General features: G+C 50.0%; 48 protein-coding genes and 1 pseudogene (1 of these 49 running past the window's edge). 13 read left to right on the forward strand and 36 right to left on the reverse strand.

Annotated features, from left to right (window positions below):
* Positions 1–158 precede the first annotated feature (158 nt).
* Together NSB25_RS11900 and NSB25_RS11905 are read right to left on the reverse strand one after the other, a co-directional pair.
* A pseudogene (locus tag NSB25_RS11900) lies at positions 159–809 on the reverse strand (IS630 family transposase); the annotation flags it as partial.
* 442 nt (positions 810–1251) lie between these two features.
* Positions 1252–1755, reverse strand: coding sequence for a DUF5720 family protein (locus NSB25_RS11905; protein ID WP_242982427.1), 504 nt, complete (start codon positions 1753–1755; stop codon positions 1252–1254).
* Between the two features lie 9 nt (positions 1756–1764).
* Between NSB25_RS11905 and NSB25_RS11910 the strand changes: the two genes are divergently transcribed.
* Entirely contained in the window at positions 1765–2418 is a 654-nt protein-coding gene (locus NSB25_RS11910) for a transcriptional regulator (protein ID WP_242982426.1), read from the forward strand.
* 120 nt (positions 2419–2538) lie between these two features.
* On the opposite strand, the gene NSB25_RS11915 is transcribed toward NSB25_RS11910, so the two are convergent.
* From NSB25_RS11915 to NSB25_RS11940, 6 genes are all read right to left on the reverse strand, one after another.
* Positions 2539–2721 carry a hypothetical protein gene (locus tag NSB25_RS11915; protein WP_016284131.1) on the reverse strand — a complete coding sequence of 61 codons (183 nt, stop codon included), beginning with the start codon at positions 2719–2721 and terminating at the stop codon, positions 2539–2541.
* Positions 2699–2983: a BrnT family toxin gene (locus NSB25_RS11920; protein ID WP_103239999.1), complete on the reverse strand. Its 285-nt coding sequence runs from the start codon at positions 2981–2983 to the stop codon at positions 2699–2701. The genes NSB25_RS11915 and NSB25_RS11920 overlap by 23 nt, the downstream gene beginning before the upstream one ends.
* 100 nt (positions 2984–3083) lie before the next feature.
* Complete coding sequence (locus NSB25_RS11925; RefSeq protein ID WP_172455115.1) at positions 3084–3710, reverse strand: GNAT family N-acetyltransferase; 627 nt, start codon at positions 3708–3710, stop codon at positions 3084–3086.
* A 54-nt stretch (positions 3711–3764) separates the two neighbouring features.
* The gene (locus NSB25_RS11930; RefSeq protein ID WP_103239997.1) at positions 3765–4148 is read right to left on the reverse strand and encodes a TnpV protein; all 384 of its coding nucleotides are present in this window, start codon (positions 4146–4148) and stop codon (positions 3765–3767) included.
* A gap of 358 nt (positions 4149–4506) precedes the next feature.
* A complete protein-coding gene (locus NSB25_RS11935; protein ID WP_207656160.1) occupies positions 4507–4704 on the reverse strand; it encodes a tyrosine-type recombinase/integrase in 198 nt (65 codons plus the stop codon).
* Between the two features lie 441 nt (positions 4705–5145).
* Positions 5146–6129, reverse strand: a complete 984-nt coding sequence (locus NSB25_RS11940; RefSeq protein WP_172455114.1) for an Rpn family recombination-promoting nuclease/putative transposase — start codon at positions 6127–6129, stop codon at positions 5146–5148.
* 123 nt (positions 6130–6252) lie between these two features.
* Here NSB25_RS11940 and NSB25_RS11945 point away from each other — a divergent pair, with 123 nt between their 5' ends.
* Positions 6253–6534 carry a hypothetical protein gene (locus tag NSB25_RS11945; protein ID WP_242982425.1) on the forward strand — a complete coding sequence of 94 codons (282 nt, stop codon included), beginning with the start codon at positions 6253–6255 and terminating at the stop codon, positions 6532–6534.
* A 148-nt stretch (positions 6535–6682) separates the two neighbouring features.
* On the opposite strand, the gene NSB25_RS11950 is transcribed toward NSB25_RS11945, so the two are convergent.
* The 6 genes from NSB25_RS11950 to NSB25_RS11975 all read right to left on the reverse strand — a co-directional run bounded on the left by NSB25_RS11950 (position 6683) and on the right by NSB25_RS11975 (position 15359).
* Entirely contained in the window at positions 6683–9418 is a 2736-nt protein-coding gene (locus NSB25_RS11950; RefSeq protein WP_103239994.1) for a sensor histidine kinase, read from the reverse strand.
* A complete protein-coding gene (locus NSB25_RS11955) occupies positions 9381–10091 on the reverse strand; it encodes a response regulator transcription factor (protein WP_103239993.1) in 711 nt (236 codons plus the stop codon). The genes NSB25_RS11950 and NSB25_RS11955 overlap by 38 nt, the downstream gene beginning before the upstream one ends.
* 295 nt (positions 10092–10386) lie before the next feature.
* Positions 10387–11190: an ABC transporter permease gene (locus NSB25_RS11960; protein WP_103239992.1), complete on the reverse strand. Its 804-nt coding sequence runs from the start codon at positions 11188–11190 to the stop codon at positions 10387–10389.
* Entirely contained in the window at positions 11187–11981 is a 795-nt protein-coding gene (locus tag NSB25_RS11965) for an ABC transporter permease (protein WP_103239991.1), read from the reverse strand. The genes NSB25_RS11960 and NSB25_RS11965 overlap by 4 nt, the downstream gene beginning before the upstream one ends.
* Positions 11978–13039 (reverse strand): ABC transporter ATP-binding protein, encoded by a 1062-nt coding sequence (locus tag NSB25_RS11970; RefSeq protein ID WP_103240026.1) that lies wholly within the window; start codon positions 13037–13039, stop codon positions 11978–11980. Before NSB25_RS11970 ends, NSB25_RS11965 begins: the two co-directional genes overlap by 4 nt.
* A 334-nt stretch (positions 13040–13373) precedes the next feature.
* Positions 13374–15359, reverse strand: a complete 1986-nt coding sequence (locus NSB25_RS11975; RefSeq protein WP_103239990.1) for a phospholipase D-like domain-containing protein — start codon at positions 15357–15359, stop codon at positions 13374–13376.
* Positions 15360–15600: 241 nt separating this feature from the next.
* Here NSB25_RS11975 and NSB25_RS11980 point away from each other — a divergent pair, with 241 nt between their 5' ends.
* From NSB25_RS11980 to spoVT, 5 genes are all read left to right on the forward strand, one after another.
* Positions 15601–16281 (forward strand): response regulator transcription factor, encoded by a 681-nt coding sequence (locus tag NSB25_RS11980; RefSeq protein ID WP_103239989.1) that lies wholly within the window; start codon positions 15601–15603, stop codon positions 16279–16281.
* Positions 16268–17845 (forward strand): sensor histidine kinase, encoded by a 1578-nt coding sequence (locus NSB25_RS11985; RefSeq protein WP_103239988.1) that lies wholly within the window; start codon positions 16268–16270, stop codon positions 17843–17845. Before NSB25_RS11980 ends, NSB25_RS11985 begins: the two co-directional genes overlap by 14 nt.
* Positions 17829–19331, forward strand: coding sequence for a hypothetical protein (locus NSB25_RS11990; protein WP_103239987.1), 1503 nt, complete (start codon positions 17829–17831; stop codon positions 19329–19331). The genes NSB25_RS11985 and NSB25_RS11990 overlap by 17 nt, the downstream gene beginning before the upstream one ends.
* Positions 19332–19497: 166 nt before the next feature.
* Entirely contained in the window at positions 19498–21408 is a 1911-nt protein-coding gene (gene asnB, locus NSB25_RS11995) for an asparagine synthase (glutamine-hydrolyzing) (RefSeq protein WP_103239986.1), read from the forward strand.
* A 142-nt stretch (positions 21409–21550) separates the two neighbouring features.
* Positions 21551–22096 (forward strand): stage V sporulation protein T, encoded by a 546-nt coding sequence (gene spoVT, locus NSB25_RS12000; RefSeq protein WP_103239985.1) that lies wholly within the window; start codon positions 21551–21553, stop codon positions 22094–22096.
* Here spoVT and NSB25_RS12005 read toward each other — a convergent pair whose 3' ends face one another.
* From NSB25_RS12005 to NSB25_RS12040, 8 genes are all read right to left on the reverse strand, one after another.
* Positions 22097–23551: a nicotinate phosphoribosyltransferase gene (locus NSB25_RS12005; RefSeq protein ID WP_103239984.1), complete on the reverse strand. Its 1455-nt coding sequence runs from the start codon at positions 23549–23551 to the stop codon at positions 22097–22099.
* Positions 23552–23610: 59 nt separating this feature from the next.
* Positions 23611–27366 (reverse strand): helicase-exonuclease AddAB subunit AddA, encoded by a 3756-nt coding sequence (gene addA / locus NSB25_RS12010; protein ID WP_103239983.1) that lies wholly within the window; start codon positions 27364–27366, stop codon positions 23611–23613.
* Between the two features lie 76 nt (positions 27367–27442).
* On the reverse strand, positions 27443–29761 hold the full coding sequence (locus NSB25_RS12015; protein WP_146040047.1) for a family 78 glycoside hydrolase catalytic domain: 2319 nt from the start codon (positions 29759–29761) through the stop codon (positions 27443–27445).
* A gap of 150 nt (positions 29762–29911) precedes the next feature.
* On the reverse strand, positions 29912–30730 hold the full coding sequence (locus NSB25_RS12020; protein ID WP_103239981.1) for a carbohydrate ABC transporter permease: 819 nt from the start codon (positions 30728–30730) through the stop codon (positions 29912–29914).
* A complete protein-coding gene (locus NSB25_RS12025; RefSeq protein WP_103239980.1) occupies positions 30730–31608 on the reverse strand; it encodes a carbohydrate ABC transporter permease in 879 nt (292 codons plus the stop codon). The genes NSB25_RS12020 and NSB25_RS12025 overlap by 1 nt, the downstream gene beginning before the upstream one ends.
* 70 nt (positions 31609–31678) lie before the next feature.
* Positions 31679–33079, reverse strand: coding sequence for an ABC transporter substrate-binding protein (locus NSB25_RS12030; RefSeq protein ID WP_172455113.1), 1401 nt, complete (start codon positions 33077–33079; stop codon positions 31679–31681).
* Between the two features lie 154 nt (positions 33080–33233).
* Positions 33234–34718, reverse strand: coding sequence for a response regulator (locus tag NSB25_RS12035; RefSeq protein ID WP_103239978.1), 1485 nt, complete (start codon positions 34716–34718; stop codon positions 33234–33236).
* Positions 34711–36525 (reverse strand): sensor histidine kinase, encoded by a 1815-nt coding sequence (locus tag NSB25_RS12040; RefSeq protein WP_103239977.1) that lies wholly within the window; start codon positions 36523–36525, stop codon positions 34711–34713. The genes NSB25_RS12035 and NSB25_RS12040 overlap by 8 nt, the downstream gene beginning before the upstream one ends.
* Before the next feature lie 710 nt (positions 36526–37235).
* Between NSB25_RS12040 and NSB25_RS12045 the strand changes: the two genes are divergently transcribed.
* Positions 37236–38297 carry a glycoside hydrolase family protein gene (locus NSB25_RS12045; protein ID WP_242982424.1) on the forward strand — a complete coding sequence of 354 codons (1062 nt, stop codon included), beginning with the start codon at positions 37236–37238 and terminating at the stop codon, positions 38295–38297.
* A gap of 113 nt (positions 38298–38410) precedes the next feature.
* On the opposite strand, the gene NSB25_RS12050 is transcribed toward NSB25_RS12045, so the two are convergent.
* From NSB25_RS12050 to NSB25_RS12060, 3 genes are all read right to left on the reverse strand, one after another.
* Positions 38411–38851, reverse strand: coding sequence for a VOC family protein (locus NSB25_RS12050; RefSeq protein WP_172455112.1), 441 nt, complete (start codon positions 38849–38851; stop codon positions 38411–38413).
* A 124-nt stretch (positions 38852–38975) separates the two neighbouring features.
* A complete protein-coding gene (locus NSB25_RS12055; RefSeq protein ID WP_103239974.1) occupies positions 38976–39458 on the reverse strand; it encodes a VOC family protein in 483 nt (160 codons plus the stop codon).
* Between the two features lie 146 nt (positions 39459–39604).
* Positions 39605–40480 (reverse strand): helix-turn-helix domain-containing protein, encoded by an 876-nt coding sequence (locus NSB25_RS12060; protein WP_172455111.1) that lies wholly within the window; start codon positions 40478–40480, stop codon positions 39605–39607.
* A gap of 406 nt (positions 40481–40886) precedes the next feature.
* Here NSB25_RS12060 and NSB25_RS12065 point away from each other — a divergent pair, with 406 nt between their 5' ends.
* Entirely contained in the window at positions 40887–41390 is a 504-nt protein-coding gene (locus tag NSB25_RS12065; RefSeq protein ID WP_103239972.1) for a hypothetical protein, read from the forward strand.
* Between the two features lie 507 nt (positions 41391–41897).
* Here the strand turns inward: NSB25_RS12065 and NSB25_RS12070 are convergent.
* Positions 41898–42977: a hypothetical protein gene (locus NSB25_RS12070; RefSeq protein WP_146040046.1), complete on the reverse strand. Its 1080-nt coding sequence runs from the start codon at positions 42975–42977 to the stop codon at positions 41898–41900.
* A 122-nt stretch (positions 42978–43099) separates the two neighbouring features.
* Here NSB25_RS12070 and NSB25_RS29660 point away from each other — a divergent pair, with 122 nt between their 5' ends.
* Positions 43100–43291 (forward strand): class I SAM-dependent methyltransferase, encoded by a 192-nt coding sequence (locus tag NSB25_RS29660; RefSeq protein ID WP_306817595.1) that lies wholly within the window; start codon positions 43100–43102, stop codon positions 43289–43291.
* Entirely contained in the window at positions 43207–43512 is a 306-nt protein-coding gene (locus NSB25_RS12080; protein ID WP_242982423.1) for a hypothetical protein, read from the forward strand. Before NSB25_RS29660 ends, NSB25_RS12080 begins: the two co-directional genes overlap by 85 nt.
* Positions 43513–43554: 42 nt before the next feature.
* Here NSB25_RS12080 and NSB25_RS12085 read toward each other — a convergent pair whose 3' ends face one another.
* From NSB25_RS12085 to NSB25_RS12095, 3 genes are all read right to left on the reverse strand, one after another.
* Positions 43555–44952: an MATE family efflux transporter gene (locus tag NSB25_RS12085; protein ID WP_103239970.1), complete on the reverse strand. Its 1398-nt coding sequence runs from the start codon at positions 44950–44952 to the stop codon at positions 43555–43557.
* A 97-nt stretch (positions 44953–45049) separates the two neighbouring features.
* Positions 45050–45202: a hypothetical protein gene (locus NSB25_RS12090; protein ID WP_172455110.1), complete on the reverse strand. Its 153-nt coding sequence runs from the start codon at positions 45200–45202 to the stop codon at positions 45050–45052.
* Positions 45183–46205, reverse strand: a complete 1023-nt coding sequence (locus tag NSB25_RS12095; RefSeq protein ID WP_103239969.1) for a sugar kinase — start codon at positions 46203–46205, stop codon at positions 45183–45185. The genes NSB25_RS12090 and NSB25_RS12095 overlap by 20 nt, the downstream gene beginning before the upstream one ends.
* A gap of 125 nt (positions 46206–46330) precedes the next feature.
* Here NSB25_RS12095 and aroA point away from each other — a divergent pair, with 125 nt between their 5' ends.
* Positions 46331–48334, forward strand: coding sequence for a 3-phosphoshikimate 1-carboxyvinyltransferase (gene aroA, locus NSB25_RS29215; protein WP_306817596.1), 2004 nt, complete (start codon positions 46331–46333; stop codon positions 48332–48334).
* Positions 48335–48422: 88 nt separating this feature from the next.
* On the opposite strand, the gene NSB25_RS12105 is transcribed toward aroA, so the two are convergent.
* The 6 genes from NSB25_RS12105 to NSB25_RS12130 form a co-directional block, all read right to left on the reverse strand.
* On the reverse strand, positions 48423–50453 hold the full coding sequence (locus tag NSB25_RS12105; protein WP_103239968.1) for a beta-galactosidase: 2031 nt from the start codon (positions 50451–50453) through the stop codon (positions 48423–48425).
* Between the two features lie 186 nt (positions 50454–50639).
* Complete coding sequence (locus NSB25_RS12110; protein WP_103239967.1) at positions 50640–52793, reverse strand: ABC transporter permease; 2154 nt, start codon at positions 52791–52793, stop codon at positions 50640–50642.
* The gene (locus NSB25_RS12115) at positions 52790–53479 is read right to left on the reverse strand and encodes an ABC transporter ATP-binding protein (protein ID WP_103239966.1); all 690 of its coding nucleotides are present in this window, start codon (positions 53477–53479) and stop codon (positions 52790–52792) included. Before NSB25_RS12115 ends, NSB25_RS12110 begins: the two co-directional genes overlap by 4 nt.
* Positions 53467–53733, reverse strand: coding sequence for a hypothetical protein (locus NSB25_RS12120; protein ID WP_103239965.1), 267 nt, complete (start codon positions 53731–53733; stop codon positions 53467–53469). Before NSB25_RS12120 ends, NSB25_RS12115 begins: the two co-directional genes overlap by 13 nt.
* Positions 53714–54703, reverse strand: a complete 990-nt coding sequence (locus NSB25_RS12125; RefSeq protein ID WP_103239964.1) for a sensor histidine kinase — start codon at positions 54701–54703, stop codon at positions 53714–53716. Before NSB25_RS12125 ends, NSB25_RS12120 begins: the two co-directional genes overlap by 20 nt.
* The gene (locus tag NSB25_RS12130; RefSeq protein ID WP_103239963.1) at positions 54690–55391 is read right to left on the reverse strand and encodes a response regulator transcription factor; all 702 of its coding nucleotides are present in this window, start codon (positions 55389–55391) and stop codon (positions 54690–54692) included. Before NSB25_RS12130 ends, NSB25_RS12125 begins: the two co-directional genes overlap by 14 nt.
* A gap of 421 nt (positions 55392–55812) precedes the next feature.
* Here NSB25_RS12130 and NSB25_RS12135 point away from each other — a divergent pair, with 421 nt between their 5' ends.
* Positions 55813–57171, forward strand: a complete 1359-nt coding sequence (locus tag NSB25_RS12135) for a replication-associated recombination protein A (protein ID WP_330406121.1) — start codon at positions 55813–55815, stop codon at positions 57169–57171.
* Here the strand turns inward: NSB25_RS12135 and addB are convergent.
* A protein-coding gene (gene addB / locus NSB25_RS12140) for a helicase-exonuclease AddAB subunit AddB (protein ID WP_257479254.1) crosses the window boundary here: on the reverse strand, positions 57168–57671 show its end. 2967 nt of this gene lie beyond the right edge of the window; only the last 504 of its 3471 coding nucleotides appear in the window; the start codon falls outside the window, past its right edge; the stop codon is at positions 57168–57170. The genes NSB25_RS12135 and addB overlap by 4 nt on opposite strands.

The following is a 57671-nucleotide window of genomic DNA, read 5'->3' on the forward strand; positions in this document are numbered from 1 at the left end:
AGCAAAGGTTGACTGGCATTTTAGGACAGGTGATGCCAGAATAAAGCTTAAGTCTCTATACCCCAATTTTACTATCGCCTCTTAAAAGGCGGTAGTAAGGTTAAATATCGTCATGTCAATACACTAGTATAACTCACGCTAATTAACTTTATGTTTTATTACGCTTTATCCTCCTGGGTCCGTTTACTCCTTTTACGGGGTTTAGGTGCCCTTTTATCTTTATCACATGCTTTGGCCGCTTTATGGTTGACGACCTCATATATGATCTGGCTGATATCCTCTTTTTCAAGGTCGATATCATCCAGCTTATATGACCAATGATACGGTACTGGTACTTTGTTGATTTCTGTGAAATACTGGTATATCCTCTCTTCCAGTTCCTCTTTGCTTGTCACACGGATTCCAGACAGCATTTGTTTCGTCAGCTTACTGAAAAATCCCTCCACCATATTCAGCCATGAACCATGCGTCGGAGTAAATACAAATTCAAACCTGCCCGGAACTTTATTCAGGTATTCCTGAGTCTCCTTTGATGTATGTGCCGAATGGTTATCAAGGATGAGCCTGATTTTATCTCCCGACGGGTACTTTTGATCCAACATGTCCAGGAACCTTACGAAATCAGAACTCTTGTGGGTCGGGCTTACGAGCGGGAATGCCTCTCCGGTAAGCAGGTCGATGGCGGCCAGCAGCGACAGCGTGCCCAAACGGATATATTCATAATCACGACATATTGTACTGTAATTGCCCGTGTCCGGGATAGGCGGACGATCCTTTGCTGTTGAATCTGTCGCCTGTATCCCCGGTTTTGAATATTTCACGCTGGGGGAGCCATTGATATTCATTTGAGATCCACCAGTGCATGTATGAGTACCACTTACCTTTTGCCATTCGCCATGATACTCAAAATGGGGCTTCTGTGTCAATGACAAGGGCTTACGCCTGCGCTGGCGCGCATCATTGACACAAAATCCCCATTTGAGTGGGGGTAAGTAAGCAAAAGTAAGAGTGGATCTGTTCTACGAACCACTGGTTTCATTAGGAAATCTGGTGGAGCTTATGCACAGTAAGATCTGGATCCCTCATCGCGGAATAATCAAAAATTGCAAACAGATTATCCGACAGTCAGGAATTATCTGTGACAATTACGGCATAGACAGCATAAATCAGAACGCGCCCGGCTCGTCCACGTTAAAACTTTTATTTAAAAATCAAGACGCGCCCGGCACACTTTGATTTTGGTCAGGCTTTTTACCGTTCCTGCTGTTTCGGCTTCTTGTCGGGATAGAGCTTCCCGGCAACAACGGCGGCATGGCTCTTTATCTTGATTTCTCCCTCCTGCTCGCTGCGTTTTGCGTTCCGGTAGCCTTCGTCGGAAAGGTAGAAACGGAACCGTTCCCCTTTAAAGCCGACAAAGCAATCCTTCTGTACTTCCAATGTAATCATGTGACGGGTTTCCGGTCGGAACCGTTCTTTTCCTGACAGGTCATGCCCCTGCATGATTGGCTCCTGTATCTTTGCCGCCGCAAGCCGCCGGCGGATGGAATTGTCACGCTCTGCAAGGAACCGTGCTTTTGTTGCGGTAACAAACTGGCTGCACTCCGGTTCCGGTATCTTTTCCAGTTTCCGGATGGCGTTCTCCACGATTGCCTTTGTCAGTAAGTCCTTTATCACCGGCACGATTTCCTTCATGCCTGCAAGGGTTTCCGCCTTGGTCGGTGCAGCGTACTGGTTGATATCAAGGAAATCAGCCACAAAAATCTTGTGGAACTGGCAAAATTTTACGGGGTGTCAACAGATTACCTTCTCTGCCTGACAGAGAACAGGAACCATCCGGGCATGGAACTTACGGAGCTGCATTTGAGTGACGGGATGGTGGAACTGCTAAAAAGCGGGCGTATCAATAACCGGCTCCTGTGTGAGATTGCCACGCATGAGGACTTCGTTACCTTAATGACAAACACAGAAATTTATGTGGATGGTGTCGCCACTTCCCACTTCCAAAACTTCAACAGCCTTCTGGAAGTCCTGCGGGGGCAAGTCCTTTCCCAATATCAGCTGGTAGAGGAAGATACCGCTTTAAAGGCGTTGGAAGCCATGCAGATACAGGAAGAAGATTATTTCTGTCAGGTCACGCACCGGACTTGGGACACTATCCTCCATGCCATAAGGGAAACGCACAAGGACGATACGGACAGTGCGCCAGACGACTCCAATGCCATGAAACTAATCAAGGACGCAAAGAAGGCACTGGCTGTGCCGGGTTCCTATCTGGATGTGTTCACCGCCCTCATGTGTACACAGCTTCAAATCCGGTATGAGAAGCTGTCTGAGCAGGAGCGCACGGTTCTGAAGAATGTTATGAAGAAAACTCCGGCATATAAGGATTCACCATTGAGCAGGATGAAGCGCAGATAAGGAAATGCCGTTACTTGGTTTTTGGTCCATGCAACGGCATTTGGAGTGGTTCAGATTCAATTTTTAGGGGTATAAGCCGGAATGTCCGGGACAGTGCGCTCTTGATTCGTAACAGAGTTGCTATGCGTTCTTCTTATTTCTGTTGCGCTGTGCCACGGAACATCTGAACGCCTTAAACATTGCCGGGGACAGTTCCGGGGAATCTTCATCAAATTGAATTTCCCGCTTGGCCGCCGCCCTGACTTCCTCCAATTGTTCCGGCGTTGGAACCTGGCCATCCTTAATTGTAAAAGTTTTGGTCATAATAAAGCCTCCTTTCACTTTCCGTTGCCAATCTTGCGGAGATTAACCGGATATTCTCCCCTCGCTCGGTAAATACAACAAACAATAAATCGCCAACCATACCGATTGCAATATAACGGTCTTCTTCTATACTATGCTCGAAATCATACATCTCTATGTAATGTTCATCCCGAAAAACGTATGAAGCCGTTTCAAAAGAGATTCCATGTTTTTGGCGGTTGATACGTTCTTTTTCCTCGTCCCATTCAAATTTTAGTTCCATATAATTTCCCTCTTTCAAATAAACACGGCATGGTCTACACAAGTATGCCTTTGCTTTGTAACGGATTTTTCAAAGTCCCGATAAATGGGAATTTGAAACTCTATTTTTGAGTGAGAATATGCCAAACATCATCACCAATAAATCCACATTTTCTATATAGGCTCTGCGGATTGGTCGGATTATTCACTTTCCCTGATACGGTTGCAAATTCAGCTATACCCTGCATTTTTAACAACAAACTATTCACTATCAACTGCCCATAACCTTTCCTTCGATAATGAGGAAGTACTTGTATCCACTCTAAAATCAATTCATTAGTTTCCCTGTCATAGTCGGCTATTCCTCCTGCGACAATATTATTTGAATTTTGTTCCTTAAATAAAATCCACAAGTCAGGGCAATAAACAGGAGTTCTGCGATAACGTTCTATTTGTTCTTTGGTAATGCTTATATCACTATAACTTGCATTTATGAGCCAAACAAATTCATTTATATTGGACAAGCCAGACACTGGTTCTACATCAGTCAAAAATACTTGATCAATATTTTTTAAATTATGAGATAGCCGAAAATATGGCTCATCTTTGTAGCCTCTAAGCATTCCAACAGAAAAATCTCTATCATGAATTATTTTCATATTTTGGGGCACAGCGAGTTCTTTTGATTTCCAATATGGAATACTTAAAGTACCACATGGGTCATTCACATATTCTTGTAATAAAAGCATAGAACACATCTCCAAAAATCCCAATTTATCGTCTAAAATAATTCTACCACATATCTATAAATAAATCATCTCACTTTTTATGATTTCCTCCGCCCGGTTGCGGATATTGTTCATCTGGCCTACCCATTCAAGCTGGTTCCGGGCTTTCAGTTCCTCGGTCACTCCCTCAGCGGCTTTCATCTGCTCCATGATTAAGTCAAGCCGTTCCTCCGCCTGCTCGTTCAAGTCGGCAAGGTACGTCCACAATTTCCCGATCAGGATAAGGGATCTGTACCGTGCCGGATGTTCCTGTTTGACATATTCCCGGTGCAGCCGCCCATAGCGTCCGATGGGGCGGCTTTCCTCCGGCAGCTTCAAGTCCGGGATATAGTAGTCGCCTACCAACGTATAATGCAATCCATTATTCCCATCATAAATATGTTTTTTCAATTTATCCATGGTGTTAATCTCCTCATTCTGGTTTTATAATCGCAAGTCTGACTCTCCAGAAATATTGGTAAATCATTGGTAAAATTGAGTAAGAAACACGGAAAACATTAGATTTATAAGCATTTTACCATGACCAACAAATCCTGCCGTGGCACACAAATAATATTTTTACCATACTTCTCATATCTCCTTATATCTCGGTATATCCTCGTTTTTCCTTATGTTTTCAAGGTTTTCTCTCTGACCTCAAAAACTCTCTACGTCCTATATCATAGCATATCTTCCTATATCTTGTCCTCCAAAACAGGTAAAAAAAGGTAAAATGACCTCTTTTTTACCTATCCCAGAGGTAAAACCCTCATGCCCGTTACCCGCCGGAGAGTCTTCTCTCCAACTCCCTCACTTCCTTTTCTACGTCGTTGAATTTATAATGTGTGTAATATCCAAGAGTTGTTGCAATATCCAAATGACCCATGAGATATTGCAGTGACTTCGGACTGATACCCGCCTTTGCCATGTTGGTACAATATGTATGCCTGCAAATATGGAGTGTAATGACAATTATTCTTGCTCATATCAATCTCCCTACTTGATATAAAAGAAAGTCCATTACCTTGTAACATGCGCCATACATCTTAAGATAAGCAGCATATAAAAGCGGCGATTCCTGCTGTCAGAAACCGCCGTTTTTCATTCCCATAGTATTGTATGCGTCACATATTTGAAAATAAATCGTTTTCTACCGCCTCATATTCCTCCTCTGTATATCCGTAGGACAGTATTTACTCTCTGGTTATATTTGCTTTGATTATTCTTTCAATGGCGCGTTTTCGCTCTTTCTCAACGATATTCTGCGCTAAATTTGTTTCTGCCATTGCCGCCTTGTCCTTTCCTGACCATCCTGCAGCACAGGATTCTATAGGCATCACTTAATCTTGACAGCGTTTCCAGCCCATAAACATAGCGGTCATAAACAGGAAGTGTGCAAGTGCTTCATCCAACATTCTTATGCCAACTGCAGTACAGCTAAATCTCTGACAACTTCAATCGGCAAGTCTGAATCTTCCGCAATTTCCTCAAGAGTTAGTTTCCCTCTCGCAATCAGACGGCGGGCAGATGCTTTTTTCTCTTCCAATGCCCTTTCTTCTGCCCTTTCTTCTGCCATCTCTTGTGCCATCTCTTCTGCCATCTCTTCTGCCATCTCTTCTGCCATCTCTTGTGCCATCACTTCTGCTATTTCTTTCGCCCTTACTTCTCCCCACTTCTCTACCAAATCCTCAAATAACTGGCTCATAACCTTCTGGCCTCCTTCCGTCTCCTTAAAAAACTCCACTTGCCTTGCCAATATCGGATAGAACATATCCACAGAACTCAAACATCTAAAGTCATGCATCAGTCTTCCAACAGGATCGCTGTCGTCCTTATAGCTGCCATTAACATATATGATATGGGAACCATCCCCAAAATATGTACCCGTCTCTTCAACAGTCCGATTGACATGATACAAGGGACGCCCCGCTCCCATGACATCGCTTGCCGTTATGAATATCACATAGGAATCATGAATTTCTTTAAATTCCTGCCCGGCTTTCAGCATTTTCGTATCGATCATGCTGCTATGGAACCTTGCCCTGTGCGGGTCTGCTCCCTCTGATGCTCGCTGAACCTCCACATCATAGACCTTATCATTCCTGTCCACCGCATAAATATCTATGGTGATGGAGCGTCCTCCAGACATCGGATTTCTATATTCCCTCTGTCCGATCACCTCCAGCACCTTTAAATCGCTTCTCTGCAGGATGATGTTCAGCAGCAGTTCTGTGGCCTCAGTATTTCTGTCAAATACAAGCGCCATCAGGTTGTCATCCAAAAGACACATTTCACTTATTGCTTTCAGAGCCTCTTTTTTTAATGCTTTCGGGGTTTCTGTAACCATTACACCACCTGCCTTCTTATTCACTATCATATCATGATTGTGTTTCTTTTTCAACCGTCTCTTCCTTTCTTGAGTTTCCGCAGTTTTATCCACATGCATGCAGTTTGATAGAACTGATTATCCACGGTTTTCAAAAAATCCCAAAATATAAGGAATCCTGGCCGATTTTGTAGTAGAATGAAGATTTCCAGGAAGCTTTCCAGACCTGACAGGAAGTTCACCTCCGACATGTCCTACGGCATGCTCGCTTCCGGCAGCTGCCTCCTGACAGATATTGTTAACCAGCTCCACGAAGATTCCAAAAAGGTCAATTCTGTGGAACGGCTCACCAGACATCTGGGCAGAGGCATTCCTGCAAAAGCTTTGCACTCTTATCTGTCAACCATCCATAAATGGGTCCCAAAAGAGCCTGTCATCCATATCGATGACAACGCACTTTCCCATCCACGGTTCCACTGACCAAGTATGTATCACATGGAAAACCGTAAAGGCATTCCCTGCTCCCCGCGCGCCTTATGCGCCGCCTCTGCGGCATATTTCCTCTGCATGGGGCTATATAAAAGCAGGAGGCTTGTCCTGCCTCCTGCATGTCATGCGTTTTAACCTGTTACTCAACAGCAATATACTTCTCTTCTTCCACACCTGTTCCATCTATCCCAGCCGCTGCCACGTCCACTTTCTCAAAAGAAACAATCACCACAAACAGATCTGCGTCTGTCTCCCAGCGGAAGGTCCCTCCACAGGCTTCCGTAAAGCTCTGGGCGATGGAAAGGCCCAGTCCGCTTCCACCGTCCGTCCGGCTCTGATCGCCCCTGACAAACCGTTCTGTGAATTCTGTTGCCCTGTCAAGCTCCTTCTGAGAAGTATTCTTGACGCTGGCAATGGCCATCTGGCCTTCCTCTTTCAGCGTCACATACACCCGGGACCCTGCCAGGGAATATTTGATGGCATTCTGGAAAAGGTTCTGGAACACCCGGTACATCCTCTGTCCGTCAGCTACAATCATCACCGGTTCCTTCGGTATATCCGTGCGGAAGGTTACCGGGCTGCCGTCAATTTCTTCCTCCATATCTGCCAGTGTCTGGCGCAGCAGTTTGCCGAAATCCAGCATCTCCATATGCATGGGCAATTCTCCGGAAGCCGCCTTACTCACTGCGAAGACATCCTGTACCATATTTTTCAGCCGCTGAGATTTCTCATCCAGAATCTTCACATAATCCTTCACATGCTCCGGCAGGCCTTCCTCCTGCTTTAAGAATTCCACATAGCTGATAATGGAAGTCAGAGGTGTCTTGATATCATGGGACACATTGGCAATCAGCTCTACCTTCATGCGCTCACTCTTCATCTGTTCGTCCACAGCTTTCGCCATGCCGTGACGGATATCCTCCAGCCCGGCCATGACGTCTTCCAGATCATGACCTGCAAAGCGTCCGCTATCTGTGGTTCTATGCATATCACCCCTGCGTCCCTGGCTGTCAGCATCACCCGTTTCCTGTTCTTCCTCTCCAGAGAGACGGCCGTTTTCATCTTTGTCACACTGATATGCCGTATTTACAGTACCCGTTTTCTCGCCTCCGATTTCCTCATAATTTCCGCTTCTGATTTCATAAATGCGTCCTGAAAGTGCCTCCATGTCCCGGGCTGTCTCCATGCTCTTAGAGCCGATGACATATTGCAGTACCAGGAAGAAAACCGTTGCCAAAATGCACAGCAGCTGCAGCGGCCAGATTGTTTCATAAGATTTCATACCCATAAAAATCACACTTCCCACCAGCAGCAATCCATAAAACAATCCGGCGACAAAAAGCAATATATTACGCTGTGCCATTTTCCGGGACAGGGACCTGCTCAGCTCTTTTCCGGAAAACTTTCTGTAAACCCTGCCAGTCAGGCTGTTCTTCCATATCTTCCCGTTATGCCGCAGATCATTGACGATCAGGTAAATCCCCCAGAACAGCACAGTCCAGACAAAAGATGGAATATTGCGCAGAATTTCCGTTCCCAGACTGCCTATCGCATCAAAACCATAATCGTATCCATACGCATAAATCGCTTCCTCCCACCATCCATAGCCATAATTTTGAATAATGACCATGACAGTCATTATATAAAGCAGATACAATATGCCCAGGAACAGCAGCACTTTTACTTCCACCCAGATCTTCGCCTGGAAATGCGCAATCCCTTCTGCCGCTTCCCGCCTGCTTTTTCCGGTAAAGAATGCAAGTATCAAAAGCAAAATACCCGCTCCCAGATACACAAACTCTGCTGCCAGTCGATCATGTCTGGCCTGCAGGTTATTATGCATCCAATAGAGACTGTTGTCATACTGTTTTGACTGTCCGCTGCCATAAGAACCCTCCATGTAGAGAACCGGTTCCTTTGTCACCGCAATACAGACCGCCGCCTTTTTCACCTTCTCGTCAACCTGGAAATTATTGTATCCTGGTACATACCAGTCACTTTCATCCCTGTAGAAGCCGTCTCCATAGACATCCACTTCTTTTCCGTCCTTGGTTATCCGCGTCTTTTCTCCGTCAAAATACAGGACAAAGTTATAGCCTTCCGGCGCACTCATACTGCCGTCCGCAGGCAACGCATCGGAATTGCTGTACAGCACCTTACCGTCATAGACAATTGTGTAGAGAAGATTTTTGTCTCCCCTGATATTCTCATGATACTTATCTGCGATTTTCTTCCTCTGCTCTTCCGTTAATTCCCTGATTTCTCCTCTGTTGTAACTGTTCTGTTCATTTTCCAGACTGTCCCAGTAATCCTCTATGCTGTCCCGGTAGTCCTTCAGTTCCTCCTGAAAAGATTCTCTCTGTTCAGGATCCATGCCTTCCAGCTCATCCAACATATAGAAATAGTTATCCCACATTTCCCGCAGGCTGTACAGATAATCCTCCAGTTCCCGCGCCGAAAGCCCCGATACCTCTTCCGCGTAAGCTTCTTCCTGCAATTCTCTCACATCAATGGGCTGCGGAATGCAGTAACTGTTCCAGTATTCCTCAAAGGAATCGCCTGCATAGTTACCGTAATACCAGGTTCCGTCGTAACCGCCGCCGTAATAGGTGCCATTGTTATATCCCCATATGCCGCCCAGCCCATTGCCCCCGGTGGCCATAATCAGAAAACTTTCCAGACGACTGGCAATATAGCCCCTAAATCTTACGCTCTGTTGATAATCGTCCTCCAGTATCCTGTCCACCTGCCAGAGCTTTGCCCCCGCAGGCTTGGTTCTCAGAATATCTGTCAGACCTCCCAGCGTCAGACTGACGCCGAGAAAGAAAATAAGAAAGCTAATTCCCCTTTTCCTGTTTTTCCATTTTGTATCCAATGCCCCACACCACCTTTATATATTCTGGCTCTTTCGGATTCAGTTCCAGCTTCTCACGGATGCGCCTGATATGCACCATCACGGTGTTCTCCGAGGCGAAAGCTTCTTCCTCCCACACCCGACGGTAGATTTCCTCCGCCGGAAACACGCGGCCCTGATTGCGCATGAACAGCTCCACAATCTTCGTCTCTGTGGGAGTCAGCTTCACCGGTTCTCCGTCGGCATAGAGAATTTTCTCATCCGTGCTGTACAGCAGACGGCCATTTCTGATCTCACCAACTCTGTTCCCCGCATGAATATCCCCCAGACAGGTGTATCTGCGAAGCTGGCTTTTCACCCGGGCTGCCAGCTCCTGGGGATTGTAGGGCTTTGCCACATAGTCGTCCGCTCCCATGGACAGGCCCAGCACTTTGTCGGAGTCCTCGCTTTTGGCGCTGAGGACAATGACGGGAATGTTCTGCTTCTCACGAATGCGCATCAGGGCCGAAAGGCCATCCAGCTTCGGCATCATCACGTCGATCAGCACCAGCCGCACCTGTCTCGAAGCGAGAATATCCAGTGCCTGCAGTCCGTCATAGGCTTTCAGCACTTCGTATCCCTCTCCTTCCAGCAGAATGCTGATGGCTTTCACAATCTCTCTGTCATCGTCCACAACCAGTACGCAATCACTCATGATGTCTCCTTTCGTCTGCCGCCGAACTTTATCTTCGAGCTGATAGTATCATATCCTTCTTTTTTTACAGATTTCCGGGGGTGTTTCTTACAGATTTCTTACGAATGTCTGCCGCTGAATGTTTTTGTTTTGCCCGGATACCGGCGACCTCAATGTCCGCATTCTTTGTTCTGACTTTAGCATGTCATACAGGAATATACAAGTGTTGATTTCAGGGAATTCTTCGACTGGGCCGGGATTCCTGCAATGGCTTACAGGGGACTGCCGCCCCTGCCCTTTGTGAATTAAGGGCGAATTACGAGCTCGCACTGTTATATCGCCGCAGCCCCCGTTTCCACACCGCACAGGTCAGCAGTGAAAAAAGCCCCACCACTCCCATTCCATAGACTGCCATCTCTGCCGACATCTCCCCCACCATACTCTGCACCGGCAATGTGGCCATAATACCATAAGGCAGAATCAGATAGAAAAGCACCTTGTACACCCCGTGAAACGCAATGCCCGGCAGCTTCATACACAGCTCAAGACCGGCCTCTTCAATCTGCTCCATTCGCGCCATGGACACAACATACAGAGAGACAGACCGGATAAGCACCTCCATCTCATAATATAAAACCGTCATGATCAGAATCCAGAATATATAGGCACCTGTTCCGGCCAGGGTCAGCCTGATATCCGCTGTCCCCACCCCATAGGCAATGATACATATGCTCATGAAAACAAGCGGTATTGAACCCGGGCTCACATTTTCAAAAGTCAGCCGGAACAGAGGGCTTACCGGCTTCGTCAGATACAAATCCAGGTCGCCGGATCTGACCTTGCCTGGAATTCCGTTTATTCCAAAGAAATAAACCGTCATGTTAATCGCATTGATCAGGGAAAAACTGCCTATATACAGAATCATCTCGCCTCTCCCCCAGCTTCCAATGGCATCCACATTTGCGTACACTGCCCCAAAAGCCAGCAGTTGTATCACAAACAGACTTCCATCCACAAAAAACGGTCCGAAGAAATCCAGCCTGAATACCGTCAGCCCATGAAATCTCAGAGAAAATAACGCTCTGAACACCCCCAGATTTTTCTTTAATCTCTTTCTCATATCCCCACCCCATCATACTTTCTTCGATATTTTTTCCAGGTCCGACGAATGATAATCTGCATGACCAGACACCAGCAGAGGATAATGACAACTCCCCGAAAGGCTTCTTCCGGAATCATCCCTGTCAGCAGCATGGAAGGCAGATAAGTGACATAGTAAAAAGGCAGTATTCTCATGACATTCACAACACCCTCCGGGAAAAGTGCCAACGGAATAATCGTTCCTGTAACCAGTGCCGTCAGGTTGCTTTTTATCATAAGGAAGGTGTCTATCCCCTGATATTTTAATGTCAGCAGCCCCAGAAAGAAGTTGAGCTGTACCATAAATACCATACCCAATATCGCCATAATCACCGCACTCAGCAGAATCTCAGGGTCTGTGGTAAAGGCAAACCAGATGCGGAATATCACCGTCCACACCGCTGCCGCAATCAGGTCAAATATTAGATAAAACAATACCACTCCCAGCTCCATGGCCATAAAATACTTTTCTATTCCCACGGGAATCACCATATACCTGGAAAAGGTTCCGTTGCGGATTCTGGCATGTATTTCGCCGCTGATTCCGTCAGACATCTCCAGCTGAGAGAGAAAAGAACTGACAATATAATAGGAAAGCATGCCGTGGAATGTAAACATTCCCACCGTGCCGCCCTGTTGAAAAACAGTCCCCCACAGCAAATAGGCGAACAGAATCCTGGATATGGTAAATATCATATTAAAAATCACATCCGCTCTCCATGCCAGCTGTGCTTTCATGTGTGTCTTTGACACCTGCCAGTATTTGCTCATGAAAGTCCCCCTTTCCCATTCCTGTTCTGTTCTGTCATTTCATCGCTTTCACAGTCGTCCTCTGTCCTCTGAAAATCCGTCCCGGCGTGATAGATACGTTCTACCACAGCCCCGAGATCTTCTTCCTCCACCAGAATGTCTTTCGGATTGTATCGCATAAGCTCCGCAAATAATTCTCCGGTTCTGTGAATGGCAGCCTCGTATACTTTTTTGTAAGGCTCATTCCCTGTCAGCCTTATCTCATCGGTTTTCAGAGCAATGTCACCCACAGGATTCTCAAAAGTGACAATCACTTTTCTGTTCTTCTGATACTGCTCAAACAACTGGTCTGTCGAGCCGTCATACAGTTTGATTCCATGACTGATTACCACAGTTCTTCTGCAGAGCGCCTTAATATCCTCCATATAGTGAGATGTCAGAAGAATCGTAGTGCCTTTTTCCTCATTGACTTCTCTCAGAAATTTCCGTATCTGTCTGGCCGCCATAGCGTCCAGTCCGATGGTAGGCTCATCCAGAAACAATATCTTCGGCTGATGCAGCAGTGCCACAATCAGCTCCATCTTCATTCGCTCTCCCAGAGACAGCGTCCGCACCTGAACATCCATCAAATCCTGCACACCCAAAAGCCCTACAAAATAATCTCTGTTCTTCCGATATTCGCTTTCCGGTATCTCATATATCTCTTTAAAGAGACGCAGGGTGTCATTGACTGTCAGTTCAAAAAAGAGCTGACTTTTCTGTCCCATCACAACAGCATACTGTTTCTTGAATTCATTCTTCAGGTCATTGGGGTAATATCCCATCACGTCAATTCTGCCTTCTGTGGGCGCGATGATTCCGGTCAGCATTTTAATCAGAGTGGTTTTCCCTGCTCCGTTGGGTCCGATGAGCCCCAGAAACTCTCCCTCTCCCACAGACAGATTCACCTGATTTACCGCTGTTTTTTCCTCATACTCCCGCTTCCACAGGCTGGCTATGCTTCCTCTGATTCCCTCTTTTTTCCTGTACCTGCGATATGTTTTTACCAGGCCTTCTGTCTCTATCACTATATGTTTCATCTCATATCCTTTCCACGCAAAAAAGACCATGACTGCCCCTGAAAGCATAAAATGTCATGGTCTACCTTCCGTATCCATTTTCTTTTTACAGTCCGGATTTCAGCCGGACCACTATATTCCATCATTTTAAGCTATTGTGAGGTAAAATGTCAACAGCTCACCTGCTGACATATGGGCAGACTCCAAACATGAAAATGAAAACTGCCCTGCAATATTTATTTTGCTTCTGTTTCCCTCACAATTGAACTTAACATGCAAACGCCCTCTCTATGTGTTTTTCCTTATTATACAGGCCCCTCCCGCATCTGTCAATCCCAAAAAATCCCATCCTCATTCACATCAGAAATCTGATCCACGGGTCAAGCCACATTATCACACGCCGAACCATTCTCGTCCTCCCCGGAACGTCTCCGGAAAACAATTCTTCCACCTCAGACCCGGATTCAGCCGCCGGGCAGGCCTCTCTCTGGTAGTCAAGGAAAATGTCCTCGAGCTGGTCATTTACCTCCCTGCTGTCAATGACCACCATCAGTTCAGTATTCTGATAAGCGCTTTTTATATCCATATTAAAAGAACCTACAGCGGACAGTCTGTCACCAATCAGAATACTTTTGCCGTGATAGGAATAATTCCCGCTGTATTCCAGTATTTTAAGTCCTGTATCCAGTATCTTCTCCTTATTCAGGACATAATCCACCGCGCCGAAATAATTCCCGTTTGTGGACGGCGCATTTGTCATCAGCATGACATTTTCATTCTTTTGGCATATTTCAGTAAACATATCATACATGTAATCATTACAGATAATGTATGGAGTATGTATGATTGTCTCAGTGTCGGCATGCTTTATCAGCTGACAGAGCGTCCAGAACGTCCATGGTTCCTTCGGGTATAGTCCCCCGGGATTACTCACCAGGCTTATATGGTTCACCGGAAATGTCACATCCGCATAATCAATGGCTTCAAACTGCTGCGGGTTCTCTGCCTGCATCCGGACATACAGCCTGTCCAGCTCTGCAGCCGCCCTTTTCACAGAAGCACTGTTCTCCAACAGCTTCCCATGCCTCCACAGGCTGCAGCATTTCTGTGCGACTGTCTCCTCGAAATGAAGGACCAGATCATGCACAGAACTGTCCGCGCCGCCCGTATTGTATACCAGGACATCTCTGTCATAGTTTTTATGTCCCTCCTGGTCTCCCAGGAAGAAATCAAAAGTATTCCTTCCTCCCGCCAGATATACGCGGTCATCGGCAATGATATATTTCTCATGCATTCTGCTCATGCCCTTCCAGGGTGTCAGAACATTTGCCCTGTTATAGACAATAATCTCCACATTATCCGTGGTCTCCAGCGCATAGAAATAAGGATTTCCCTCCACCTGAGTCCAGAAAGCGAATCCGTCCAGCAGAAGCTCTACCTGTACTCCCCGCAGCGCCGCAGCCCGAAGGGCAGCCATTATCTGCATTCCGGAAGTATCGGAACGCATCTCATAAGTTGACAGAATAATTCTCTCCTGTGCCTGAGAAATCAGGCGGATTCTTTCTCTGAGCGCAGCGCCGTTGTCCTCGATCATCACAGCCCGGTCCGCGGAAATTCCCTCCCCATAAAAGCTGTCTGCCTGAAAAGATTCCATATATTCACTGCTTACCTCCGGCTGTCTGCGGTAAGGCAATATCGCGCACAGAACAAAACTGATAACTGCCAGAATGATAATCCCTGTAATCAGCAGCCCTCTCCTTTTTCCCTTCGTTCTGCCCGAATCAGCTTCACCTGTCGTGAGCATTTGAATGTGAAATAGCAGATACATCCCCCAGGTGACGGCCATCACTGCCATCAGCAGATAAATCACTGCGTTTGACACCAGCAGAGGCAGATTCGGCACAAAAAGCAGCAGCAGAATCCCCGCGTCCAGAATACAGGTACAGGCTTTCCCATACCACAGGGCACCGGTTATTTTCCTGTCCTTTTTCATCAGAATCAGACCCATGACAGCCATATACAGTTCTTTTAAAAGGAAAAACACCAGAAGCCGGACTGTCAGCGGATACTGAAACGTCAAAGCCACAGCAATGCCTCCCTGGGTCAGTTTGTCCGCCACCGGATCCAGAATCTTCCCGAAATCTGTCACCATGTTAAATTTCCTGGCAATTTTTCCGTCCAGAAAATCTGTCAGAAAAGAAACCGCCAGGACCAGAAGCGCCGCAAGGTAAAAAGTTTTTGAGTCCGCACGATAATACAGCAGCAGAAATACCGGCAGCAATGCAATTCTGAAATACCCCATTAAATTTGGAATCGAAAAATATTCTCTGGTTCGTTTCAAGCCTTTCTTCCTCCTGTACCGCTGACCATTATTTGTAACAGTTCGGTACTCTGTCTGAACTGTTACAGTTATTTTTCCATTATACACCTTTGATGAAAAAAAGAAATTGAAAACCTGTTTTATTCAGAAATATTTACATTTTAGAGACACCTGGGGTATACTTATCTGGTAAAATGTAAATACGTTGCCGTTCTCGGAAAATGTGGGACAGACGACGCAGTTTTTACAGTAGGAGAAACAGATGGAAAGCGGAAAGATTCTGGTAATTGAAGATGAGAAGCCCATAGCGGACATTTTAAAATACGGTTTTGAAAAAGAAGGATTTCTGGTGCAATGTGCCTATACCGGCAGCGACGGATTTGCCATGGCCGGCAAAGAACCCCAGGATATCGTACTTCTGGACTGGATGCTGCCGGATATCAGCGGTGTGGATGTATGTCGGATGCTGACCGAACAATACAAAATCCCTATCATTATGCTGACCGCCCGGGGGAATATGGAGGACAAGCTTTACGGGCTGGAATCCGGTGCCGATGATTACATTACGAAGCCCTTTGATCTCAGGGAAGTTGTGGCGAGGGTGCGCACCATACTGCGCCGGTTCGAGAAAACCCGCGGCACCGCCGAAGATGACCGGCTCGTCTGCGGTCATCTGACCATATCGGAGCGGGAACACAGCATATATTGCCGGGGAAAGATTCTGAATCTGACCCCAAAGGAATATGACCTTCTGATCTGCTTTCTGAAGCATCCCAGACAGGTATTTACCAGAACCGTACTTCTGGATCAGATATGGGGATATGATTTCGTGGGGGATACCAGAACTGTGGATATCCATGTCCAGCGAATCCGGAAAAAAGCCGGTCTGGAAGAGTCACTGGTAACCGTTTTCGGAGTGGGGTATAAATATGTCCCGGAATAAAGAATCCTTTCGGCTGGGAATCCGGTTTCAGATGGCTCTGACCCTGTCGGCCGTGTTCCTTGCAGGCGGCTGTATCTTATACGGCGGTATCCATGCTCGGCTCTGGAATAATCAGGAAGCCCAGATTATCAGGGAACTGCAGGGAATCCAGGAGAATACTCTCATCTATGTCCGCCAGCTTCTGATGCTGAACAATGCCAATAACGACGAAGAAGGATACCGGCAGATTGCCGGAGATATTGCCCGTGAACTGAAAATATTCGGCCAGAGAAATCTCTGGGTGCTGGACACCGGGGGCGAGTATCTCAACAATAACAGACAGATACAGGAAGTCGAAGTTACCGATGACCTGACACAGGCGCTTTCGGGAAATGCCGCTTTTACCATGAGCTACCCTGCCGCCGACAGAATGCTGGTCTATTTCTCCATGCCTGTGACAATCGAGGAGAACACGCTGGGTATCATCCGTTATCAGATAGACACTTCTCAGCTGTTTCTCCAGGCAAAAGAGATGGAAACAATGGTTTATCAGGCAGTGGCCGTCGTATTTGTCCTGATTTTTCTGCTGCTTCTCTTTTTCACCAACAGGCTGCTGAGCCCTGTCCAGAAGCTGACCAAAATATCCCGTCATGTGGTGCGGGATTTGTCCCGGGAGCAGATTAACATGCAGATGATGGCCCAGCTGGCAGATTCCGGCCGGCGGGATGAAGTGGGGGAAATGTCCCGGAACTTCAGCATTATGCTGGAGATGATAGGCTCACAGTTTCAGCGCATGCAGACCGACAGAGACCGGATTATGAAGCTGATGGGAAGCCGGCAGGAATTTTACAATAATATGACCCATGAGCTGAAAACACCTCTCACCACCATACAGGGATATGCCCAGCTTATGGAGGCGGATCACGGAGAGGACGAACAGCTGACCAGTCAGGGGCTGCAGCAGATCCTGCAGGAAAGCACGCGGATGCACCAGATGGTACTGCAGCTGCTGGAAATGTCCGACAAAAGCATTTACATGGAAAGGCGGCTGGTGGATCTGGCCCGGACAGGCATCAGCGTGGCACAGGCGCTGGATATCAAGGCCAAACGGTATGAAATGTGGATTGAGACGGAGCTTTCGGAAGCACTCCCGGTATGGGGCGTGGAGGAACGGCTGCGTCAGGTTCTCATCAATCTGGTGGACAATGCCATTAAATACGGGGAAAGCCGCACCCCAATCCTCATCAAAGGTTCCATCAAAAAGGGCTATGTACTGCTGGCTGTCCGGAATCAGGGAAAAGGGCTGAACCCGGAAGAACGGGAACGCATCTTCGAACCTTTTTACCGTGTGGACAAAGCCTATTCACGGGAACAGGGCAGTTCCGGTCTCGGCCTTTCCATCTGCCGTAAAATCATGGAGGAGCATGAAGGGAAAATCTATGTCAGAAGCAGACCCGGCGCTCATACTGTATTCTACATCCGTCTGAAGGCGGCACAGGAGTCTGCCCCCCGGACAGTAAATTCCGTCAGCAACAGCGGAACAGAAGCGTTTGTAAAGGAAAGAAGGAATGAAAATCAGGCATAAACTCAGAAACATTTTTAACAGGAGAACCCCGGGCTATGAAAAAAGAACCCTGAAATTTTTTCTGTGCATACTCTCCATATCCTGCCTTCTGCCCGCAGGCTGTACACCGGAAGAGAAAACCATGCTGCTGCCAATGACATCTACTGCCGGAGAGGAAACGGAAAGTTCTGATGCCGGGAATGATTTCACTGTACAGAAAATCTATACCTATGCCTATGAAACCCGGGATTCCCTGAATAAAAGCGCATTTCTGCAGGGCTGTGCCGAAAACGAAATTCACATACTCGCCCTGGACAAGACCAATGACGCCAATTCTCTGGTCTGTCGTCAGGTAGATTATCGTTATGGTTTCTACGATACTTCCGGCCGGCTTGTCCCGTTCTGGGAGGAACGGCTGGCCCCTTCCGGAGCAGAGATGCGGGGGGATTTGTATGTGGAGAAACTGCTGCCCTCCCCGAATGGAAAGCAGCTCCTGGTCTATGTCCGTTCCGACTTCTGGAATAACACCTTTGTCTGGCTGTATTCCATGGAGGACAGTGAATACATACTCCTGTATGAAGGCTCCGCGGACTCTGACACCCGGCTGCATGGTTCATTCTCCCGGAGCGGCCGCTGGGTGACCTTTGACATTGCGGGAGTCACCGGCGGAACCGATTATTTTATCCCGGTATATGACTGCGAAAAGGAGAGAGCCACTCAGGAAGAGCCGGCGTGGCAGCCGTCGGAAGCCAGGGAAAGGACCTTTCTCCGTCAGCCCGATCAGAGACTGTACTTCACCGGCACAGACACGGACCGCCTATTGTCGGCAACACTTTATGACTGTTCGGACAGCGCCGGTCTGCTGCGCTTTATGCAGGAAAAAAAGGGGGCCGTATATTTCAATCTGGAATATATCGACCAGGAAGTCGCAGCGCGGAAAGGTTCCCCTGCCGAAATACAGGATTTCAAGGAAACCCCTGGGGAGGCTTCCCTCTATGTCCATAAGTGGAGTTATCTGCAGGATTACACGGGAACGCACTCCCTGCAGTATCATTATGATTTGGAGAGCAATGTCCTCTATTACCTGGGAAATGCCTCCCGCCTCTGCCGCATCAATACAGACATTGTGGATTCCCCGGAAAATACTCTGACTTTACCGGACTTCCCGGGGATAATTGTGGATTATCTGCCGCTGGATTCCGGTGAATTTCTGGTAGTGCTCGCCGAAGAACAGGGAGCGGAAAAATATATTATGGATCCTGACAGCGGCAATTCCGTTAATGCCCAGTACAGCACTGACAATTTGTCCGACATTCTGAATTACCGGGATATCCTCTCTGCAGACCTATATCTGTATCAGGCGGACGCGGCGGAAAGAAAATTGCTGTATAAGAATCTGCGCAATCTTGTGGCCATGGAATACGACAGTTCCACCCGGCGTATCCTGCTGGAGACATATGAGGATACCTCTCTGTCTCACAGAAAGTGTATTGTATTGGAATTATAGCGCCGGATACAGTTCCGGGGTATCTGAATTGTCATTTTTATGAGTCATTGTTACAATTATTTACAAGCCGATACATTTTAGAAACATCCACACAGAACAAAAGTTACATTTATCAGCTAAAATGAGTTCCATACCACGGATAACATCAGAAAAAGGAGTACGGACGATGTGCGGAATATGCGGATTTACAGAAAAAATTACCAAAAACGAGACAGGGCCCCGGCAGACAAGGCAGGAACGTGAAAAAATTCTGGAGGCAATGATGGCCGCCCTGGTTCACCGGGGCCCCGATCAGGGAAATAGCTGGCTGTCGGAGAAAGTCGCTTTGGGATTCCGTCGTCTCAGCATTATCGACCCGGCGGGAAGTGTTCAGCCCATGGCAAATGAGACCGGCAGCCTGATTCTGGTATTCAACGGAGAGATTTATAATTATCAGGAACTGCGTCAGGAGCTTTTCAAGGCCGGACACCGTTTTTCCACCCAGGGAGATTCGGAAGTGCTGCTCCACGGCTACGAGGAATGGGGAGAGCATCTCCCCGATCACCTGCGCGGCATGTTCGCCTTCGCCATCTGGGATGAGAGCCGGCAGACGCTCTATGCCGCCCGGGATCCTTTTGGAATCAAACCTTTTTATTATGCTCTGGCAGACGGAGCTCTCCTGTTCGCGTCGGAGATCAAAGGGATCCTGCCTCACCCTTCCTATAAGAAGAAGCTGAATCCGGAAGCCCTGGAACAATACCTTTCCTTCCAGTATTCCGCTCTGGAGAAAACCTTTTTCCAGGGAATCTGGCAGTTGCTGCCGGGACATTTCCTGAAATACGATCAGAACAGTTCGGCTCTCACAGTGGAGCAGTATTTTGTGCCCACATTATACCCGGATAACCCCCCCAAAAGGTTAAACCGGACGGAAGAGGAATGGATTGCGGAGCTGGACAAAGTAATCGCGGATTCCGTGAAACATCACATGGCAGCCGACACGGAAATCGGAACCTTTCTCTCCGGAGGCGTGGATTCCAGCCTGATTGCCGCGGAATTTACAGGAGACAGGGCATTTACCGTGGGCCTGGGCTCAGATACAGGCCATTACAACGAGATTCCCCTGGCCACCGAGCTGGCTGAGAAACTGGGGCTGAAGCACCGGGGCAAACGAATCTCCGAACGGGAATTCTGGGAGGCAGTGCCGGAGGTGCTCTATCACATGGATGAACCCAACGGCGACCCTTCCGCTGTGGCGCTGTATTTTCTGTCCCGGGAAGCGGCCCGGCAGGTAAAGGTAGTGGTCTCCGGCGAAGGCGCGGACGAATTATTCGGCGGATACTGTATTTACTGCGAGCCAAATGCTCTGCATCTGTATCAGAAGCTCCCTTCGTCTCTGCGGAAAGGAATTGCACAGCTGGTATCCCGTCTGCCCAAAATGAAAGGCCGCAGCTTCCTTATCCGCGGCAGTATGCCTGTGGAACAGCGTTTCATCGGAAATGCAAACCTGTTTACCGCCGACGAGAGAAAACGTCTGCTGAAGAATCCCACCCGGACACCCAGCCCTCAGGAGCTTCTGGCAGATGACTATCAGGAGGCACAGAATCTGGACGAGGCCAGCCGGATGCAGTACATAGATTTACTTCACTGGCTTCCGGGAGATATCCTGCAGAAAGCGGACCGGATGAGCATGGCGCACTCTCTGGAACTGCGTGTCCCCTATCTGGACAGAGAAGTATTCGAAGTCGCCAGGCGGCTGCCCGCAAAATATAAGCAGAAAGGTCAGATATCAAAATATCTGTTCCGAAAAGTTGCGGGACGTCATCTTCCCGCCGTGACTTCCAACCGCCGAAAGCTGGGATTTCCCATTCCGCTGGGGCATTTTCTGACTTCCGAGTCAGGCTCCAAAGCTGTCATTCAGGCTTTTTCCTCCCCCACCGCGGAGAAATTCTTCAACCGGGAAGCGCTGGATGAGCTGCTGGAGGGCCGGGGGTCCGGCCGGGGCAACACCAATCGCAAAATCTGGGCAGTGTACTCCTTCCTGGTCTGGTATGACATTTATTTCCATGAACAGCCGAAAACTGTTTTTGAAGAAAAATGACTGTAATTCCTGTAAATTTGCATATAATTCCTTTTTTTACAGATACTAACTCCACGTCAGATGATGATAAATTGCAGCAGTTCGGTCTTCGGCCCAACTGCTGCCGAAAATCTTCAGATTGGAAAACGGAGGGACTTAAGCTATGAAAGCAACAGGAATTGTGAGACGTATAGATGATCTGGGACGGATTGTCATCCCCAAGGAAATCCGCAGAACACTTCACATCAGGGAGTCAGATCCCCTCGAAATCTTCACCGACAGAGAAGGACAGGTCATCCTGAAGAAATATTCTCCCATCGGAGAAATGACCACCTTCGCCAGGCAGTACGCAGAAAGCCTGGCTCAGGTGTCCGGCCATGCGGCTCTGATTGCGGACAGAGACCAGTTTATCGCAGCGGCAGGCGGCTACAAACAGATGGTAAACAAATCTGTCAGCAGACAGATGGAAGAAAAAATACACAACAGAGAAACCATCATGGCCTCCAGAGGAGACCGGAGCTTCATCTCCGTCTGCGACGAAGGCGGAGACGATTATCAGCATGAAGCCATCGCGCCCATTCTCTGTGAGGGCGACATCATCGGCAGCGTGGTTCTCCTGCAGAACGACAATAAAAGCCGCATGGGAGAGGTGGAGCAGAAGCTTCTGATGTCCGCCGCAGGCTTTCTGGGAAGACAGATGGAACAGTAGTCAGCCTCTGCTCATCTGCTCCAGAAGCTCGATCTTCGTGTGATACAGCCTGTGGGACAGATCCACGTATACCTGACTGGGGTTCACCAGGCGCTTGCTCTCCTCCCAGAGGGTGGCAAGCTCTCTCTGGCAGTAAGCCCGGATATCCATGACTTTGGGGGAAGTATAACAGCACTTCCCCTCTTTGAATATCTGCTCCATCAAAGGGCGCAGGCGGTATGTTCCGCCGGCCATCTTCGTCTTCTTCCAGGGCTCCTGCGGGTCAAAAAGCTCCAGGTCATCGGTTTCCCGATATTCTTCATCCGCCAGGCAGATTAAATCCGCTTTGATTTTCCCGGACTCCTTTTCATAGATACGATATATTTTCTTGTCGCCGGGATTGGTCACCTTTTCGCTGTTCTCAGAAAGCTTGATTTTCGGAATAAACTGGCCGTCCTGCCCCCGGATGGCCGCCAGCTTATAGACACCGCCGAAGGAAGGATTATCCTTGGAGGTAATCAGATTGGTCCCCACGCCCCAGGAGGTAATGGCCGCTCCCTGAGCCTTCAGACTGTCAATCAGGTACTCGTCAAGATCATTGGAAGCAGAGATAACGGCATCCTGGAATCCGGCCGCGTCCAGCATTTCCCGCGCCTTCTTGGAGAGATAAGCCAGATCCCCGCTGTCCAGACGAATGCCGTAGAATCCCAGGGGAATGCCCGCTTCCCGCATTTCCGTGAACACTCGGATGGCATTCGGCACTCCCGATTTCAGCGTATCATAGGTATCCACCAGAAGGATGCAGGCTCCCGGGTACATATCCGCATAGGTTTTAAAGGCCGTGTACTCATCGGGAAAGCTCATAATCCAGCTGTGAGCATGTGTTCCCTTGACAGGCACATCAAAAAGCTGACCGCAGAGGACATTGCTGGTGCCGATACAGCCGCCGATGATGGCCGCCCTTGCTCCGTAGGTTCCGGCATCCGGTCCCTGGGCCCGGCGCAGTCCGAATTCCATGATGCCGTCCCCCTTTGCCGCATGGCACACCCGCGCCGCTTTGGTGGCAATCAGGCTCTGATGATTGATGATATTCAGAATGGCCGTCTCCACCAGCTGTGCTTCCATAATGGGTGCAATCACCTTGACGATGGGCTCTCTGGGGAACATAACGGTTCCCTCGGGAATCGCATAGATATCCCCTGAAAAGCGGAAGGTCTTCAGATATTCCAGGAAATCCGGCCGGAAAATCCCCAGCGAAGCCAGATATGCAATGTCACTGTCATCAAAATGCAGCTCTTTGATGTACTGAATCACCTGCTCCAGCCCGGCGGAAATCGCATATCCCCCGTCACAGGGATTGCTGCGGTAAAAAGCATCAAAGATAACGGTCTCATTGCGGTCCTTGTGCGCAAAATACCCCTGCATCATGGTAAGCTCGTATAAATCTGTCATTAAGGTAAGATTCTGTCTGTCCATAGTTTAGTTTCCTCTTTTCTGCCGTTTGCGGCCTCCTTTTCATAACGGTTCCTGTACTGTCACTGATATTTCCCCAGATGGAAAGAATACAGTATCCGCTCCTTCACTTTCTTCCCGAAAATCTTCTCCACAGCCTCCTGATAGTAATCCAGCTGGGTCTCATAGCGGTTCCACAGCTCTCCCAGCGTACCCACGGAATCTGTCTTGTAGTCCAGCAAAACCACCCCGTCCTCTTCCTCGAAAAATACATCTATGATTCCCTGGATGAGAACCGTCTCCTCCTCCGGGAAAGAGCTCTTCAGCCTGCGGGCGTCGATGCCCAGCACAAAGGGCTGCTCCCGGTAGAGCTCTCCTCCCCGCTGTGCCCGCCACATGCGGAAGGCCAGCGGAGAACACAGGAATTCTTCCAGCTTCCGTGTCCTCACCGCCTGCAGATATTCCCCCGCAAGTCTTCCGCGCTCCGCCTCCCTCTGCAAAAATGCGCTTACCGCAGCCGTCAGCGCTTTCCCCTGAATCCGCTGTCTGTATTCTCCGTAATCTCCCGGAAATCCCTCTGTGCTCTCCAGTGCGCTCCAAAGCACCTCCTCGAAATCCAGAAGTTCCATCACCCTGTGATAGGCGTTTCCACGAACAGTGCCGCTGACAGCCTCTTCCTCCCTTTTAAAAAGGGGAATATAGGGCTGTACTTCCTTCGCCTCAAAGGTGTGATATGCCGCTTCGTCCCGGTCCGCCATGGCGGCAATTTTCAGCTCGGACACGGTGGTCTTCGTGTAGAGATCTGCCAGCGCCGCATAAGGATAAACGGCATTCAGCCTCTCTGTCAGCTGCCTTTCCGCCTCCATATCTCCCAGGCTGTCAGCCTGTTCCAACAGCTCTCTCCTGTGGAAAAACTGAACCTGTTCCGTAAGCTCCTCCGCGGCTTCCTCCAGTTCTCCCATCACCGACACCCGAATACAGGTTCCCGGCAGAACCGGCAGCAGAAAGTCCAGAAAAGAGCCCGCTTCCATGAAATCCAGACTTGTCAGCATTCCGCCGCCCAGCTCCCTGCACTTCTCCCACTTCTCCGCCGCATTTTCCAGGACTCCCGTCAGAATCAGCTTCTCCCTGGCCCGGGTCATGGCCACATACAGCAACCGCATCTCCTCCGACAGACTGTCCTCTCTCAGCTTTCCCGACAGCACCATCCGGCGCAGAGTCCTGTTGCGAATGCGCCTCTCCGGATCCACGTAATCTGCAGCCAGGCCCAGATCCATATCCAGTATCAGGGACTGACTGGCATCCTGCATATTAAACCGTTTACTTAAACCCGCCACAAAGGTAACCGGGAATTCCAGGCCCTTGCTCTTATGAATGCTCATAATACGGACCACGTCCGCGTTCTCATCCAGAAGCTCCGCCCCGCCGGAATCCACGTCATATTTCTCCAGCTGCTCCATATACCGAATAAAATGAAACAGCCCGAAATAGCTGGTCTTCTCAAAATCCGAGGCCCTGGTCAGCAGCATCTCCACATTGGCCCGCCTTTTGCCGCCGGTGGGCAGTGCGGTCACATAGTCCAGATAACCAAAATCGTTGATGAGCCTGGTCAGCAGCTCTCTGACGGGAAGGTAGACCGTGCATTCCCGATAGCCGGCTATCCGTCGGAGGAAGGCGGCCGCTTTCTCACCCAGAGGAGTGCATGCTTCGCCGGTTTCCTCATCCTCCCCCTGACCTGCTCCATCAGCTTCTCTCTTCTGCGCCGGCTCCGCTCTGCGCACAAAAGCTTCCGTTTCCTGTGCTGTCTCCGACGCAGTCTCCCCAGTCTGCTCACACCGTCCATATACAGTCGAATACCGCTTCAGCGCCTCATACAGGCTGCATCCCCTGGCATAACTGCGGATAACAGCGATTTCCTCCTCCGTAAATCCGCCGAAGACAGATTTCAACACGCCAAACAGGGGAATGTCCTGGCAGGGATTGTCCAGCACACGCAGCAGCTGCAGCAGCTCCTGGACCTCCGCAGCCGCAAAGTATCCGGTTCTGGAGGTAATGTACACGGGAATGCCTTCTCTCTCCAGCACCTCACGAAACGGCTCGTCCCAGCCGCTGTTAGTCCGCAGCAGAATCACCATGTCGCCGTATCTTACAGGCCTGCTCTCCCCGTTTCCTTTGTCCGTCACCTGAAAGCTTCCCTTCAGCTCCCTGATCTTCCGGGCTATGACCATGGCTTCTGCCTGCTTCGCGTCCACATTTCCATCTCTGCCCGGCTTCTCCACCAGCAGAAGCTCACCGGTACAGTCCCCGCTCTCCGGATAAGCCGCCCCCGGATACAGAGCAGCTCTGTTGTCATAGACAATTCCGCCGGCCTCTTCGCTCATCATCCGGCCGAACACTTCGTTTACGGCATCCACCACCTGCGTACGGCTGCGGAAATTCTTCGCCAGGTCAATTCTTCTGCAGGGGCCTTCGGACGCCGCGTATGTATTATATTTTTCCAGGAAAAGCTCCGGCCTGGCCAGACGGAATCTGTAAATGCTCTGCTTTACATCCCCCACCATAAAGCGATTGAACTGCCCGTCTTCCTCCCCGGAAACCGCCCTCAGCAGATACTCCTGTACCAGATTGCTGTCCTGATACTCATCCGTCAGAATCTCCGCAAAGTGCTGCCGGTACTCCCGTGCGACGGCACTGCTTTCTGCCGTTTCTCCCTGTCCGTCCAGCAGAATATCCAGCGCAAAATGCTCCATATCAGAGAAGTCAATGGCCTTCTTCTCCCGCTTTTTCTCCCTCATCCGACGGTCAAATTCCAGGACCAGATCAAGCAGTGTGCTCACCGGCTCCCGACATGCCGCGCCCTGCCTGGCCGCCAGCTCCAGGCTCGTGGAAAAAAAGCGTTCCCCCAGTTTCTGAAGGCTCTCCTTCACTTCCGCCCGCATCTCCTTCGCCAGATCCCGCTTCACCGCCGAGACACTGGCATCCTTTTTGGAAGGCAGTCTGCCGAAATTCACCGTCTCCAGCTTCAGCGCATATTCCTCCAGCGAGCTGCATCGCAGCAGCCCCCGCACCTGTTCCAGTTCCCGGTCCACCAGCTCTCCATACTGATAGGGACCATCCGGCGCTTCACACAGCCCGCGAACCTTCTCCAGCTTCTCCACACAGCCTGTAATCATGCGCCGCAGATGTTCCCTGAGCCAGAGAGCATACGAGCTTTCACACATCTCCTCCACCGTAGTCCCGGCATAGTCTTCCTTCCGAGCCTCCAGCCACAGGGCGGGCCAGGGAAAACTGGCCGCATACAGCGACAGATTCAGAATATGCTGCTCCAGCACCTTTTCCTTCCCCCCGGGACAGAAATATTCCACGCAGAAGCGAAAAGCTTCGCCGCCGGTGGCATAGGCGTCTTCTATCAGCTCCTCCAGAACCTCATGCTGCATCATCTTGATCTCCCCCTCGTCGATGATGTGAAAGGCCGGGTCCAGTCCGATTTCATTGAAATGATTCCTCAGCAGAAACAGACAGAAGCTGTCTATTGTGGTAATCTGGGCATTGTGCAGCAGCGTGGCCTGCCTCTGGATATGCTCGGATTCCGGCGCTTCCGAAAGCCTTGCGGAAATGCCTGCCGCAATCCGTTCCCGCATTTCCGCCGCCGCCGCGTTGGTAAAGGTCACGATCAGCAGGCGGTCAATATCCACCGGCTTCGTCTCGTCACAGACCATCCGCACAATGCGTTCCACCAAAACGGCGGTTTTGCCGCTTCCCGCCGCCGCCGATACCAGTATATTACAGCCATGCAGTTCGATGGCCTCCCGCTGCTCCGGGGTAAATGAAACCGCCATAACGCTCTTCTCCTTTTGCTATATTATAGCGGCTTTTCCGAGAGACAGTCAAGAGGCTGATTATCCGGCATTTACATCAAAGAGACCCATTCAGCCGAATCCGATTCTCCCCGCCGTGCAGCGCAATCTCTTCCCCGGGCAGAATCACCTTCCCGAATGCATTCCCGGGGAGAATGATTTTCAGACCAATTCCCCAGTGCTGCCGCTTCCAGTGAATGGTGACTCTGCCCTCCGGAAACGTATGCCAGGCCGTCAGCCAGTCCAGTTCCTCCGGGAAATAAGGCTTCAGCACAATTCTCTGCGGCTGCCTTTCTTCCGTTCCATGAAAACGCCGGAAGCCTGCAAGTACCTGATAGAACCACTCCTCCGCCGCCCCCAGCATAAAATGATTCTGGGAACTGCTGGGATGCTCCGGATCATTCCCGTTCCATTCCTCGCACAGGGTGGTGGCGCCGTGCAGAATCTGATATCCATAGCCGGGCGCCTCTGTCTGCAGCAGCATCCTGGTCACGATATCATGACAGCCTGTTTTCTCCAGCGCCCGCAGCACAAAGGGGAAACCCACATCTCCGCTGGTAGTCCCGTATCCCCGCAGCACAATATCCCTTATCAGCGAATCCCGCACCAGACAATAGTCCTCCTCCGGCACCAGGCCCAGGAACAGGGCCATGGCATTGGCAGTCTGGCTTCCCGTGCCATAGCGCTTCGTCTGATTGTCATAAAATTCCCTCTGAAACGCTTTTTCCGTCTGCTGCCTCCGCTGCCTGTATAGTGCGCAGTCCTCCGGTTTCCGGAGAATCTCCGCAATCCGCTCCATCAGCTGCAGGTCATACAGATAGATGGCGCTGGCCGTCAGCGGCACCGGTGTATTCTGGGCATAGGGCGGATTTACCCCGTAATCGCACCAGTCTCCCAGTCCGTGATGCAGAAGGCCGCAGGAAATCCTGGTCTGCAGATACCCCAGATATCTCCGCATCATCTCGTAATTATTTTCCAGGAAAGTGATATCCCCATACTGATCATACAGATACCATGGCGCAATGATGCAGGCACTGCCCCACTCCGGCGAATCCCGAAACCCCTCATGAATCTGCTCCAGGTCAAAATTGTGATATTCCGGGGCGATGTCCGGCACCAGCCCCTCCGGTGTCTGGGCCTCCGCCATATCCTCCAGCACCTTCCGATACATCCCCGCCAGTTCATAATTATACAGCAGTCCGGGACCCACCAGATGGACCTGTTCCAGCCATCCCAGCTTTTCCCGATGGGGACAGTCCGTAAATACCGACTTCATATTGCATTCCATGGCATTGGTGATAAGAGTATGAATCTGATTCCACAGTTTCAGAGAACAGCGAAATCCGCCGGCCCGTTTTGTTTTCACCCCAATCATCAGGCCTGTGACACTCTCTATACAGAGAGGCTCTGCCGCCGGTGTCTCCAGATCTTCTTCCAGCCATTCCAGCTTCAGCAGATGAAATCCGTAATAGGTAAACTTCGGCTGCCAGCAGCAGGGGCGCCCATCCCTGCAGTAAAACAGATAATAATGTGGAAAACCGGTAAATTTCTGGGAGAGTTCCCCATTTTCATCAGCCATTTCATAAGGTGTTACTTTCAGAACCTTTCCCGCGCTCCCCCGGAACCGGATTTCAAACCATCCCGATATGTTCCGCCCGATGTCATATATGATATCTCTTCCCGCCAGCCGCACGCCAGCCAGCCTTTCTGTAATACACAGAGGCGGATTCGTCTTCCTCACCAGTCTCCCTGCAGGGGCGGCGGATTCTCTGTTCCCGGAAAGCACATTCGCCGGTTCCCACCTCCCGTCAGGCTCCGTACCGGCAAGCTCCCAGTCCTCCTCCATCACTCTGTCGTCGTAATCCTCTCCTCCGTACACACTGGAAAATACGATGGGCCCTGGTCTGGTCCTCCAGGCAGTATCACTGACCAGACTCTCCGTCATCCCGTTTTCGTACTCCCATCGGGCCTCCAGCAGAAAGCCGATTTCTCCGAAGCTCCTCTCAAACTTGGCGTGCCTCCCCAACCCTTTCACATGATACATCCCGTTTCCCAGCCACATGGTCAGGCTGTGCAGCCCCGGCTTCAGGCTCTCTATCCTGTAAACGGAATAATCCACACTTTTGTCATAATTGGTCCAGGCCGGTTCCAGCACCCTGTCGTCCACCTTCTCCCCGTCCAGGTGAAGTTCAAAATGTCCCACTCCCGTGACAGCAATCCGCCCTCCCCTGCAGCCTTTTTCTATCCGGAATTCCCGCTTAAACACAGGCACCTGATTCCCCTCACACTTTGCGCCGCCAATCCATCTGGCTTTACTGTCTGTCCCCCAGTCCTCATTTACTCTTTCTTCATTTTCCAAATTGCGTCTGTTCTCCATTCTCTGTCTTCCAACCTTTTCTTTCCGATTTCCGCTCCTCACATTATTTCCTTTTTCCACCTTTTACTTTGTTCTTTTCCACCTGCCTTCTTTTTCCTGTTTTCATTTCCCGTTCTCTGCTGCTTCTTCCTGTTTGCTCTTCCTTTTCCTCTATCCCTTAACTGCCCCGGCAGTCATTCCTTCCACAATATATTTCTGGGCCGCCAGATACACGATCACAATGGGCAGCGCCGTTATAATCATATCGGCAAACACATAATTCCAGCTGCTGTAATACTGACCGTAAAAATTGTAAACCGTCAGCGGCAATGTCCATTTCTTCGGTGTATTCAACAGATACAGCGGCATCTGAAAGTCATTCCAGACACTCATGGCAAAAATAACAAAGCTGGTGGCATAAATGGGTTTCAGCAGAGGCAGTACCACACTGAAAAAAACCTTCCCCAGACTTCCCCCGTCCAGGAACGCCGCCTCGTCCAGCTCCACCGGCACATTTCGGATAAAGCTGCTGAACATCAGAATGTTAAAGGGCAGATTGGCGCCGATATACACCATGATCAGCCCCGGAAAAGTTCCTTTCAGCTCCAGGAAATCCAACAGTACATAGGTGGTGATAATCTGTACCGGCGCCACCATACCGATCAGAAAGTAATTGTACAGCCTCTCCGCCCCCTGTGTCTTCCTTCTGGCAATGATGTAAGCCGCCATAGATGCGAAAAGCACGCCCAGCCCCGCGGAGCATCCGGTGAGAATCACGCTGTTTGCAAAGGAACGCATGACATTTCCCGTCTCCAGCACAAAGGCAAAATTCTCAAAATGCCAGGAAGAGGGCAGGCGGAAATTGAACATGGCCGCCTCCGCTGAATTCTTAAACGCGCCGAATACCATAATCATCAGAGGCAGAAAAAAGAGCACTGTCACAGCAATCATGACGCCTTCGGCCGCTATCATGGAAAGCTTCTTTTTCATCACATATCCACCTCTCTTCCCTTCAGATTCCTGTTAATCAGCAAAGTGACCGCACTGACCAGGATTGTCAGCACCAGACTCATGGCACTGGATTTCCCCAGAAAACCTGCTGAAAAAGATTTGTACACATATGTCCCCATCACCTGCGTGGCATAACCCGGCCCCCCGTTGGTCAGCACATAAACCTTGTCGAAGACCTTCAGTCCTCCGATGAGATTGGTCAGCACTGTCATGGTAAAGGAGGGCGCCAGCAGGGGCAGCGTAATACTGCGGAACTTCTGCCATTTCCCCGCGCCGTCCATCAGCGCCGCTTCATAGTACGTCTGATCAATTCCCTGCAGACCGGCAATGAACAGCATCATGGAAAAGCCAGACCACTGCCATACCTCCACAGCAATCACACATCCCAGTGCTGTCCGGGCATCCCCCAGCCATATAGCCGTCTCCCGCATTCCCAGAGAGTGCAGAAAGCTGTCAAACATGCCGTCCACGCCGAAAAAGGCGGTGAAGACCAGTCCGATTACCACCGTGCTCAATACCGCAGGCAGATAATAAATGCTGCGCATGATATTCCTGGTTTTAAAAGGCATTGTCATCAACATGGCCAGCAGCAGTCCGAATCCCACTTTCAGCACTGTGGTGAAAAAAGCGAACAGCAGTGTATTTTTCACGGAAAGAATAAAATTCTCATCCTGCAGAATGCCGATGAAATTCTTCAGCCCCGTAAACTGTGCACTGTAGAGACTTCTGATATTCCAGTTGGTAAATGCCATCACGAATCCCAGCAGAATCGGAATTATGTAGAAGACTGTGTAAAGTGTCAGCGCCGGTACTGCCATACTGTATTTGTATCTGTTAAACTGCTTCTTTTTTTTCATTCTTGTATCACCGTCCTCAATCCTTTAAAAGAAGCCGGGGCACTGCCCCGGCTCCGGCTCATGATCTCTTTCAGAAGCCTTCCAGTCCCAGGCTTTCTCCATACTCTTTCACATTTTTGTCAATATTGGATATTTCCTTATCAATATCCGCGCCCTGGGAAATGTTAATGTATGCAGGGAACATCACATCGTCATTCAGAGAGGAGAAATTGGCGATAATATCCCCCACCTGAACCACAAATTTTCCTGCATTCAGATAGCTGTCATACATGCCCTGAAGTACATCGTTAATATTCTCCGAAGCCACATCGCTGTAAGGTGAATTCACTGAGTTGGCGTTCAGATAGATTCCCAGAATATCCGCCTGGGAAAACTTATCGATAAAGTCCAGAGACTGCTCCACATTGGCGGCTGCATTCGGCACACAGAGCGCGTAAACGTATTTGGCCGTCATCACCTTGTCCACATCATTGTAAGGCAGCGGAAACATGCCGATATTGGCATCCGGATATTTCTCCAGAATGGCGTTCACCGCGTACTCACCGCATACCATCATCGCCGATCTGCCTTCCGCAACTGCAGCCTGAGACTCGTCATAGGTACCCACAATATAATCCTCATTTACATATCCCGTGTCAAACAGAGCCTGAAAATCTGTCAGCGCCTGCTTAAACTCCGGCACATCCGCAAAGGACATCTGATTGGCATTCAACTGCTGATATACTTCGTCACAACGCTCGTCCAGCAGATTTGCAAAATAAATCATGGGTACAATCTGGGTGGTCCAGGTGTCCTTAAAGGACAAATACAGCGGATTTACTCCGGATTGTTTTATCGTCTCGCAGGCTTCCAGAAAGTTGTCATAGGTCTTCGGAACCTCCAGAGAAAGAGTTTCAAACACATCCTTATTATAAATCACTCCCATCACTCCGGAAAAACCGGTAATCGGCATCCCGTATAAACCGCCGTCCTGGGCTTCAATGGCCTTCGTATCCATTCCCAGCCTGCTCATCCAGGGCTGATCGTTCATCTTTACCAGCGTGTTCGGCGCGTCATAGGTAGAATACGCCGCGGGAACATTTGCAAAAATCACATCCGGTGCTTCTCCGGTGGACACACGCACCTGAGACAGATTTGTAAACTGTGCGTCCGGTATCACTTCATATTCCAGCGAAATGTCATATATATCGGAAAATTTCTCTCTGATCCGGGAAAACGCCTCCTCCGAATAGCTGGACTGGGCCAGCATCAGTGTGATGGAATAGCCCCCTTCTGTCCGTTCTTCCCGCGCGCTGTCATCCTCCGATACAACGCTCTCAGAGCCTGCCTGCGCACTGCTCTGTGTCTCACTTCCTCCCCGGGATCCGTCTCCCTCCGGAGAGCTTCCCGTCCCGCTGCCGCTGTTTCCACAGCCCGCCAGCAGGCTCACACTCAATGTCATTGCAGCCGTCAGTTTGATTAGCTTTTTCATCCGTAGATACCTCCTGTTATGATTCTTTCTCATTGCTGTTCCCGCACAGTCTGCTGTCTGTTCCGGTTACCGTATCCTCATCATACTGTCACCCTCTTCAAATGAAAATGCAATTTTTGTCCTCCCCGATGGAAAAATGGCACTGGCCTTTCTCTCAGAAAAACTGTGTGGGCCAGCTTCCTGTCTCCTTCTTAAACACTTTTGAAAAATAATAAGGATCCTTATATCCCACTTCCGCGGCAATTTCCTTGATCAGAATCTGCGGATTCTGCGCCATCCGCTGTTTTGCCTCCTCAATTTTCAGTCTGGTCAGATAGTTACCCATGGAAATTCCGTACTTTTCCTTGTAGATACGGCTCAGATAGGAAGGCGCAAAGTGAAATGCCTGTGCGATATCATGTTTGGTCAGCGGTTCTCTGAAATGCTCCTCCATATAACGTTTTACCTGAGCCAGCAGGGAATCATCCTCCGGCAGTCCCGCATTTTCCTCCAGCGATTTCAGGATCACCTGCCACTCCATGCTCAGCGCTTCATAGCTGTAATTGTCCGCAAGCATGATCTGAATGTCCTTCTCTGTCACCGCAATTCTCTGATAACTGTCCTGAAAATAAAGTGCAATATGTCCCAGAGCGGAACTCAGTCTGCTGACAGTCAGATGGCTGTACTGGCATTCTTCCCAGAAAGCCCCCAGTGCCGCCTCTGTCTCCTCAGACAACTTCTTAAAAACAGCTCTGCGAATCCGCAGAAGAGCTTCCTCCGTCTCCTGACCCGTGCGTTCGCCCCTCCCCTGTTCGCTCTCCCGGCCTGATGAAAAAATGCCGTTTTCCCCAAAGACACTCTTTTCTGCAAGTGCCTGCCGCAGGGTTCTGGCTGCCCCACCGATGCTGCTGATTCCCACCCCCTGTTCCTGATAGACAAATGTCACCGGCAGCCCCGCATGAGCGCACAGCCAGTCATAGAGCTGATAAAAGCCGGCTATCACAGTATCCCGTCCTTCATATTCCACAATCAGCACTTTTTCCGCGGAAGTCATCCCCGGAAATGCCCACTGCATGGCCCCTCCAGCCGAAAGACCTGAAAATACTTCTTCCAGATATTTTTCATAATCCATGTCGTTCCATGCCCGCACAGCCGGAAAAGTCCCTCTGTCCGCGCAGCCGGGCACCGTTCCCAGGCAGACCAGAGCTACATGATGGCTGCCCGCCTCCGGAACGGCTTCCCGGTGAGCCCCGTGAAGTTCTTCCATCAGCCTGCTGTTCCTGCTCTCCCGCAGCTGGTTCCGGACCTTATCCAGCACCAGTTCCAGCTCCCCCGCTGTAACCGGTTTCAGCAGATAATCCAGAATTCCCATGGAAAGGGCCCGCTTAATATAGTCAAATTCCGCATGTCCGGACAATACTACAAACAGCGGCTGTCCACCTCTCGCCTTCACCTGTTCCATCATCTCCAGCCCATCCATCCCGGGCATGATGATATCCGTGAACACCACCTGCGGCTCACATTGCTCAATCAGCTTCAGCCCCTCTCTGCCATTTCCTGCAATTCCCGCCACCAGAAAGTCCGTGGAAATCGTTCTCAGCAATTTGGCCACCGCTCTCCCAATTGCAGGTTCGTCTTCCACAATCACTGTCTTAATCACTTTTTCGGCCTCCTATTCTGACATAAGTTCCCCGGTCCGTCTCCTCCGTCGGAACCTCCGGTCCTTTCTGTCTCTTCTTCCAGTCATCAAACCTTCCGATTTCACAATAAATGGTCTCCCTGCAGGAAAAACGCAGTCTGAGTATGGTATTTTTCAGTCCCAGTCCGCCCTCCTGCATGCCTGCAACAGCCTCCGCTCCATTACTTTCCAGAACCGTTTTCAGCTCCTCCACAGCTGTATCCTTTATCCCCGTTCCATTATCTGTCACAGAAAAATACCAGCCTTCCTCCCCTGTCTCCGCCTCTATCCATATCCGGCAGATTCCCTCTTTCCGGGCAAATCCATGCTTAAAACAGTTCTCAACAATCGGCTGCAAAATCATTTTCGGCATGGTGATTCTGTCCGTCTCTCCCCGTACGGCAATATGATATTCCAGCTTTTCTTCATAGCGGGCCTTCATCAGCTGGCAATAGCATTCCGTGTGTGCGATTTCATCCCTCAGCGTCACAAAACAATTGCCGTCGGAAGTGGAATACCGGAGCAGTCTGGCCAGTTCTCCGCACAGAAAGCTGACCTTATCCGGATTCTCCTCTATGCTGGCCGCAGAGATAACCGACAGCATATTATAGATAAAATGTGGATTCATCTGGGCCTGCATGGCTTTCAGATTCGCCCTGATCTCATTCTCCATCAGGATGCCCAGCTCGGCAAACATTTCTTCAAATCCGAGATTCAGTTTGTGTATAATATCAATATCCGAATCCTCCGGCAGCCGTACAGCCATATGATTCAGACGCACTTTTTTCAGGGAGGAATACAGCTCTGTCAACGGCGCTGTCAATCTGTCCGCTATCCGATACAGAATGGCAACGCTGGCCCCGCAGATACAAAGCAACAGCACAATAAATATTCTGACAAAACTGCCGATAACCCGGAACATTCTGCCGTATGCTTCCACATATACCACCTGAAAGCCATACTTCTCCCCCACGGCCAGGGAAACCAGTTCCTTCCCGCCGCTTTCCCGATTCCTGATCTCCGTCCGTCTGTAACCGCCTTCCCCTGCATAGTCAAAATAGAAGTCCCTGTCCCTGTCTTCCTCCTCCGAAGCATACATCAGGATTCCATCCTGGGTATAGATAAAAAGTCTGGCTGTACCGTCCATTTCCGGCACAATATTCTTCAGCAATTCCTCCACCCGCAGCTGGGTCTCCGCCACTGCCACCACCCTGCCGTTTACTACATTTTTCACAAAGCGCACCAGTGTCAGAATCTCTGTCCTGTCATCTCCGAACAGTTCCGTATCTGTGTATACCCTTTTCCCGCTGCGTGCTTCCTGCAGTGCATCCTCCATCAGGGCATATCGTTCCAGGAGAACCTCCTGGTAATCCACACCCATTTTCTCATAATATTTCCCATAGCTTAAGTATGCCCCTCCGCGGTTGTACACACACACTTTTCCCACTGACAAATCCGGTCCCACAATGCCAAGCAGCTCTTCCTGCAGCTTCTTTTTCAGATAGCTGTCCGCTTCAAAAGAGCGCTCTGCTCCTTCTTTATCAATCTCTTCAAAAGCTTCGTACACCGCCTTGTTCAGGCATACCTGGAGGCAGATCCTGTTCATATTGATAAGGTTGGTTTCCAGCTGGTTGGAAATTCCTATGGTCACATTTTCCATGTTATGCAGATAAATCTCCTCTTCTCTCCGAAGCAGATAGATGGAAATAACTGTAATAAACAGGATGAAGACCGCCATAAGCGCCAGGTAGGAATAAAATATTTTCTTCTGAAGATTGGATGTAAACATGGATGCACTTCCCTTACGTTTTCCTTATTGTTGCGCGCTTTATTTCTTTTGTCAAACCGTTCGCGGCAGATACGGCTGTTTTTCCATCAGGAAGTACAGATCGTCCATTCCCTGGCGGAGTGGGCGGGTCCTATAATGGGGTATGTTCGCGTTTCATTTACAGAGTCCGGGATTCCCGCAATGACCTACTGAAGATCGCCTACTGCTAATGTCCAGGTTACTGCAATGAGGCAAGTTTAAAGCAAAGGGACGGCAGAGGAGGCCGGAGGCTCTTTGGTAACGCGCCGGTAAACTAAGCCTCAACTTCGACTAAAGCGCGAAAGCACCGCGCTTAAGTCTGCGTAGAGGCTGGATTTTACCTCTGCTAAGAGCACCCCTCAGCGCTTTCGGAAAGAGCCTCCGGCCTCCTCTGCCTGTTTCTTGCAGGTTAAGACTGGCCTGGGGCAGATATGGACGATTCCTTTGATGGCCGGCATGGTTCGCGAATTTACAGCCGTCTGTAGCCATAAATTGGTCTGCGCTATTACCCACTAAACCCTTCTCCGCCGTCCCTCTGCCTTAGGAGAGAGTCCTTATTGGGCCTTGCAGGCATCCTGGACTCAGGTGGCAGGCCCCCTGTAAACCATTGCAGTGAATTTGACTCTGGCCTCAGGGGCTGCCCATTGTGGAATTAAATGCGAATATTACATGTATACAGGAGGATTTTCAAAATGAGCTCACAATATATGATTTCCCGAGATAATATGCCTGATTCACACCCTTATGAAACACCTTACCGGTACAACAGACCGATACTGACCGGTTCCGGCCTGCCTTCCTCGTCGGATGAGCCCCCGACCTTTGACAGTCTGGGTGTGGACATTCCTTTCGTATTCTGGCACCAGGATAGATTTTATATGCTATATACAGGATTTGATGGGATCGGATATCAGTCCGGACTGGCCGTAAGCAGTGATTTGCTCCACTGGAACAAACTGGGCCCTGTCCTGAAAAGAGAACAGGAACGACAGGGATGGGACAAGGTTGGAGCTGCAGGTACATGGATTATCAGAGAAAGCAATTCTCTGGATGATTTGCCAAAACTTAAGAAAATAGACGGAAAATACTGGATGGTTTATCATTCCTACCCTCAGGAAGGATATGAAGCCGGACCGGCTCAAATTGGACTGGCCTGGTGCGATTCCGAAGACCTGATGCAATGGCACAGACTGCAGGAGCCTGTATTTTCCTGGCAGAACGGTGCGGCCTGGGAAGCCGGCGGCCTGTATAAAGCCTGTATTATAGAGGAAGGCGGAAGTTATTATATGTTCTATAATGCCAAAACCACCCACGAACGGTGGATTGAGCAGACCGGTCTTGCTATCTCAACGGATCTGCTTCATTGGAAGCGATACCCCGGTAATCCTGTACTTTCCGTCTCCTCTCCCGGCAAATGGGACCATAAATTTGTGTCGGATCCCTTCATTGTGCGGGACGGCAGCCGATGGCTGAATTTCTTCTTCGGCTACGATTATCAGCATGCTCAGGAAGGCCTGGCTGTATCTGAAGATTTGCTGCACTGGACGAAATTCTCCCATCCGCTGCTTTCCAATGGTACACCCGGCTCCCTGGATGCAACCCATGCCCACAAGGCTTCCGTCTTAAAATATCAGGGACGTCTCTACCATTTTTACTGTGCAGTGCGTCCCTGGCAGCCGGGAGATCCTGCCAATATGAACGGCGAATTCCGCACAATTACCGTGGCTTCCGATTGTCCCTTTGACAATAATTGACAGCCGCTTCAGACACGTCATGGGTTGACATCTGCATGGTGTATGATGATTCTACAGTTTGGCAAAGAACTGTTTTCCAATAGAGTGCCGGGTGGAGAAAAATTTCGCCTGTTCTATCCCCGCTTGACAGGATGGGGATTGGGACAGGTGATAATCCACGCGAAGCCAAAACGGTCCTTAATAATAGAACCACAGCCGCTGTCATCCGGTTCCGGGTGCGGCTGTAATGGTGAAAGAACGGTTCCTCCCTTCGCCAGTACAGACACCGCGTATAATGCTTCCTTCTCCGAATCCATATGAATCATCAGCCGTATAGCCGCATTCGCCTCCGAACAGTCAAAGCTGTCTCCCGCCGCCATACGCGTATTGCCCAGCGCAAATTCTATATGCATTACTTTTCCAATCTGCTCCGGCGTCGTTTCAAATGTGTTCTCTGACCACCGGGACATACCGTAAATCTCACCCCCGAAGGCCTCAATATAAGTGTGGACCGCCTCCTCGCAGTTCCCCATAAATGCCAGATATGGGATAATTTTAATCTTCTTTTTTTCCATTTGCCCTCTCCTCTCTTTCTCTGCTTCCATGGCTGTAATTCTTGTTATTCTTTCAGTGGTTTCTCACCTCAAAAAGTCATCATGCCATGATTCCAGTTCAATCATTATGCGGATGACCATTTGGCTATTTTCCAGCGCACATAAACTTGTCGTGCCATGTCTGCACCAGCGAAAGCGGGTGCTGAATCACCTCTGCGGCCTCCTCCACACTCTTCCCCTTTTCAAACAGTTTACAGGCAACCGAATACATACTCTCCGACACCTCGATCAGATGTCCGTCAGGGTCGAAGATACGGATTCCTCTCTGCAGCCAGGGAAATGTCTGTGCCTCATGGAGACGTTCCACCTCCGGGAAAGTATCCAGCAATGTCAGAAATCTGTCAAAATCTTCCGTTTCAAAATACAGTTCCATAGTGTTGGAGCGGAAATGCATGGTATCCGCAGGGAACTCTGCCAGTCTGTCAAAATGCTCCTGCAGTGTAAGACCGCAGCTTAAAGTTTTATTCCATCCCAGATCAAGAGTTACTTCCTGCCGGAACAGATTTTTATAAAACTGCAGGGATTTTTCCATATCCTTTACTGCAATCAATGTGGTACAGAATTTCATTTTGGGTTCCTCTCTTTCTTCCTGAAATCAGTAAATGTCGTTGTCATTTTACAGAATTCATCTCAGAAAATCTTGTATATTTCCGACATTTTCTTATTGAAACCGCCCCAAATCCCTGTCACCAGAATTCTATGCCTCTTCAGAATTTATTCGACTTTGCCAGGCGGAACTGGAATCGGCTGTTCAGGAAGGAATTGGAACGCCGCTTTCCTTGCCTCACGGATATTCATTGTATGATAGCGCTTAAACTCCCGCATCAGATGTGCCTCATCCGTAAATCCATATCGGTAAACCGCATCCTGCATATCAAAATACCTCTGCCTTACAATATCATTCCACAAAAACTGATAACGTACCAGATTGCTCAACTTCTTTGGCGACATTCCAATATATTCCTGAAACAGTCGTTCCAGATGCCTGCCGCTGACAAAGCTCTCCCCGGATAACCGGGCAATCCCCAATGTACCATAATGGGAAAGAATACCGCATATGGCTCCATCTACTGTCTCGTTATGCCTTCCGGTATTCAGTTTTTTCATAAGAAGTTTTTCTGTGAACTGAATTTTGTCAGTCAGAGTTCCAGGCCAGACCAGTCGGGTCCGCAGCTCTCTGTCCAGCCAGCCGAATCTTTCCCTGACATCATAGTTTCCATTTACGGTTCCGCTGAAAGAATCCTCCGAAAAAACATAGGCGCTCCATGCATAGAAACGAATGGCAAAAACCTCTGTCTCATGTCCTGTTTGCCTCGCATGATGCGCATAAAAGCTTCTGTCATTTATTCCATTGAATCTGGCGATGACAGTATTATCCGTCCTGTCTATACGGTAAATGATATCCACACAGGTATCCGGCACCACGATTTCGGAAGTTCCCGCTGTCCCCCCGCCGTCGCCCTTCTCTTCCCCACTCCAGAAGCATCTGACATAAGGTCGCAACATCTGACAGGGCTCCGTCTCTCTGTAAGAAGCACTGTGTCTGAACGGCGCTGCCGTTAATGGCCGGTATATCGTATTTGCTTTCATCTTCTGCAGGCTCCTTTTCCGAACTTTCATTTCCCCATTTCCGGGCAGGTGGATTTATATTGCATTCACCCTCACAATATTTATGTTATGATATTATAGCATTCATTGAAAAGGGGCTGCAACAGAATTAATGATTGAGTAACTTTTTTGAATATGGTAAAATATAATAAAAGGGGACGGATGCCAATGGAAAATGTAAAAATAACAAACACACCTTATGATGATGTATTCCGCACACTCGCACACTGCTGAACGACTGCAGTTCCCTGATCATTCCCATAATAAATGAAGTGTAACTCTTCCAAATTCTGCCGTTTTATTTTTGAGGCATAATTCATCAACGCCCGATACCCTAAAAGTCAGAATGGTAACACCTGGTGGAACAATAGAGTATGATATCCCAGTGATGAAATCACAGCAGTACACCCTGGAAGAGATTTTTCAGAAAAAGCTTCTGCTGTTGATTCCCTTTTATATCTTTTCCCACGAAACACAATTTTCGGAATATGAGAAAAACAAAACTAAACTAAGACTTTTGCAGGAAGAATATGAGATCATCAAAAGTAAGCTTGAGGAATTCCTGAATCGGGGGATCATCAGCGAATATACAAGATGCACTATTATGGATATGTCCAACAAAGTATTGGAACATATAGCCATAAAATACAATTCTGTCAGGGAAGGAGTGAGCGCGGTTATGGGCGGAAAAGTTCTGGAATATGAAGCTAAAACTATTAAAAGAGAAGGCATCAGAGAAGGTATCAGACAGGGACTTGAACAGGGACTTGAACAGGGAATCATCGGAACCGTTTCCATATTAAGAAATCTGGGAGTCCCAGCCCAGACGATTCTGGTCAAAATCCAGGAGCAGTATCATCTAAGTCCTGAAGCAGCTCAAGCATATCTGTAGATAAGTATAGTTTCCTTAAAACGAAGAAAAGGTGGCGATTATCAGCCATCTTTTGCTTTTTTGCCAAAAACCTGGGCAGATTATGCCCAAATCAGTCACAGCCTGCATGGGGCTGAGTTGTCTATTCCACACAAAGTTGTTGTCACATGGCGTCGAAACCTGTATAATCAAAGCACACGACGTCGAATTCCAACATAAGAAACTGCATTAACTGCAAGGAGATGAGGCTATGGGAATACGAAGTGCAAAAGAAGCCGTCAGAGAGACACGAATACCCCCTGGGACGTTATCTGGAGGGAGCTGAAAAAGCCGGAAGATAAAAACCGGGCGGACAACAGGCTCTATTATCAGGAATGGCTGCTTCAGAGCAGACTTTTCTTCCTCTTTTATAATATCCGTATTTTTATCTTTTTCCAGAACTGATTCCCGGCAGAATTTGTTTCCATTCTCGTTGAAGACAGAACTTGCAAAGCTGCATTGGGGTGACAATAGGGTGTCTTTGATCTATTATAATTGTTCAAGACAGGACCGGATTTCGGCACATACAGCGCGGTCGTTTTCAAAAATCTTTGCAAACAGGCACTTCAGCGTTTCCTGTGTCTCCTTTTGTAAGATCAAATCTGCGGACTGCCGGGTGACGGCATATCCGGTCTCAGGCCCCACTCCCAGCGCCCCCCATATCTTCCATCCGATACCATGTGTTTCATCATTTCCACACGAGATGTACCGTGCAGATAAAATATCTCTCAGCCGACTGTGAATTTCTTTATCTGTGAAAATATCACATAACAGATTTTCGGCTCCGCAGAAGCTTTCCGCCGCATGCCATCTTGCCTCAATCGGCACACCATTGATGCCGCACATCATGCCGGCAACATCCATGGCATTTTCCGGCGTCACATGGTCGAGCACATCCATAATCACACTTTCAAGCGCCGTATGTTCCTCATAGGACAGGGCAGATGCGATGCGTTCCAGGAGCTCTCTGCAGGACATGTCAGGTGCAGTGCTGCCGGTGATGACAATGGCGTCTCGCAGCATGGAATGCCAGTTATCAGGCAGGGCATGAAACTGTGAATCCAGGCCATATACAGTATCACCGTCATAGCCCACTGCAAGAATCCATTCCATTTCGTTTTCCAACCGAAGCAGCGTGGGGAAACCGGCATCCACAGAGCTTTTTATTGCGGAAAGCACCTCTTCCTGTGTACTTGTGCAACCACAGCGCCGCCAGGAAAAACCTGCAAACCGTGCCAGTGCATCCACAAAGTCATCGTCCCAGCGCCAGCCGCTTCGAAATCCGGGCAGGGAATGGGGATTCACGGTGTCATCCCACGGATAATCGAAACCAAACGCCAGTGTCGATGCTGTCAAAAGACAGTGGTAGATGGACTCCTGGTGTCGTTCCAGCAAATGATCGCCGCAGGAGCTGCAATGGATGCAATAACGGCTGTTCGGCGCACACCAATACGGCGTTTCTTCCGTGTATCCGCGCACAATGACCAGCGCAGATGCAAGTGCCGCAGTGAAGCTGTCTGATTCTGCCCCCACCGGAAAAAGTACCTGATGTTCTAAAATTTTTTTCATATTACTGTGTCCATAACCTTTTCTCTCTCGCATTCGCGAAATGCGTTCCACAATCAGAGAATGCATAAATGCTTCCTTTCTTTAGTTTTATATTGCGATTCCCGCTGTTTTATTGGCAAATAATGTATGCCTGTGAAACAACTGGAAAATACCGCCGGAAAACGGTTCTGGACATGGGATTTGGGACCGGGACACTGACCTCCAGGCTATATCAGCAGGGCTGTCATATATGGGGACAGGACTTTTCACAGAAAATGGTGGAGGTGGCCAGAGAGAAGATGCCGTCATTGCAACCTATTCTCTGCATCATGTGACAGACGAACAGAAAATCCGTCTGCTCCGTGAACTTCTGTCCCTTCTGAATCCGGGAGGAAGGATTTATATCGGCGATGTGGCCTTTGAGACCCGATCACAGCTGGAAATCTGCAGAGTCCAGGCCGGGGACGAATGGGATGACGAGGAAATCTATTGCGTGAGCGATGAGTTGAAACCGCACTTTCCCAATTTAAGCTTTACGCGTTCTGAAATCCTGTAAAAGAATTTTAGCCGGGAGTGACATCCATGAGGAAACAGGACTTTAGCCCGCCATATGGCGGGTTAATTTTTTCCCGGCGGCAGGAATGGCAGCGCCTTCCTGTTGCTTCAGCTGCTTCTGCAATTTCCTGTACACATGGAGAAAGGCCGGAATCAGAAACGCATCGGCGAAAATCCATGCGATGGGGCTGCCCAGACAGGCCGCCCGGAAGCCGAATATCGGCACCAGCACAAAGCCCACCAGCCCTCTGGCCAGCATCTCAAACACACCTGCCAGAATGGCAAATCTGGGGAAGCCGATCCCCTGTATCATAAACCGGATGATATTCACCAGTGCCAGCGCAAAATAAAACAGGGTATTTATCACCAGATACATTCTCACATCTCCGATTATCTGCAAAGCTCCTTCGCTGACAAAAAGGCTCGCCAGGGATTCTCCCCAGAAAAATGCGCCAAAAAAGGCAATCACCGAATACCCGGCCCCCAGCAGGATACAGGAGCGCATTCCCAGCCAGATTCTCTCCAGCCTGCCGGCCCCCACATTCTGTCCGCCGTACGTGGCCATGGTGGCCCCCATGGCATCAAAAGGGCAGGCCAGAAATCCACCGATTTTTCCGGCGGCAGTCACCGCCGCAACTGCGTTGGAGCCCAGCGTATTCACCGCAGACTGCAGAATTACGCTTCCGATGGCTGTAATGGAATACTGCAGTCCCATGGGAATTCCCATATTACACAGACTTGCCATCATATGCCCGTTTACCTTCCACTCTTCCCCGGTAATATGCAGAATTTCGAATTTCCTGATGATATACAGCAGGCAGAGCACACCGGACACCGCCTGAGAAATCACCGTGGCCCAGGCCGCACCTGCCACGCCGGACTGAAATCCCACGATGAAGAGCAAATCCAGCCCTACATTGAGCACCGAAGAGCACACCAGGAAGATAACCGGCGTTCTGCTGTCCCCCAGCGCCCGGATAATCCCCGATAAAATATTGTACAGAAATACCACCGGAATACCGGCGAAAATCACCACAATATACCCATGGGAATTGTCGATGATATTCTCCGGCGTCCGCATTGCTGTCAGTATCTGACGGCAAAAAGTCACTGTGGCCGCCGTCATCACCGCCGCGAAAGCAATGGAGAGCCACATGGCATTTGCCACATACTTTCTCATTCCCGCATAATCTCCGGCACCGAATTTATGAGATACCGGAATGGAAAATCCGGTGCAGATTCCCATGCAGAATCCAATCACCAGAAAATTAACGGAGCCTGTGGCGCCCACAGCCGCCAGCGTATCCACGCCCAGGTACCGCCCTACAATCAGTGTGTCCACCAGACTGTAAAACTGCTGAAACAGAAATCCAAAAAGCAAAGGAACGGAAAAGCCCAGAATCAGCTTCATGGGCTGTCCGTTCGTCATATCCTTTGTCATAAGAGCCACGCTTCTTTCCTTTTTCTTAATACCAAGCGCTTATTATAGTCTCGAAAGATGCAGGCGTCAAGGGCAAAATCAAATATTTATACCGGTCTCACATCAGAATCTCTTCAATTTGTGCCCGCTCTCCGTCATTGAATTCCAGATTCTCAATCGTCTTCACATTGTCCAGTATCTGAGAGGCCCTGGAGGCGCCGATTAAGACACTGGTAATATCCCCGTTCCGGTTATCTATCCATCTCCGCAATGCGTCCTGTTGACTTATGTTCTCTGATGATTCCCTCTATCTCATTCAAATCAGTATAAAGCAGATCTCCGGGAACTGTATTTTTCAGAGCGCTGACCGCATTCCCGTACTCCAGGGCACGCTGATACTCTCCCTCCCAGGACAGCAGTCCGTAAAGCACACCGGATATATAGGCATCTCCGCTTCCGATACGATCCACTACCTCGATATCTTTATAGGGCGCCTCCTCATAGAACACATCCTCTTTGGCACTGTAAATCACAGAGCCAAAAGAATGACGCTTCGGGCTGTGTACCACCCGCTGGGTGGAAGCCACAATGGAAATGGGATATTCCTGCGTAAAGCTCTTCATGATGGTTCTGACATCCCCCTCTTTCAGGAAGGTCAGTCTGGCTGTATCCTCAGAGCAGAAAAAAATATCCACATAGGGCAGAATTGATTCGATACATGCCTTCGCCTCGGCTCCGGTCCACAGGTTCCCGCGGAAATTCACGTCAAAGGAAATGATGGTCCCCTGGTCCTTAAAGCGTCTGATCATCTCCACAGCCGTCTCTCTCACCTGGGGACTCAGCGCCAGTGTGATTCCGCTGGTGTGGAAACAGCGGGCCGCGGTATACAGACTGTCGTCATAATCATCCACGGAAATCTTGTTCACGGAAGTGTAATTCCTGTCATAGACAATCCGTGGTTTTCTGGGATATGCGCCGTTTTCATAGTAGTACACTCCCAGCCTGGCATCCCTGTCTTCATCATAGACCAGGTAATCATCGCTGACACCGCAGAGACGGACTCTGTTTTTGATATACATCCCCAGATCGTTGGCGGGAAGCTTGGAAATAATCCCGCAGCGCAGCCCCAGCATGGCAGCGCCGGTGGCGGAATTCAGCTCCGCCCCTCCGGCCTGTTTGCTGAAGCTGTCCCCTCTGGTAATGCGCTCATTGTCCGGCGGCGACAGCCGCAGCATGATTTCTCCCATGGAAAGCAAATCAAAGTCTCTCTTCATCCTCGCACCTCTCTTTTCCCTTCATCACCGAAAATACAAGGTCATTATACAATAAACCAAAAGAGATTGACAGGCTTTCCGGTTAATTTGTATAATGTTTTTGTTCATGAAAGGAGTTTCGAGCTATGTCTGATATGGAAACCTTAAAAGCAAATCTGATTTCCCTGGCCGGGAAATTAAAATATGAGTACAGGGCGGCCACCATCCTTTTCATTCTCGCCATGCTGCTTCTCGCCGCCCTGCTTGTGCTTGTAAAGCCAGGAAAGAGAACGAAATACCGTTTTGTCAGGCTCTCTCTGGGCAATCTGCTGATTCATCTCATGGATGGGTTTGTCACATTTGTAAACACACCGACTCTGGACATGGAGGGCAATATCCTGGTCCGCAGATTCGGTTTCGGGTGGGAAGCTCTGTTTACGGCAAATCTCATCAGCTTTCTCCTCATCGTGCTGATGGCCTGGTATTTCAACCGATATGAATACGAGCGAATTCCATCCCGCAGTCCCTTTGACTATTACATGAAATTATTTTATGGAGAAAACTATAAGCGAAGCTGGTTCTGGTACAAATTCTCCAGAAACTTCCGCCCCAAACTGGCCATGCTCAGCTGCGGAATTTACTGGGGCCTCACCGCGGGCGCGCCGGTGTTCGTCCTCGGATGGCTGAGGCACATGCTCCGGATACAGCGGCCCTCCTGGTGGCACGACACATGGATTTCCTGTTTCCTCGGTATCACAGTTGCCTATCTGAGTATCCTGAAATGGGTATGGACGGGATATCGTCTGTCCATAAATGTTCCTGACAATGCCTATTCTGTTCCATATATATATCCTTCCATCCAGTCCGGGCCGGTCCCCTCAGCCGGTCCGCTTACAGTGAGCGTTCCCGGTTCCAAAAGCATCACCAACCGCGCGCTTCTGCTGGCCACCCTGGCCGAAGGAACTTCCTGTCTGCGCGGCGCTCTCTTCTCCGATGATTCCAGGCATTTTCTCCAGTGTATCCGGGATTTGGGATTTGAAGCGGAAGCAGATGAAGACAACTGTCGTATTGTTGTCAAAGGGCTGGGCGGAAGGATTCCCCGCCAGGAAGCAAAACAGTACGTGGGCAGCGCCGGAACCGCAGCCCGGTTTCTCACCGCCTGTCTCGGCCTTTCTCACGGCGTCTATCATATGGATGCCTCGGAACAGATGCGCAGACGTCCCATGGCCCCCCTGCTGGACGCCCTGGAGGAACTGGGGTGTGAGATTATTTATGAAGCCGGAAGCGCCCGGGGGCATTTCCCTTTCACACTCCGGGCCCACGGCTTCCGGAGAGACAGGATTTCTGTCAACATCGACAGCAGCAGTCAGTTTCTGAGCGCACTGCTCATTGTCTCCTGTCTGTGCGATAGGGACTTCACAATTCAAATCGAGGGCACCCACGGCATGGCCTACATCGAAATGACCCGGAGAATGATGGAGCAATTCCACGTCCGCGCACAGGAGACAACAGAGCGTACTTTTCTGACCAAAGCCGGCCAGCATTACAGGGCAATGGATTACCAAATCGAGCCGGATGTGTCCGCTGCCTGTTACTTTTATGCCATGAGTCCGCTGCTGAATCTCCCCGTTCTGGTAAATCATGTCCATTTTGATTCCCTTCAGGGAGATGTGGCATTTATTGAAATACTGATAAAAATGGGCTGCTCCGCAGAAGATACCCCTCAGGGAATTCTGGTGACACCGCCTGCGGACGGTGTCTTCCACGGCGTTGTCGAAGACATGTCCGCCTGCTCCGACCAGGCCATTACCCTGGCGGCCATTGCTCCCTTCGCAGACAGTCCCACCACCATCACAGGAATCGGGCATATCCGCTTTCAGGAAAGCGACCGCATCCGGGCAATTGTCACAGAACTGACCAAAATGGGAATCTCCTGCAGGAGAACCGATGACAGCATTACCATTTACCCGGGCATGCCCCGGGCCTCCAGAGTGGAGACCTATGACGACCACCGCATGGCAATGGGCTTTTCCCTGGTCGGGCTGAGAAGTCCCGGAATCGTCATTGACAATCCCGGCTGCTGCCGCAAGACTTTCGAGAATTATTTTGAAGTTCTGGATAAAGTAGTCGCGCAGTTTCTCCATGGATGAAAGTCTCAAAAATAAATCCCCCTCTTCCATGCCGTGGCCATATCGCCACCCATGAAAGAGAGGGATCTTTTTATATCAGCAGCCTGCCTCAGGCTGTCTTCACCACTGCCGCACCGTACCTCTGCAGGGTCAGCGTACCCTGCACCTCAGTGTCTGTCACCAGATCCTTCCCCTTTACATCGGAGACCGTCTGTTCCTCCCCGGTACAGTTGAGATAGAATTCATAGCGTCCTTCTTCCCCGCTTCTCACATGATATTCCACACCCCCGGGCAGCTTTCTCACAGGGATTCCCCCATCCGCCAGCATTTTCTCAAAAAGCGGCAGCATCTGCTCCCCGGCGGTTCTGGCTGCCACATAGTAGGCGTTGCCCCTGCCGTGATTTTTACAGGTTACAGCAGCGCTTCCCCCATAGAAGTCATCTGTATAGCGCCCCAGTATCTGCGCATCCTGTACCTGAAGAATCTCCGCATACTCCTTCACTTCCCACTTTGTTCCGTCCGTCATCTGGATTCCGTTTCTGTCTGAAGGATACAGAGAGTCAATCTCCTCGCTGATGATGCCGAACAAATCCTTCAGGCCGTCCCCCGGAAATCCGCCCAGATAGCAGAGCTGATCGGCATTCACATACCCTGTGAAATAAGTGGCCAGCAGCTGTCCGCCTCTCTCCACAAAAGCTTTCAGATTCCCGGCAGTCCCCGGCTGCAGCAGATACAGCATGGGTGCCACCACCACATCATAGGCACTCAGGTCCTCATCGGATCCCACTACATCCATATCCACGCCGAGGCGGAAAAAGGACTTCCAGATATCAATACAGGTCTCCTCGTACTTTTTAGTGGCCTGAGCCAGTGCTTTTACATCCTCGATTGCCCAGCGGTTATCCCAGTCGAACAAAAGTGCGGCCCTGGGCTGAACCAGCGTCCCGGCCACAGGAGCAATCTTTTTCAGCAGTTCTCCCACCTGAGCCACTTCCCGGAACACTCTGGTATCATCGGTGCCAATATGATCTACCACCGCACCGTGGAACTGCTCAAAGGAACCGCGTCCTTTTCTCCACTGAAAATACTGCACGGTATCAGACCCGCCGGCCACAGCCTGCAGGCAGGCAAGTCTGTGTACCCCAGGTCTCTTCACTTTATTTACAGGCTGCCAGTTTACCAGCCCCGGCGCACTCTCCATCATCATGAACGGGGTCCCCCGTTTCAGAGAACGCATCACCGCATGCTGAAAAGCCGTCTCACACATGGTCTCCGCAAACGTTTCCCAGTCGTTGTGGAACAGCGGATAGTTGTCCCAGGAGACCACGTCCAGTTCCGGAGCCATCTTACGATAATCCAGCCCCCCGAACAGACGCATGAAATTCGCTGTCACCGGAACATCCGGCGTCACACTCCGCAGTACGCTGATTTCATGCTTCATGAAGTCATTGGTATTCCAGGTGGTAAAGCGCTTCCACTCCAGATTCAGCCCCATGACACTGTTCTCACCGCTTGCAAAGGGCGGCTCAATCTGGTCAAAGCGGTTGTAACGATGACTCCAGAAAGCAGTCCACCACGCGGCATTCAGTTTGTCGATGTCATGGTCGTATTTTTCGGCCAGATACTCCTGAAATCGCTGTATACACAGGGGACAGAAACACTCCCCGCCGAATTCGTTGGAAATGTGATACATAATCACACCGGGATGAGAGCCCAGCCGCTCTGCCAGCTTCCGGTCAATCACTGTCACTTTTTCCCGGTATTTGGGAGAAGTCATACAATGGTTATGCCTGCCTCCGTGATGCTCACGCATCCCCTGCCTGTTCACACGCATGGCCTCCGGATATGCTTCATCCAGCCAGGCCGGCCGTGCCCCGGATGGTGTGGCCAAAACGGTATAAATACCATTTTGATACAATCTGTCTACAATTTCCTCCAGCCATTCAAAATGGAATTCTCCCTCTCTGGGTTCCAGAACAGACCACGAGAATACCCCCAGTGTGGCACTGTTCATGCCTGCCTTCTTCATCAGGCGCACGTCCTCCTCCAGAATGTCCGGCCTGTCCAGCCATTGTTCCGGATTATAATCACCGCCGTGAATCAAAGCACCTGTCTGCGGAAAAAGCATCTTTTTTTCCATATGTAAGTCTCCTTTATATATTCGTTGTCAGTCCCTCCCTGGAACGTGTTCTAGGAGCGGCTGCTCAGACAAAAGCAACGGTTCCGCGCCCTGCCTGCATTGTTGCGGCCAAAGCCGGACCGTTACCTCAGTATACTCGCTTCCGCCCGGGAAGTCAATACGGCGGAGACGTTACGAAATGCCTTTTCAGTTCAAGTCATCCCGGAGCGCATCAATGATATTCTCCTTCTTTATTTTACCGGTTGTATATATCATTGTGACAAAAATCATCAGAAATACCCCCAGTATACTGGTCCCCATGCTTCCCCAGGGAATCGTATACTCCGTATCCACAGCTTCTTCCAGACCAATCAGCACCATGTAAATCCCCCAGGAACAGAGTCCGGCCGCAGGCAGTCCGTACAGCAGCGTCCGAAATCCGTACAGCAGACATTCAAACCTCATCATCCTGCCGAACTCCCGGTCCGACATGCCCACGGAACGGAGCATGGCAAGCTCCCGTCTCCTCAGCCTGATGTTGGTGGAAATCGTATTAAATACATTTGCCATGGCAATCAGCGAAATCATAATTGTAAAAAATACGGCAAAAAGGTTAATAATAAACAGCATATTGCGATTCTGCTCCAGTGCCTCATGCACATTGCGCAGGGTGTACGAAACTGTGATACCTGCGCCGTCCGTCAGCGTCTGCATCCTGTCCTTCGTCTGCCCCGGCGTATCTGACCAGAATGTCATACAGTGCTCCGCCTCTGCGCCTCCCGGATCCTCTGCCGCAAAATCAAAGGCACTTTTACTCACCCCGCTCACCATCTTCAGCTCATCATAAAGCTGTAAGAACTCCTCTTCTCCCATATCCTTTGTCTGAAACAGAATATCTCCGTCCACATCCACAACCGCCTGCGCCCCAAGCCGCTTCAGATCTGTCCCGAAAGAATCAGCTGACACCCACAGCACCACACTCAGTGTCAATGACAGAATAATACTGTGATAACGCTTTCTGTTCCTCCGGAAATTTTTCCATGCCAGGCTCCCTTCCAGCCCGTACAGCGCTCTGACAGGTTTCAGCGGCCCCACAGTTCCCTCATCTGTTTTCAGTGCATTGGTCTGTCGGATGCATTCCATCACCGACATTCCCGCCGCCTTTCGGGCCGGAAGATATGCCGAGAGCAGAATGGTGCACATATCTGTCACCGCCGCCACAGCGATGGCAGGCACTGATACCTTCAATACCAGGGGAACATTGTCATACAGCACATTGCTGAAATTCTCGGATACCAGCATGAGCACCAGCCCAATCAGAGGAATCCCTGCCGCCGCTCCCAGAGGAATTCCGATAAAACCCATGAGAAGTCCCTCAAACAGGACGGAATTCCGAAGCTGTCTCTCCGTGGCACCAACCGATAAAAGGATTCCGAACTGATGTACGCGTTCATTCAGCGAAATGGCAAAGGAATTGTAAATCAGGAAAAAGGAGCCCAGCATAATCAGAACCATCAGCACAATCCCTATGGACAGAAGAATCATATTGAAAATCTGATTGCCCGAAATTCCCGCAAAACGCAGCACATCATCATTCAGAAAGTACGCGGAATCCTCTGCCAGGCTTCCCACATAGCTTCGTGTGGAATAAGGATTTTTCAAAGTGACAAATGCCGTGGAACCGGCAGATGCTCCCGCTGTCTCATCACAGGTAATCAGAGTATATCCCGGCGCACTGTACTCCTCGAATCCGGGCCTCTCACAGATTCCCACCACGGTATACATCTGTCTCCCTCCAGGCAGCAAAGTCTCTCCCACTGTTCCCGGCTTTTCCCCGGAGCAAAAAGGGTCATGCTGCGTAAGCGTCTCGTCTCCGCTTATCCGGCTTCCCACCAAAAGAGAAATCGTATCGCCCACCGCAAATTTCACGCCGCCATTGGAGGCCACATGGGCAGGGACAAGGATTTCACCTGCTTTCTCCGGCAGCCTTCCCGATATTACCTGCACCGGAAGGGTCTCAAAAGTATCCGCGCCAAAACCTGCTATGAACAGATAAGGTTTGTCGGGATTCTGCCCGCCCTCCAGGAGGGCATAGCCCACATTCCTGTAAAAGGTCATGCTTTCTACTCTGTCATCCTCCTGCAGTACCTCTGCAGACAGAGTCGACGCGTCCGGGAAAGCCACATGCCAGCCGCCGTATTTTGCAATGGCCCCGTTCATCATATAGGACTGCAGAGAAACGGCAAACGTAGTGACCGCCGTAAACATAGCCGCGGACAACGCCACCCCCACAACGGTCACCAGGGTACGTGTACGGTTTCTCGTCAATCCTTCCGCAGCGACTTTGTGAAAAATGTTCATACCCTTATCACCTGCCTTTCATCCCGGATTACCCTGCCGTCCGATATACAGATAATCCGGTCTGCCTGCAGCGCGATACTTTCATCATGGGTGACAATGATCAGTGTCTGGCCGTATTTTTCATGGCTGGCCCGCAGCAGACGGATAATTTCCTGTCCGTTCCGGCTGTCCAGACTGCCCGTGGGCTCATCTGCCAGCATAACCTGCGGTGCATTCATCAGAGCGCGGCCGATGGCCACACGCTGCTGCTGCCCTCCTGAAAGTTGGGAGGGCAGATGATTCCGCCGCTCCTGCAGTCCCAGCAGCTCCAGCAATTCCTCCAGCCGCTCTCTGTTTACCTTCCTCCTGTCCATGAGAACCGGCAATGTGATATTCTCCACCACAGTCAATGTGGGAATCAGATTATGGAACTGGTAAATCAACCCCACCTGCCGCCTGCGGAATATGGCAAGCTTCTCGTTTTTCTGCGCATATACATCCTGTCCGATTAAATACACCTTTCCGCTGGTGGGCAAATCCACCCCGGCAATGGCGTGAAGCAGGGTGGATTTGCCCGAACCGGAGGAACCGATAATCGCAGTAAATTCTCCTTTTTCAATGGTCAGAGACACATGGTCCAGTGCAGTGACCTGATTCTCTCCCCTGCCGTAAACCTTACACAGGTCCTCAATCCTCAAAAAGTCCATGCCCGGCACCTCCTCTCTTCCCGGCAGTTCTCCAGGCGTCGCCTTCCGCCGCTTTCCTTTTCACCGTTTCCCATATCACCATGTAAGCTTCCATCCTTTCCTTTCTGCAAATTGATGCAGATACTTTTTTCTGTGCCGTTTCCGTCTTCCGGTCCCGGATCACATTTCACATCATACAGACTTATGCTTACATTCCCGTGACTTTTCGGTGAGAGATTCGTCACTTTTGAAGAATTATTTTGTAAACCGGACATAGAACACCGCCCCGCCCTGAGGATGATTTCCGGCGGTAATGGTCCCTCCCTGTCTGGTGATAATGCTCTTACAGAGCGCCAGACCGATTCCATACCCGGACGCTTCTGCCTTTTTTCCCCGATAAAATCGGTCAAAGATTCGAGGCAGCTCCTCCCGGTCAAACCCCGGGCCGTTGTCATGAATTCTGATTTCTGTATAAAGCAGCGTATCCTCACAGACAATCCGGACGGTCCCGCCGTCTCTCACATTTTCCATACAGTTCTTCAGAATATTCCGCAGAGCCTCCGACAGCCAGTCCGCATCCCCGGAAATCTCCGCCTCTTCCGGTATATTTGTCTCCAGAGTGATATTGTGCAGCTCCATGGGAATCAGAAAGGACCTGACGGCAGTATTCATCAATGATTCCACCTGTATCCTCTCTCTCCGGAATACCACAATCCCCGCATCCAGCCGGGACAATTTCAGCAGAGAGGTAATCAGCCAGTCCATCTGGCCGAACAGTGCTTTCATCTCCCGCAGCAGAGATCCCTCCTCTCTTTCCCCCGGCCTGTTCTTCAGAAGCGTCAGAACCAGATTCGCGGAAGTGAGCGGTGTGCGAAGCTGATGGGCAATATCTGCCAGCGAATCTGCCAGATGCTTTTTCTCCCTTTTCAGCGCATCGTTCTGCTCCCGGATGCGCAGGGTCATCTTGACAATCTCACTCTGTAAGATGGAAAGCTCCCCTTCCTCCGATTCACTGATGTACAGACAGTCCTCATGATGAAGTACCTGATCAATCTGGGCCGAAATCTGTGCGATGCTGTTGTACCTGGCCCTGGTAAACAATAAAAAAGCCGCCCCGTACAGAGCAGCGGAAGCAAGCGCCAGCAATCCCGCCGCCGGCTGGAGCACGAATCCCCCTGTGACCGCGGCGGCGGCTGTCGCTGTAAACACAGCAGTAAACCTGCGAATCTCTTTATTTCGAAACATCATTTCCTCCCAACCGATATCCGATTCCCCGAACCGTCAGAATAATCCGGGGACTGGCCGGATCATTCTCAATTTTCTCCCTCAGACGCTTGATATATACCGTCAGCGTATTATTGTTCACAAATTCTCCGGCGGCATCCCACAGCTCGTCCAGCAGTCTGTCTCTTGTAATGATATTACCCGGATTGTTGATGAATACCAACAGCAGCCGATATTCCAGCGCGGAGAGAAATATTTCCCTGCCCTCCTTTTTTACCAGGCCGCTGGCGGTATCCACCCGAAGGCCCCCCATCTCAAAAGCGGTAGGGGCGCGGCCTGCTTTCCTCAGCGCACTCCCGATTCTTGCAATCAGCTCCCGGGACCGGAAAGGCTTGGTAATATAATCGTCCGCCCCGATATTCAGCCCTGTAACCACACTGGCCTCGTCGCCGGAGGCTGTCAGGAAGATTACAGGGATATCCCTGCTCTGTTTCACTTCCGTACAGACTGTGAATCCATTTCCATCAGGCAGGGAAATGTCCACAAGGGCCAGGTCAAAGGGCTTCTCAGTCCGGCTGCTGTCCGTCAGAGCGGAGACTGCCTCCGCCTGGGTGGAAGCATGGGTTACGGCAAAACCTTCCGCCTTCAGCAGGAGCGTCAGATTCCCGGCGATTTCCCTGTCATCTTCTACCAAAAAGATATGCTTCATATATAGCCGCCTTTCTATCATAATCTATCATACTTATTAGCATTGAAATGTAACGCTTCACCCGCAGATAATGCTCCGTTCATGATCAGATTTTTGACCTGCATACATATTTGCTCATAAATAAGCTTAGCACGTAATTTTTGTACTTATTCAACAAATACAGCGTATGCATTTTGGAAGTTACTGTCAATATCTTTTTGTTTTTTTAAACGTAATTAAACCTTGCATGTGCCTGTCCACTGTGCTAAAATCAGTGCAAAGCATAACAATTTCTCAAAAGGAAATTTCAATCTGTGAAATTCCTCTCCGCCGGTCGCTTCCGCGGCTCAGGTCAAGACCTGCTGTTCAGTGAAAAGTATACGAAGTATCCGGATTTTGCAGATATCAGTGAAACCTACATTATATCAGGAGGACCGCCGCCGTGCAGCAGCTATCCCTTTTCGACCCTTCAAACGATTATTCTCCATCCCGCACTTTTGTCCCGCTGGCGGACAGAATGCGCCCTGAATCTCTGGCAGATTACGTGGGGCAGAAGCATCTTCTGGGAGAAGGAAAATTACTGCGCCAGATGCTGGAAAAGGATCAGGTTTGCTCCATGATTTTCTGGGGCCCTCCGGGCGTTGGAAAGACCACGCTGGCCAGAATCATCGCCGGGCGTACCAAATCTGACTTTGTGAATTTCAGCGCGGTTACCAGCGGCATCAGGGAAATAAAGGAAATCATGAAACAGGCCGAAGAAAATCGTGCTTACGGAATCCGCACCCTGGTCTTCGTGGATGAAATCCACCGCTTCAACAAAGCCCAGCAGGATGCGTTTCTGCCTTATGTGGAAAAAGGCAGCATTACCTTGATCGGCGCCACTACTGAGAACCCTTCCTTTGAAATCAACAGCGCACTTCTCTCCCGCTGCAAAGTATTCGTGCTGAAAGAGCTGAGCACGGAGGATCTCACCCAAATGCTTTCCCGCACAATGGCGGACAGGCGGGGGTTCGGAGGTACCACTGTTCACATGGAGGAAGGCGCGCTGTCCGTCATCGCCTCTTTCGCCAACGGAGATGCCCGCACGGCATTGAATATTCTGGAAATGGCCGTTCTCAACGGAGAAATATCTCCCGACGGCTCTGTCACCGTGCAGCAGGAGACTCTGGAGCAATGTGTGGGCAGGAAGACTTTATTATATGATAAAAAGGGGGAGGAACATTACAATCTGATCTCCGCCCTCCACAAGTCCATGCGCAATTCCGACCCGGACGCAGCGGTATACTGGCTTGCCAGAATGCTGGAAGCCGGAGAGGATCCCCTTTTTATAGCACGCCGGCTTATCCGCTTCGCCAGCGAGGACATCGGCCTTGCGGACTCTCAGGCCCTGCAGATTGCCGTGGCCGCGTATCAGGCCTGTCATTTCAACGGTATGCCTGAATGCAATCTGAACCTGACACAGGCTGTGGTATACCTGTCTCTGGCCCCCCGGTCCAATGCATTGTACCGGGCTTACGAAACCGCCAGGAAGGATGCCCTGACGCAGCTTTCGGAACCGGTCCCCCTGGTTATCCGCAATGCCCCCACGCAGCTGATGGATGATCTGCATTACGGAGAGGGCTATATCTATGCCCATGACACGAAAGAAAAAATAGCCCTCATGAACTGTCTGCCGGAAAGCCTGAAAGACAGACGCTACTACCTTCCCACAGGGGAAGGGGCTGAGGCTTTCTTTCAGGAAAGACTGGAACAGAGCCGGGCCTTTCGGCAGAGCGACAACCAGCAGGGGGAATCCTGTTAAGCTTGGTTTGTGTCCTCCATCCTCCGCAGAACCTCCTCCCTGTTCATGTCCTCCAGTCTGCGCTTCTCGCACCCGGGCAGAGCCGGTTCAAAGCCGCACACCCTCTTAAAGGCACAGTAAGTACACGCCTCCTCACTCCCCTTCTCATAGGGATTCAGCGAAATCTGCCCGTCCAGAATTTCCCGGCCGATTCGTACAATTTTGCGGCTCACATAATCCGACACAGTCTTCAGTTCCCGGCCGCTCAGCACGGAAGAGCGGGAGGACAGGCTTCCGTCCTTTTTTCGTTCCACAGGAATCACATCTGACTTGTCCTCCATGACATGATCCAGCAGTTCCACAATTTCCGGCGCGCTGTTCACCACACCGTTCATGCGCAGTTGTCTCGTGATTTCCCGGTTGATTTCCTCCGGGCTCAGCTCCACCGCAGTCTCCACCGAAGGATCGTCAATATGATAATACAGCAGCGCCGCAGGCACGATTTCTTTCCCCTTGTGCCG

The sequence above is a fragment of the Acetatifactor muris genome (assembly GCF_024623325.1).
In the GTDB taxonomy this organism is placed as follows: Bacteria; Bacillota; Clostridia; order Lachnospirales; family Lachnospiraceae; genus Acetatifactor; species Acetatifactor muris.

What these genes read in the sequence shown, in the direction of transcription:
- NSB25_RS11990 (WP_103239987.1), top strand. Translation starts at nt 17,829, where the DNA reads ATGAAAATCAGGCATAAACTCAGAAACATTTTTAACAGGAGAACCCCG.
- NSB25_RS11925 (WP_172455115.1), bottom strand. Translation starts at nt 3,710, where the DNA reads ATGCTTTTATTACAAGAATATGTGAATGACCCATGTGGTACTTTAAGT.
- NSB25_RS11965 (WP_103239991.1), bottom strand. Translation starts at nt 11,981, where the DNA reads ATGAGCAAATACTGGCAGGTGTCAAAGACACACATGAAAGCACAGCTG.
- NSB25_RS12085 (WP_103239970.1), bottom strand. Translation starts at nt 44,952, where the DNA reads ATGACAAAGGATATGACGAACGGACAGCCCATGAAGCTGATTCTGGGC.
- NSB25_RS11930 (WP_103239997.1), bottom strand. Translation starts at nt 4,148, where the DNA reads ATGGATAAATTGAAAAAACATATTTATGATGGGAATAATGGATTGCAT.
- NSB25_RS11970 (WP_103240026.1), bottom strand. Translation starts at nt 13,039, where the DNA reads ATGAAACATATAGTGATAGAGACAGAAGGCCTGGTAAAAACATATCGC.
- NSB25_RS12110 (WP_103239967.1), bottom strand. Translation starts at nt 52,793, where the DNA reads ATGAACATTTTTCACAAAGTCGCTGCGGAAGGATTGACGAGAAACCGT.
- NSB25_RS12065 (WP_103239972.1), top strand. Translation starts at nt 40,887, where the DNA reads ATGAAATCACAGCAGTACACCCTGGAAGAGATTTTTCAGAAAAAGCTT.
- NSB25_RS12015 (WP_146040047.1), bottom strand. Translation starts at nt 29,761, where the DNA reads ATGGAGAACAGACGCAATTTGGAAAATGAAGAAAGAGTAAATGAGGAC.
- NSB25_RS12095 (WP_103239969.1), bottom strand. Translation starts at nt 46,205, where the DNA reads ATGAAGAGAGACTTTGATTTGCTTTCCATGGGAGAAATCATGCTGCGG.
- spoVT (WP_103239985.1), top strand. Translation starts at nt 21,551, where the DNA reads ATGAAAGCAACAGGAATTGTGAGACGTATAGATGATCTGGGACGGATT.
- NSB25_RS12125 (WP_103239964.1), bottom strand. Translation starts at nt 54,703, where the DNA reads ATGTTTCGAAATAAAGAGATTCGCAGGTTTACTGCTGTGTTTACAGCG.
- aroA (WP_306817596.1), top strand. Translation starts at nt 46,331, where the DNA reads ATGTCTGATATGGAAACCTTAAAAGCAAATCTGATTTCCCTGGCCGGG.
- NSB25_RS12115 (WP_103239966.1), bottom strand. Translation starts at nt 53,479, where the DNA reads ATGGACTTTTTGAGGATTGAGGACCTGTGTAAGGTTTACGGCAGGGGA.
- NSB25_RS29660 (WP_306817595.1), top strand. Translation starts at nt 43,100, where the DNA reads ATGTATGCCTGTGAAACAACTGGAAAATACCGCCGGAAAACGGTTCTG.
- NSB25_RS11945 (WP_242982425.1), top strand. Translation starts at nt 6,253, where the DNA reads ATGAAGATTTCCAGGAAGCTTTCCAGACCTGACAGGAAGTTCACCTCC.
- NSB25_RS12070 (WP_146040046.1), bottom strand. Translation starts at nt 42,977, where the DNA reads ATGAAAAAAATTTTAGAACATCAGGTACTTTTTCCGGTGGGGGCAGAA.
- NSB25_RS11960 (WP_103239992.1), bottom strand. Translation starts at nt 11,190, where the DNA reads ATGAGAAAGAGATTAAAGAAAAATCTGGGGGTGTTCAGAGCGTTATTT.
- NSB25_RS12025 (WP_103239980.1), bottom strand. Translation starts at nt 31,608, where the DNA reads ATGAAAAAAAAGAAGCAGTTTAACAGATACAAATACAGTATGGCAGTA.
- NSB25_RS12080 (WP_242982423.1), top strand. Translation starts at nt 43,207, where the DNA reads ATGGGGACAGGACTTTTCACAGAAAATGGTGGAGGTGGCCAGAGAGAA.
- NSB25_RS11955 (WP_103239993.1), bottom strand. Translation starts at nt 10,091, where the DNA reads ATGAGTGATTGCGTACTGGTTGTGGACGATGACAGAGAGATTGTGAAA.
- NSB25_RS12105 (WP_103239968.1), bottom strand. Translation starts at nt 50,453, where the DNA reads ATGGAAAAAAAGATGCTTTTTCCGCAGACAGGTGCTTTGATTCACGGC.
- NSB25_RS11985 (WP_103239988.1), top strand. Translation starts at nt 16,268, where the DNA reads ATGTCCCGGAATAAAGAATCCTTTCGGCTGGGAATCCGGTTTCAGATG.
- NSB25_RS12060 (WP_172455111.1), bottom strand. Translation starts at nt 40,480, where the DNA reads ATGAAAGCAAATACGATATACCGGCCATTAACGGCAGCGCCGTTCAGA.
- addA (WP_103239983.1), bottom strand. Translation starts at nt 27,366, where the DNA reads ATGGCGGTTTCATTTACCCCGGAGCAGCGGGAGGCCATCGAACTGCAT.
- NSB25_RS11980 (WP_103239989.1), top strand. Translation starts at nt 15,601, where the DNA reads ATGGAAAGCGGAAAGATTCTGGTAATTGAAGATGAGAAGCCCATAGCG.
- NSB25_RS12040 (WP_103239977.1), bottom strand. Translation starts at nt 36,525, where the DNA reads ATGTTTACATCCAATCTTCAGAAGAAAATATTTTATTCCTACCTGGCG.
- NSB25_RS12005 (WP_103239984.1), bottom strand. Translation starts at nt 23,551, where the DNA reads ATGGACAGACAGAATCTTACCTTAATGACAGATTTATACGAGCTTACC.
- NSB25_RS12050 (WP_172455112.1), bottom strand. Translation starts at nt 38,851, where the DNA reads ATGGAAAAAAAGAAGATTAAAATTATCCCATATCTGGCATTTATGGGG.
- NSB25_RS12030 (WP_172455113.1), bottom strand. Translation starts at nt 33,079, where the DNA reads ATGAAAAAGCTAATCAAACTGACGGCTGCAATGACATTGAGTGTGAGC.
- NSB25_RS12055 (WP_103239974.1), bottom strand. Translation starts at nt 39,458, where the DNA reads ATGAAATTCTGTACCACATTGATTGCAGTAAAGGATATGGAAAAATCC.
- NSB25_RS11920 (WP_103239999.1), bottom strand. Translation starts at nt 2,983, where the DNA reads ATGGAACTAAAATTTGAATGGGACGAGGAAAAAGAACGTATCAACCGC.
- asnB (WP_103239986.1), top strand. Translation starts at nt 19,498, where the DNA reads ATGTGCGGAATATGCGGATTTACAGAAAAAATTACCAAAAACGAGACA.
- NSB25_RS12120 (WP_103239965.1), bottom strand. Translation starts at nt 53,733, where the DNA reads ATGTCCGGTTTACAAAATAATTCTTCAAAAGTGACGAATCTCTCACCG.
- NSB25_RS11915 (WP_016284131.1), bottom strand. Translation starts at nt 2,721, where the DNA reads ATGACCAAAACTTTTACAATTAAGGATGGCCAGGTTCCAACGCCGGAA.
- NSB25_RS12020 (WP_103239981.1), bottom strand. Translation starts at nt 30,730, where the DNA reads ATGAAAAAGAAGCTTTCCATGATAGCGGCCGAAGGCGTCATGATTGCT.
- NSB25_RS12045 (WP_242982424.1), top strand. Translation starts at nt 37,236, where the DNA reads ATGAGCTCACAATATATGATTTCCCGAGATAATATGCCTGATTCACAC.
- NSB25_RS12130 (WP_103239963.1), bottom strand. Translation starts at nt 55,391, where the DNA reads ATGAAGCATATCTTTTTGGTAGAAGATGACAGGGAAATCGCCGGGAAT.